Source organism: Bradyrhizobium tropiciagri (assembly GCF_018130545.1).
GTDB classification, from domain to species: Bacteria; Pseudomonadota; Alphaproteobacteria; order Rhizobiales; family Xanthobacteraceae; genus Bradyrhizobium; species Bradyrhizobium tropiciagri_A.
Genome location: NZ_JAFCKF010000010.1, coordinates 113,275 through 170,945, shown reverse-complemented (window position 1 = coordinate 170,945; position 57,671 = coordinate 113,275). Strand labels below are relative to the sequence as shown.

The window sequence follows — 57,671 nt, the reverse complement described above, 5'->3', positions numbered from 1 at the left end:
AGCGGGAGAACCATTGAACCTGGCGATCGCGTAGATGCAACGGCAGGCCGCGCCTCAGGGCCTTGATGTTGCCTTAGCGAGAAAAGTTCGAATTCAAAATGTACGGACCGATGATCCAAGGCAATTGCGGCGGTTTCATTTAAGCTCATTGGTACGCGCCTTGCACGGCGTAATTCCAGTGTGGCTGTTTCCTTGAACGAAGGCGCGTTCGCGGCTCCCGCAGAACAGGTCAAATGTATGGTCCCCGTAAGCATCAATCATCAATGCGCGGTCTATGTATCGCCTTTCGCCGACCAGGCGCAGGGGATGGGCCACATTGCGCTCAGGCAAACCGACGCAATCGGTAGCTGTCGGCTGGACCGACGGTATGCGGGATCGCCCCGGCGACGACCGCAGCTACCTACTCTTTGGTCATTGAGTTCGCTGCTCCGCCCGGACAAAGCCATTCGAATTGGACGACTGAATGAACGTGCAACAATCGCTGACGGCGGCGCAACCCGTCGAGACGCCGCCGATCGTATCCGCCAATAGCGTGGGCGATGCGATGATGCGGTTCGAAACCGTTTCGAGGATCTATCTTGCTGATCGCGACAAGCCGAGCGTGCAGGCACTGCGATGAGAAATTCGTCGAGGAAGGCGCGGGAATGAGCGAAGTTGAGCGACTGAACGCCACGGCGGAATTTCGAAGAGCGCTGATGCAGGCACCCTACCACCAGTGGCTTGGGGTGGAACTTACCGAGCTTAGGGAAGATGGAGTGGCAATCGCGCTGCACTGGCGTGAAGAGTTCGTGTCAAACATCAAGGTGGGAGCGACGCACGGTGGAATTCTTGCCGCGCTAATCGATTTGACTGGCCTCTATGCGATACGGGCTGCAGGGGGTTCTGTAGCTGCGACGGCCGATCTTCGGGTAGACTATCACCGGCCCGCGGTCGGGGGGACGGTATTGGCTATCGGGACCGTGCTCAAAGTGGGCCGTCGGATGAGCACCGCCGACGTTAGGGTCATCGATGGTGAACAGGTCTTGCTCGCGAGTGGTCGCGGTGCGTACCTGGCGCAGTAAATGCGATTGGATCCGGCTAATCCCGGTAGCGGGCCAAGCCGGGTGGAACTCCTCCTTCTGTTTGACCCTTGCCCCGCTTGATCTGCTAAGCCGATTAGGATGGGACGACTTTGAATGATGTCCGCTGCGTCTAAATGAATATAACGCTGACGGTCCGCCCGTGGCGAAGACAAGCGCCAGTAATTTGAACCGAGAAGGCGACACTCCGTTGCACTCACACTAGGCGAGTACGCCTTGTGGTAAAGGCGAGGGAAGACCGACAGCAGGTCGGCTTCGTTTATGTTCGGATCGCACTACCGAGCGCCGTCCAGTTATAGAGGAGGGGACATCGAACTCATGCGCTGAAAACCCGCTGAGCTAAATCGTGTCGCCTGCCGCCACGATCGGGCCTCCAAACGAGGCAAATGCGTCGCGTGCTATCAGGATCAGCCCTTCGAGGGAGCGTTCTCCGGCTTCATCCGCCGACGATCTGCCTGTCTTGGCCGACCGGCATAGGAATGGTTGGGAAGAACAGCGTGCTGACCGCCCGCACGTCGGCGGTTCGACGGGACTAAACACGAGCCGGCCAGAGACCACAATGCCACCTTCCCATCTTGGTTACGCGCGGAGTGGGTTTCCGGCTTGTCCAGATTTGATCTGGCACAAGGCGCCTTCCGGCCGGCGTGCTAACCCTGATCGCCAGAAAGTCGAAATCAGTTTCCGAAAGCGAATTTGCTCCAGGCGAATGAGCAATGAGGACTGTATCCAGAGTAACTACCATGAACTGGTACAACGATGGGACCGGGTAACGGAGAACGATGAGACGCATCAATACGCCCTATCGGATCGACCAAACAGCGCTCAATGTCGGCTCGGAACTAGCTATTTTGAGGACAAGCGAAGCCTTGGAGTGGCCAAACATCAGCGTTAGTTTCGCAAGAGGGCTGCCACACGGTTACGAAATCGCCCATCGGACCACGCCCGATGTCTGGATCGCTATGTCGCACACTGAGGTGGACGTGTCGTTGAATTTAGGCCGGCAGAAGCAGCGCCTTGTCTGTTCGGGCCGACGGATTTTGCTGCTTGCGCCCGAGACCCCCATTGGAGTGAGAAGACAGAATGAGATCTACGGACTTCATGTATTTCTGAAGGCCGCGATCCTCGCCGAAGTTGCGAGTGAAGTGTTCGATCGCGACGCCAAGAGCCTTGAAATCGTCTCGACGTTCGGGTTTGACGATCCTGGCATGCGCTTGCTGCTGGATTCCCTGAACTACGCGCTTTCTGAGCCGGGGCCGCATTCGAACCTGAAAGTAGAGCATCTTTCACGCGCGCTGGCGGTCGATGTGCTTTCTAAGCATGGTGCCGCAAAGCTAACCACCGGCATACAAGCCAGCGAGCGCCTGACGACGAAGCAAGCTCGCTTGGTGACCGAATACATCCACGAACATCTTTCTTCGGAAATATTGCTGAACGACCTTGCGAAGCTGGCCGGACTCAGTCGCACCGTCTTTGTTAGGCGGTTCAAGGCATCATTTCAGCAGACGCCGCATCGATACTTGATGGAAACGCGCATTCGTCGCAGCCAGGAATTATTGGCAACGACAAACGCGCCATTGACGCAAATCGCATTGATCTGCGGCTTCGCCGATCAGTCACATTTTTGCATGGCCTTCAGAAATGCGGTTGGCTTGTCTCCATCGGTATATCGAAAGTGCACCTAGCGCATCATCCGAAAAAATCGGAACACGTGCTGGTCAGTCCGGGCGTTGGTCATGGGACGAAGCTGACCGCGATAAAGGACCGGCGTCCAAGCGCATCGCTGTCGTCGAGATAGGACCTGCGGGCGTTTGCCACGACGACGGTCGCGTCGGCCTGTCCAGCAACGCCGCCGAACGGGCCGTCCGCGCCTAGCGCCGTGGGCCGCAAGTCCCGGCTGTCCTGCGGTCCCGATCGCGGCTGCGACCGTTGACGCGATGACGTATCGCTCGGTCGTTGCGGTCAAAATGAACGACGTGGATCCAAAGCGCGGCTCGCCAGCGTCCCGACCCGCATCGCCGCACATCCATTTCAAAGGCTCGACGAACAGCTTCCGTGGAATTGGCTTGACCGAAACAAGCGAGCTGAAAAGGCCGCGTGAGCGGCGGGCTACGCCGGTCTTGAGACTACGCCACCTTCATAAACTGGCGAAGGCGGTCATCGTTCGTCCGGGTCGTCTTGTATCTCATAGTCATGCGGCAGCTGCCGATGGCTTTACACGCCCGCCGTTCGCCCAACCGGTGGGCATCCATGAGATGGGTGACAGCTTTTCCGTCCAGCCGCCGGCGTCACAACTTCTTCTGCAGCAAGTCCTTCAGCGCGACATTGTCGAGCATGGCATCCGCCAGCAACCGCTTCAGCCGCGTGTTCTCATCCTCCAGCGCCTTCAGTTGCTTGACATCTGACACCTCCATGCCGCCGAACGTCGCCTTCCATTTGTTGATGCTGGCGTCGCTGACGCCATGCTTGCTGCACAGATCGGCGATCGAAACGCCGGCCTCGTGCTCCTTTAAAATCCCGATGATCTGCTCTTCCGAAAAGCGGCTGCGCTTCATGCCTGGTCCTTGTCGTGGGCCAGGAAGAACTTCAAGCAGGATTAAGCCTGTGCGGCAAGGTCAACGCCGTCGACTTGCCGCGTTCCTTGTCGTTGCTTCGAGAGCGTCATTGCTGATCTGCCTCGGCTGCGCTGATCTTCTGGGAGAGCGACCTCTGCTGAACAGTCTGCGCCTGGCCCCCGCAGCAAACGAGTCGCTGTTCGTGGCTGTCACGATCTACGGCAGCCGTCCCGCCGGGCGAAACCTTCACGCGCTTTTCTCGCTTTTCCGCCGGCAGGCCGGCACCTTGCTGCCGGATCCTCACGGCAGACAGAGCGTTCTAGAAAGGCCTGAACCTACATTGCTGGTTGGCGGCCCCGCCCAACGAGTACGGAGGCATCGTGGTTACCTGAGAGGAAGGACCATTGGTCATGGCCGTCACGGTGACGCAACGGCAGGCTGCGTCTAAGGGCGTTGACAGCGCCTGAAGCAAGAAATGTTCGAATTCAAAATATGCGAACCGATGATCCAAGGTTATTGCGGAGAGTTCCTTGATGCTTGTTGGCGCGCGCTTGCACGATATTTGTTCTTGAGCAAGCAGGGACATGCAAGGGGAGGAGATGGCAGCAGCAAAATTCCACAAGCGCGGTTTTGTAGGCGGGATTGTTGAAATTGCTTTCGCTCAAGGTCTGGTCGCCGTGGCAATGTGGCTGTTACCCTGAGCGAGGGTGTGTTTCACGGCTCCCGTAGGAAAGGTCGATCTTCTTATCCCGTTAAGACGGATTATTGGCGCGTGGCCCGCCAAAATCGCGATAAACCCGTGAGATCACTTGAATGTCATCATTTGTTTCCAACAAAATCGCGCTCTTCATCGACGGGGCCAATCTTTTCGCTACGGCGAAGGCGCTCGGCTTTGATATCGATTACAAACGTCTTCTCAAAGAATTCCAAGGCCGCGGCACGCTGCTGCGTGCGTTCTATTACACGGCGGTCATCGAGGATCAGGAGTATTCGTCGATCCGTCCCCTGATCGACTGGCTAGACTACAACGGTTACACGGTTGTTACCAAGGCGACCAAGGAGTTCGTCGACGAAAGTGGCCGCCGCAAGCTGAAAGGCAACATGGACATCGAGCTCGCGGTCGACGCCATGGAGCTCGCCGAGCACATCGATCAGATGATCTTGTTCTCTGGCGACGGCGACTTCCGCTCCCTGGTCGAAGCCGTGCAGAGCCGGGGCGTTCGCGTCACGGTGATCTCTACCATCGCCAGCCAGCCCCCCATGATCGCCGACGAACTGCGCCGCCAGGCGGACGTCTTCACCGACCTGGTTGAGCTGCAATCCAAGCTCGGTCGTGATTCGTCCGAACGTCCAGCTCCGCGCCTTCGCTCTCCGCAATTTCACCAGCGCGCTATCACCACGGTGGCTCTACAGGCGGCCGATAACGATCTCGGCGAGTAGTCACGTCGCTCTATTGCCTGCGCGCAGCGGGTCGCTTTTTGTGCGTGGGGCCCGTGCGTGCGAGCCCGGTGGGTTCGATCGTGGTGGATTCACATGAATTGCCGGATCAGCGGCGGTGGCTGTGCGCAGAAGCCGCGCTCGTGGAAATCCGCACTTCCCTGCAGTCGCTGCTCAGGTCGCACTTAGTTGCGAGTTCTCCGATTGAGTCCATTTTGTCGATGGTCTCCAAGCGGACCTGGAAGCGATACCTCCGCCTGCAGGTGCGACGCTTGGATGAAGTGCCGTTCTACTGACGCCGGCTTCGTTGATCTAAGCGTCCGAGAAAGGCAGGCACGCGGCCGTCGCCAGGGTCGCGCGGTTCGAAATGATGTCCGATTTCAAACAAGGCTGACCAATCTTCAAGGCGATCTGGATGAGGGCGTGGTCCATGTTGCCGATGCAGAACAGAGTCCCAATAGATCGCCGTTTCTCCATCGCACTGTTGCAATTTAGCCCTCGGTCTGTCAGCGCGACCTTGCCTGCTGTGCTGGCCACCATGTTGCTGGCTATAAGCAGTGACGAGTCGTTGGCGCAGTACGAGTGCGGCCATCCGACGTCGAACCCGGCCACGATCACCTGTGGAGGCGCCTCTTATCCTGGTGGCATCTACTACGGCGGTCAGGGTTGGGGATACTGGCCTCTCGCCAATAACCTGACACTCGTCATCGACAACCCCGGGATGGTCGTCGGGCCCTCATCTCAGCCGAATGGCGTGGTCCAGAATGACGGATACGACAATATCGCCGTCGACATCAAAAACGCAGCCACGATTACCAATCCGTACAACAGTGGTGTCATAGCCTTCAACTTCGGCAACGGCAATTCAACGGTGATCCTCGACAACGGGGCGATCGTTGCCGGCAAGCACGGTCTGTGGGCGAGCAATTGGAGGGCTGGGGCAGGAAAGGGGGATACGTCCGTCATCATGACGGGTGGCTCGGTCAGGGCGGGTCAAATAGGTTTGTACGCCTGGCAGACGGGCACTGGTGCCGCCACTGTGACGATGAGCGGCGGGACGGTAACGGCGGGACAAAGAGGGCTTCTTGCCTGGATTACCAATGGTGCGAATGCGCGCGATGCGCGAGTGACGATGACGGGCGGCACTGTCACGGCCGGTGCAGTTGGTCTCTTCGCGCTCAACCAGGGCAGGGGTGCTGCGACCGTTGCCGTGTCGGGCAATAGCCGCGTCACCACGACAGCGGCCGGGTCACATGGTGCGCTTGCCCAAGTCTATAATGCCGCAAGCTCAGCTGATGCGACGATCACCCTGGCAGACCGCGCGACAGTGACAACGGGAGGCACCGACGCCGTCGGCCTTTATGCTTACAATGCCGGCCACGGCAAGGCCATTGTGACGATGACCGGCGGCACGGTGGTCTCGGAGAAGAGCATCGGCATCAGTGCTGTGGCCAGCGGGGGTGAAGCCAACATTGATGCGGCGGGTGACGTCCGCGGCGCCACGGCCATCCGCGGTAAGTCGACAGGCGGCAAGGTGACCCTGGTGGCCAGGGGTAACACCGTCGGTACGGCCAGCGGTCCGCTCGACGGTGGTGTCACGCCGACAGGCAATGCTCTGCAGGTGACCGACGCGCGAGAAGCGACGGTGGACAATTACGGCCGCGCGACCACGCTTGGCACCGGTAGTGCGGTGGTTGATGTCAGTACGACGGAGGCGGCCACGGTCAATAACCATGCTGGTGCGACCATCAGCGGTGCCAGCGACTTGGCCATCCTCAGCCGCTCCGGCACCACCACCATCAACAACGACGGTACGATCATCGGCTACGTCACGCTGCTGGGCAGCAACAACGTGTTCAACAACAACTCGGCAAATTCGTTCGACACGCGCGACTATGTCAACGGCGTGCAGCATGTCGCCGTCTCGCGGATCAACGGCGACTTCAACAACAACGCCAATGGCGTCCTGCGGCTGCTCTATGTCGACCGGCCGCAGGGCGTCGACAATACCGGTGCCTACCAGCCGGCTGGCGCCCTGTTGCCGACGCCCACCAACGGCGTTGCCCAGGGGCAGCTGCTGGGCGTGAGGACATTCGACAATCGCGGGATCATCACGCTCCAGGGGGCCGACACCGGGGCGGGGCGCCCGATCGCCGGCGACGTGCTCGTGATCACCGGCGGCACACATCCCGGTACTGACGGAGGTGGCGTCTTCATCTCCGACGGCGGCGGTCTGAGACTCGACACCGTCCTGAACGCCGGTGGCCCTCAGAGCCTGAGCGACGTGCTCGTCGTGGACTCGGCGCGCCTTGGCTCCGGCGGAGCTACTCGGATCAGCGTCGCCAACGCCGGCGGCGCGGGCGCGCCGACGGCAGGCAATGGCATCATGCTCGTCGACGTCCTGAACAAAACCGCGTCCGCGCCCGATGTCTTTGTGCTCAACGGGCAGTACTCGACCAAGGACGGGCGTCCGGCCGTGGTCGCCGGGGCATATGGCTACACGCTTTTCCACGGTGGCGTCGGCGACAGTGCGGCGGATGGCAACTGGTATCTGCGGTCGCAACTCCGTCCGGTCGACCCAGCCCCGCCTCCCTATCAGCCAACTGTGCCTCCATCGTATCAGCCTCCCTATCAGCCAACTGTGCCTCCGTCGTATCAGCCCCTTTACCAGCCGACAGTGCCGGTGGCTGAGGCTTATCCGCAGGTGCTGCTTGGCCTGATTGGCCTGCCGACGCTACAGCAGCGGGTGGGCAATCGTTATTGGTGCGATGACCGGGAAAGAAGGGAGGCGGCCGACGCCTCTGATCGGACGGCCCGTCCTTTCGGGTGCGAGAAGGATCCCACCATAGAAGGTGGTGGCTTCTGGCTCCGCACGGAGGGGCGCCATGATCATGTCCAGCCGGCCCTCTCGACGGCAAGTGTGAACCGCGACGTGGACCAATGGCAGGTTCAGGCAGGCGTCGATGGGCTTCTTTATGAATCCACCATTGGCGATCGCCTGATCCTTGGCGTGACTGGCCAGTACGGCAATGCCAGCGCCAGGTTGGTCTCGCCGCACGCCAACGGCTCCATCCATGCCGATGCCTATGGCGTCGGTCCTACCCTGACCTGGTATGGCCACCAAGGTTTCTATGTCGATGCCCAGGGACGGGCGACCTGGTTCAACAGCAATCTGTCGTCCGATCAGGCCGGCCTCATCGCCCACGATAACAGCGCCTTCGGTTACGCGTTCTCGCTCGAGCTGGGGCAGGACCTGCACATCGCCAGGAACTGGACGGTCACGCCGCAGGCGCAGCTGATCTATTCCTCGGTGACATTCGACAGCTTTACCGATCGGTTCGGGGCGGCAGTCTCGCCCGACAAGGGTGACAGCCTCCGAGCGCGGTTCGGGATCTCGGCCGGCTGGGAGAAGGCGTGGAATGACGCTCATGGCAACGCCGAACGCCTCAAGCTCTATGGCGTCGCCAATCTCTATGCCGAGTTTCTAGGGGGGACCCGGGTGAGCGTGGCCGAGACGTGGTTTGTCAGCCGCAACGACCCCTCGACCGGAGAGCTCGGGTTGGGCGGAACCTATGATTGGGGTGACAACAAATACTCCCTCTATGGCGAAGTCGCCGCTTCCACGAGCCTCAGCAACTTCGGCAGCAGCTACGGCTATCGCGGCATCGCTGGAGCCACGTACAGATGGTGACGACGCACAGTAACTCCCGTGCGAGTGGGGCCCGTCCGCTCCTTCAGTGCGCGCGTCAACTCCTTCAGTCATGAAGCACTCTGTGGTCCGAACTTCCGTTTTGTTATTGGCAGCTCCGTTCGCCGGGATCCTTTTCATCGGTGCATCGTCTTCAAACCAACCCCTGGCCCAGGAGACGACCAGCCAGCCTACGACGCTCATGGAAACCTATGATGCTTGGGCCGTCCGCTGTGATGCGCTGGGGACGAGCAATGCCGACAGGCAATGCCACATCAGTGCGGAGATCTTCCAAGGCGAAACGAACCAGAAGGTAATGTCGATACTGCTTCGGCCCGCTGCCAAGGCCGGGTCTTTGGCGGCAACGATCACCGCAGCCTTCGGGATCAAGTTGTCGGAGGGTATCACCCTCAAGGCCGGCAACAGAGACTTCAGGAAGATCGAGCTGCTGACCTGCCTGCCGAACGGGTGTTTGGCGCCAACAGAATTCAGCGCCGATGAGGTCAAGGTCCTCAGCAGTCAGCAGAAGGTTGCTGTTCGCATGATTGTTTACGACAGCGGCAATCCGGCGGACTTTGAGCTTTCGATGAAGGGTTTCGGTGCCGCGCTGGCGCGCCTTGCCAAGCTCGCCGCTCGACCAGTGCCCTGAAGTTCACGACCTCACACGGAAGTCCTGGTTCATTCCTGAAGCAGATGGGTCTGCGAGACGCGAACATTTTCTGTCAGCTCGGATCGTTCATCCGGATCCATGCTCCGGTGCGACTTCATGCGGAGTTCCTCGCTCTGATCGGCTTCGATCCAATCCAGGAGGACATCAGGGTGAGAGCGAAACGGGGGGCAAGGGGACAGAGAGCGCTGCTTGATTGAGGCAGATGCGAACCATGATTTTGGCTGCTCGTTCCAACCGCGCCCCGCATTTGGCGACTGGGACGACGGAAGAGTTCCACAATTGGCGCTTCCGCGACTATCTGCCTCAGATGTGTTGCAGCGACGCGATCGCCAAAGAAGTTGCGGCAAATGTTGGCGGCATCTGAATAATCTTCAACGACCCGTCGCCTCACCAGCGAGTTCCGGAGGGGCGCGGTGATGAGCTTGGCGTGGCCTGGATTGCGGGTGCACTTCTCGGGTGACAAAAAAAATCGAATGTGAAAGTGTCGGACCGATGATCAAAGTCGTTGAACGGATCAAGTTCTAACGATCATCGTCGTGCCGGATGTCAATGACTTCCGTTTGCTGCCCGCGGGCGGCCAACTTTTGCCGCGGGGTAGCGCTTGCCAGTTGCAGGCTACAAGCCGGACGTGAAATCCATTGCTGGCTCAGTGCGGCGTTGGCGAACAATACGGATGCATCTCTTCCGGGTCGACGTTGCCTCCGCGACGTCGCTTGCTCCGGCATTGGTCTGCCGTCTCGTAACATTTATTCGCGCGGCGCAAGGTTCAATTGGAGCCGCGCAACGATGCCTGGCCCGGTCGGCGCGGTGGCAAAGGCAAAGATATTTTGTCACCACGACCCGGCGAGGCCTGCGTATTGGGTGTTCCGTTGCAGCGATCGTCTCCTGCTCGCCGAGCGGGTCCGCTCACGCGTTCGACTTCTTCGGCCTGCTCGGTTCTGACGATCCGCCACCGGTCAGCGCCACGACAATGCCTTACCGTCTGGTGATCGAGGCCAGGACGGATGACGGCAAGGAGGATAGTGATGCCGAACAGGCCTTGCGTGACGCCTCCGCTACCTATCGGCTCCGGCAGGAACCGCCACCGGACGGAGACGGTCTCGCGCGTCGCCTTCAGGCCGACATCAACCCGCTGCTGGACACACTCTGGGGGCTTGGCCACTACAACGCCGAAGTTGATGTGACCATCGACGGAGTTCCGGTCTCCTCGCTTGATGAAACCGGCTTCGCGGCTGCCGCGCGCCAAGCTGACGGCTTTCGCAATAAATCCGTTGTTCCGATCAAGGTCGCCGTGCGGCTCGGCCGGCTGTTCAAGTTGCGCACGGTCGACGTCGACTATCCGCGCGACCTGGCGCCGCAGGGATTGCCACGCCGCGCCTTTGGACTGAAACCGGGCGACCCGGCTGTCTCGGCTGACCTGCGCGCCGCGCAGCTGAAGCTCATCGACTGGTTCCGCAGCAACGGACATCCGCTCGCGAAGACCGCCGACGTCAAGGCAACAGTGGATCACACGGCCGCCGCGATGGACCTTCGGCTGCGGGTCGATGCGGGCCCGAAAGCCGGCATAGGCGCCGTCACCATTTCGGGCAGCGGGGCTGTCGATCCGCGGGTGGTGGCGACCCATGTCTATCTGAAGGAGGGCGAGCCTTATTCTCCCGAGCGGCTGGCGCTGACCAAGACCTCGATCGCCAGGATCCCCGCCATCGGCGGCATTCGCATCCGCGAGGCCGACAAGCTCGACGCGAATGGCAATCTGCCGGTCTTCATCGATGTGACGGAACGACCCAGGCACGCCGTGGGCCTTTCGGCGAAATATTCGACGGTCGATGGTCCCGGCGTTTCGGGCTCCTATGAGGATCGGAACATCTTCGGCGGCGGCGAGCGCCTGCGGCTTGAGGCCTCCGTGTCCCTCTTGCAGCGGGTCGATGGAACCTCCTTCGGCGGTTCCAGCAATCTCCACGCATCCGATCTTGGTGCGCGATTCACCGGAACCTTCATCAAGCCGGGCTTGTTCGGCACTCCGAACGACCTGTTGATCGAGGCTACTGCCTTCCGCGAGCGCGTCGGCAACAACGAGCTCGGTGGCTATACCGACGATACGGTGCGCGGCACGATCGGTGTGGTCCATCGCTTTTCGGAGACCGCTTCGCTACAGGGCGGCCTTCAGGTCGAGCAGTCGAGATCGCAGGACGTGCTCGGCCGTGTCGATGCGACGCTCGTCGGTTTCACCGCGACCGGCCGCTACGACACGACAGACAATCCGCTCGATCCCACGCGCGGTGTGCGCCTTGCTGCGACCGTCAATGCCTATTCGAAGCTGATGGGCTCCACGATCGATCTCATCGAGGGCCGCGTCTCGGGCTCGGCCTATTATGCGCTTGATGAGCAGGCCGACTACGTGCTGGCGGGCCGGCTGGCCTTGGGCTCGCTCGGGGGAGCGCCGCTGGCTGACATTCCGGATTCGCACCGCTTCTTCGCGGGCGGCGGCGGATCCGTGCGCGGCTATGGGTTCAACACCATCTCGCCGATGATGTTCGGTCAGATCACCGGTGGCAGCAGCCTGATCGAAGGTTCTGCAGAAGTTCGCGTCAGGATCACGCCCACCATCGGCCTCGTGCCGTTCCTGGACTTCGGCTCGGTGTCCCGTTCGTCGCTGCCGGGCTTCGGCGACTATGTCGGCTACGGGGCGGGGCTCGGCCTGCGTTATCTGACGCCGGTGGGGCCGATCCGGCTCGATGTCGCGACTCCGCTGAATCCGCGGCCTGGCGACAGCCGCTACGCGATCTATGTCAGCATTGGACAGGCCTTCTGATGCGCGCGCGACGGATCGTTGTGATCGGTTTCGTCGTAGCGGCGCTCGGGGCCGTCTGTGTCGCCGTGCTCGGCATCGCTTTCTACGGAATGGCAGGCAGAACCGGCGAGAACCAGCAGGACGTGCTTGCCAGCCTCGTCTCGCGAACGCTGTCGACGCCCGCGACCCAGATTCATATCGGCGCGGTCGACGGTGTCCTGTCGTCGGATGCGACGGTGCGCGATGTCAGCTTCACCGACAAGGACGGAGTGTGGCTGACCCTCGACAAGGCGCGTCTCGTCTGGCGGCGCGCAGCGCTGCTCGCAGGGCGGCTGGAAATCGATCGGCTCGAGATCGGCACGCTTGATATCAAGCGAAAGCCGCTGCCCTCCGACCAGCCAGCCGCGGCATCTGACCAGCCGATCCTGCCCGAACTTCCCGTTAAAGTGCAGGTGAAGGCTTTCGACCTGCAGGCCCTGGTGCTGGGCCAGTCCATCCTCGGCGAAGCCTTGAGCGTCAAGGCGACCGGCAATACTGAGCTCGGCTCGCCCTCGGAGGGCCTCGTTTTCAATCTCGATGCGATCCGCACCGATTTCCCGGGCCGCTTCAAGGCGGCGCTCGCCTTTGTCCCGCATGGAAACGCGTTGACCCTCGATGTCACGCTCGATGAGCCCGCCCACGGCCTCATGTCCAAGATCGCTCATCTGCCGGGTGAGCCGCCCGTCACGTTCGCGCTTGGCGGCAAGGGAACGCTCGACAGCTTCCGTGGCGCCTTGAAGTTTCAGGCCGGTCCCACGATCGATGCGACCGGTGCGATCACGCTCGATCGCAACGCGGCGCGTCGCATCCTTGCAGCCCGCCTCTCAAGCCATCTCGGGCCGCTGCTGCCGTCAGTTGCCGCGCCTGTCTTTGCCGGCGAGACCAATCTCGACAGCACGACGCGTTTCGGCGACGACGGCAGCGTCGCGCTCGACGGGCTGACGCTCACGAGCCGTCTGGCGCGGCTCGACGTGAAGGGCGTGCTCGGCGCCGACAGAGTGATGGATTTTTCGGCCTCGATCCGTGCCTTGCCGAGCAATGGCGATGTCACGCAAACAGATCAGGGTTCGATCCGCAGCCTGGTGTTCGACAGCAGGGTCAACGGACCGATCAAGGCCCCGACGCTCACGGCCAAGCTCGCACTGTCGGGCGCCCGCCTGCCAGATGGAGACCTCGATGCGCTCGATGCCTCCCTCACGGCGGTTCCCCGCGCCGAGGCAACTGACCTCGCAACGCAGATTGTGCTGGACGCGAATTTGCAGGCCACCGGCATCGCGCCGCGCGATCGTGGTCTTGCAGCGGCCATAGGCAACAGCGCGTCGCTTGTGCTCCATGGCAGCACCGATCTGGGCGGCCACGCCACCATCGACCGGCTGGAGATCGGGACGCCCACAGTCCAGGCCACTTATGCTGGTGATGTCAGCCCCGATCGGCTGCGCGGCCGGGCAACCGGAACGATGCCTGATCTCGGCCGCTTCAGCGATCTCGCCGGCTTGAAGCTGATGGGCTCGGTCGCGCTCGGCCTCGATCTCGATGCCGACCGTGAGCACGGCCGCTTCGACACGAAATTGTCCGGCACGGGCCAAGGAATCGCAACGGGGCTCACGGCGCTGGATGGGCTCACTGGACCCCGCATCACGCTCGCGGCAGATGTCGGCGCAGATAGCAGCGGCGACATCTACACTGTGCGTGACGTGTCGCTCGACGGAGCCCATCTCGCCTTACGCGCCAAGGGAACGCTGACCCGAGATACGAGTGACCTGTCGGCGCATGTTGATCTGCCTGATCTTGCCGCGGCCGATGCGCGCCTGACAGGTGCGGGAGCTGTCGATGTCGGCCTGACCGGAGGGCTCGCGCGTCCCGGCGTGTCGTTCTCTGCTTCGGTGGATCGCGCCACGGCGATGCGGCGCTCCATTGCGCATCTGGAACTCGCCGCGACCATCAATGATGTCAAAGGACCTTGTGTGGTCGACGCCAGGCTCGATGGCTCGGTCGACGGCAAGGCCGCGCGCGGCATCGTGCAGATGAGCCGCCAATCGGGCGACGCAGCTCGCTCGTCTTATGCCGGGTGGGATGCCAAGACCGTCGACATCGCGATCGGCTCGGTATCCCTGAAGGGGGCGGGGACGATCGACACGCAAAGCCTCGCGCGCGGAGAGCTCCATTTCGCGGCCGGCTCGCTCGCCGATCTCTCGCCGCTTGCCCTGATGGACCTCGCCGGCTCGGCTTCGCTCGATCTTGCCGCATCCGCCGATGGCGATCAGCAATCTGTCCGTCTTGCTGGCAGGGGATCAGGGATCCGTGCCGCCGGTGCCGCGATCCGCAGTTTCGATCTGCGGGCGGATGCGGCCGATCTCTACCGCCATCCGCTGCTCAACGCGGACGCCAAGGTCACCGGCGCCGAGATCGCCGGCCAGGCCGTCTCGAGCATCGCCCTGACCGCGCGCGGAAACGCCGGCGCGAGCATGATTGGCCTGTCGGCCAAGGCGGCCGGCTTCGACCTCGATGCCGCAGGCGTGCTGACCGCCAACGATCGCACGCGGTTCGATCTCAATCGCTTCACCGCGCGACGCGGCACCAGGGCGATCGCGTTGCAGGGGCCGGCCAGCTTCTCGCTCGACGAGGGGAGTGTGCTGATCGAGCATTTGGCTCTCGGCGTCGGCAACGGTCGCATCGCGGTTGACGGCAGCGTAGGCAAGACGCTCGACGTCAAGGCTATCGCAAACGCAATCCCGCTTCCTGCGGCCGATGTCCTGATGCCGGGCCTGGGCCTTGCCGGGACGCTCGACGCCTCGGCCGCGATCTCAGGCTCGACGAGCGCCGCGACAGGCCAGTACAGGGTGACCGTCAGGCAACTGACCGCACCGCAGGGGCGCAGCGCGGGCCTGCCGCCGATCGACGTCACGGCGGATGGGCGCCTCGAGGGAAGCCGTGCGAGCATCGCCACCACGATCGCAGCTGGAAAAGCCGGCACGATTACCGCCTCGGGCACGGTGCCGCTCGATGCAGCCGGGCCGATCGCGCTGACCGCGAAGGGCCGTCTCGATGCCGCCGTCGCCAACGCCGTCCTGTCAGCGTCCGGCCGCACCGTCTCCGGCACCGTCGTGCTCGATGCCCGTGTGGCCGGCACGCGCGCCAAGCCACAGCTCGGCGGCGCCGCCACCTTGAGCGGAGGCACGTTCCGCGACAGCCTGCTCGGCACACGCCTCGACGACATCGATGCGAAAGTCACTGCCGAAGGAGACCGTATCGTCGTGGAGCGCCTGACCGCGACGACGCCCAACGGCGGCACATTGACTGGCTCCGGCCAGGTGCGCCTGGCTCCGGATGCCGGTTTCCCCGGCACCGTCTCGATTCGCGGACAACAGGCGACGCTGGCGGCCAGTGCGCTCGCGACGGCGCAGGCCAATCTTTCGATCGACGTCACCGGCGCTCTGGCGCGCGATCCCCGGATCAGTGGGCACATCGACCTGACTCACGTCGCCGTCGATATTCCCGATCGCCTGCCGTCGGCGCTCAGACCGATCGATGGCATCACCCATGTGAATGCGTCGGGCCAGGCCGCCGCACGCCTTGCGGCGGCGCGCAAGGCCGAAGCCTTGAGGGGCAGTAAGCGGCGCGCGGCGTTGTTCAATGCTGCGCTTGAGGTCTCAGTGTCGGCGCCGAACCACGTCTTTATTCACGGCCGCGGAGTAACTGCTGAACTCGGCGGTTCCGTGCGTGTGGGCGGTACGACCAACGCTCCGGTACCTAAGGGGGCCTTCTCGCTCTATCAGGGCAAGCTGGCGGTGCTCGGAAAGACGTTGACCTTCACCAGGGGTAACCTCTCCTTCAACGGCGATCTTGCCCCCGAGCTCGACTTCGTGGCGGAGATCTCGGCCTCAGACATCACCGCGCAGGTCGGCATCTCCGGGCCCGCAGCCGCGCCGGTCTTCGCTTTCACGTCGCAGCCCGAATTGCCGCAGGACGAAATTCTGTCGCGCATCCTGTTCCAGAAGGCGTCCGGTGGTCTGTCGACGGCGCAGGCGCTGCAGCTCGCGGAGACGGCAGCGCAGTTCGCAAGCGGCGGTGAAGGGACAATGGATCGCCTGCGCCGCTCGCTCGGCGTCGACAGTCTGGATGTGAGCGCCGGCGCCGGCGGCCCGATGGTCGGCGCGTCGCGCGCGATCGGCGACAGGTTGAGCGTGGGTGTGCGGACAGGCGCCAGCGCCAGCCAGTCGGGCGTGTCGGCCAATGTAGACGTCACACGCCATATCCGGGTCGAGTCGGATGTCGACGCGAAGGGGTCGACATCCGTCGGGGTTGGAGCGCGATACGAATGGTAGCACTGAGCGATTTCTGCAATGTCATTGATGCCCTGTCCGATAAGGCCAACCAGGCGGCCGACAAACCTCTCCGAAAACGCGGCAAAATGCGTGTGACGGCGGATCGGACACGTGTCCATGTCATTTGCCCGCAAAGTCATTCTTGCGTGTTCTGAATTGAAGTCTCGCTCCACCCGAGTGGATGGGACCGCGCCAATAGAAGGTGATGGGCACGGGACGGAGCTGAGCCACGATGGTGGTCGGGGTCTGACAGGTCGAGTTTGTCACTCAGCACAAGGTGCCTAGGACGTGCACTTTCGATATTGCGATGGCGACATGCCAACAGCGCGCCTGAAGGACATGCTCAAATGCGATTGATCAGCGAAACCGCAGATCATTGCGATGTGCGTCAAGGGCAGGGTGGTCGTTGCCAATAACTCCTGGCCCCGACGAATACGCGTTTCCATCAGGTATCGATGCGGCGTCTGACGAAACGATGCCTTGAATCGCTGGATAAACAAGGTGCGGCTAACTCCGGCCAGCTTCGCCAGATCGTTCAGCAGTATTTCCGAAGAAAGATGTTCGTGGATGTATTCAGTCACCAAGCGAGCCTGCTTCGTCGTCAGGCGCTCGGCAGCTTGCGTGCAATTGGCTCGCGTTGAGGCAACATGTTTCGAGAGCACATCGATCGCCAGCACACGTGAAAGATGCTCTACTTTCAGGTTCGAATGCGGCCCCGGCTCAGAGAGCGCGTAGTTCAGGGAATCCAGCAGCAAGCGCATGCCAGGATCGTCAAACCCGAATGTCGAGACGATTTCAAGACTCTTGGCGTCGCGATCGAATACCTCGCTTGCAACCTCGGCAAGGATCTCGGCTTTCAGAAACACGTGAAGCCCGTGAATTTCGCTCCCTCTTCGTACTCCGATGGGCGTCTCCGGCGCGAGCAGCAGGATACGCCGGTCCCGAAAGACAAAGCGCTGCTCCCGCCCGCCCACATTCAGGTGCGCGTCCATCGAACTATACGACATGGCGATCCAAACGTCGGGAGTGGCACGATGGACTATCTCGTAACCGTGCGGGAGTCCTCTCGCAAAGCTGGCGTTGACGTTTGGCCAACCGAGGCTTTCACTCGTCCTCAGGACGGATAGCTCCGAACCAACATTAAGTACCGTTTGGTCAAGTCGATACGGCACTTTCATGGACGTTACCCGCTCCGTTACCAAGAGCCGATTGTAGGGTCTGGTTCTCGGTAGTCACTTTTAGAAATGGGCCGTTTTTTTGAAGAACGGTCTTAAATGGCCGCAGCCATCATCAATGGACTAGCCGCGCCGACGCCGGTGCTTGACCGAGACGGTCTTACACTTGCTACCTGTTGATGCACTGGCACCGCAACGCCCGTTAAGCCTGTCATCTGGCGCCGCTCGAAGACGCAGCGTGATTGTCAATGGGTTCCAGAGCGTGATTTGACGCCGAGCGGCTTGCTCAAAGCGAAAGCGATTTCTTGAGAACAAGGCCCAGGATGATCCACAGGGCAACGCCGAGAGGCAGCGCGAAGCGGAGGCCGCGATAAAGGCGTGCATCCACGCGGGGAGGCAGACAGGCAACGTCCGCTTTTTTCGGTGCATGCCTCCTGCCTGCGAGAGGGGTGTCGGCCGATGGTGGATAAGGCGCCATTTTGTGTCCCTTTCTCGGTAGAGGGCCGGATCCTTGACGCGGGACTCTGCCCGGTGGCGCGGCATGTCGATTGAAGGGGCGTTTCATCGTTTTTGGAATCGGTCGTTTCTTTGGTGTGAAAGGGACCTCGTCGAGGATTGTTCGCAAGTTTGACGGGTTTGGTATGTCGGATGCCCACATGCGATTGATCGCCTTGCCTGAACAGGATGGCTACGGACCCTCAGTCCGAGGAGACGACAAGCGTTGGCATCTGGTTCGGCCCAGGCATCAGCTCCAGAAAGGCCGCCCCGATAGGAGAAGGACCTGGTCACATGGCCGCATTTGCGTTTGCAACAGATCACCCTCACCTGGAGGACAGGCAGAATGCTGGCTCATCCCCGCCATAGCTGCGTTGTCCTCGTCAATGCAGCGCGGGGTGCTGCGGCGAATGCTTCCGAAGCGTTCGCCGGAAGCTTGCCGCTGCTCTCGATCTGCCAGGAATTCTTTGCGATCCCTCAAATCGCCATTGGCGGCTACGAACGAGCTCTGCTTCCGAACCAGGTTGCCGCCTCGATCGAGCACATTGACGTCGATGCGCTGTCGATGTGGCGAGATCCGCAGCTGGCAGAGCGTCTGGCCCGGTCGGATGTCGGCGTGATTTTCCTGGGCGGTGCCTTCCTCGAAGAGGAGGTGCTCATCTCGGCATTGGAAGGGGCAAGACGCGGCTACGACGTCCGCCTGCTCTCGGATTTGTCGATCGCGCGGCACGAATCTGATCGGGCGCTCGTTCTGGCCCGGCTCGCGCATCACGGCATCCTTGCGACCACAATCCGGCAAGCCTTGCTGGAATGGGCGATGTCCCTGGAGGATTTCAATGTGAGCCAAAAGATTCAGGAACTTCTTTCATAAGGCGATCCGCGGAGCGGACCGGACACTCGGCAAGCAGGTCCGTCGTCAATGGTCGGCCTTTCCCGTCCTCTCGCGCAAACGCCGTCCTCAGACAAACGGTTGCTCATCGCTTTCGGCCACACTCGATTGCAGCGGCGAGAGCGACGCCTGGACGATGCTCCACGGGCCAAAGCCTTGGCGGAGCCGGCCGCGAGCGGCCGGCACATTCGGATTGCCCCGGGCTGGCGCGGTGAGCGGCGCTTCCGCGTAGCCCCGAACCGGCAGGCCGCAACCGCGCCCGCACCCAGGCCTGCATGACGATTGCTTGCCTGGCGCGGTCCTCCGCTCGCGCTCCGGCCGTTCCGGTGCGGCCTGCCTCTCCGTTCGGGGCTTTCCGGTCGCTGTTCGCCGCCCACCCCGCCTTTCCGGGGGCAGGACGCGGGAAGGGAAGCGAAGGGAGATCGTCATGTTCAACGGATATGCGCGCAATCATGCGTCCAGCCCGAAAGCTGGTCTCTACGAGGAGATTACGGCCAACATCATTGCCGATCTTGAGGCGGGCATCTTTCCATGGGCGCGGCCATGGGGAACGGGTGGTGGCAATCAGGCATTCGCACTCCCGAGGAACGCCGCCACCGGCAAATCCTACTCCGGCATCAACGTCCTGGTCCTGTGGGGACGCTCGTTCGAAGCCGGCTTCAGCTCGGCGCGTTGGCTCACCTTCCGGCAAGCCTCCGGTCTCGGCGGTGCCGTGCGCAAGGGCGAGCGCGGCGTCACCGTCTGTTACGCCGACCGCTTCGTTCCCAGGCGCGAGCAAACCGAGGCAGGCAACGCCGCTCAAGACGAGCCGGCGATGGAGGAGGCGTCCGTTCCATTCCTGCGCCGATACACCGTCTTCAATGTCGATCAATGCGACGAACTTCCGGAGCAGTGCCGCGCGCCGCAACCGGCCTTGCCGGAGCGTCAGATCGTGCCGCACGCAGAGGCGCTTGTTGCCGCAACGCGCGCCAATGTTCGTTCCGGTGGCGCGCAGGCCTTCTACCGGCCGTCGGACGATACCGTTCACATCCCCCCGCAGCCGGCCTTCTTCGCGCAGATCAACTATTACCGCACGCTGTTTCACGAGCTTGGGCACTGGACGGGCCACCCGCGCCGTCTGAACCGCGACCAGTCCGGCGCGTTCGGCTCGAGACTCTATGCCAATGAAGAACTGGTTGCGGAATTGACCGCGGCCTTTGTCTGCGCGTCGCTCTCGATCAAGCCCACCGTTCGCCATGCCGACTATCTCGGGTCGTGGCTGGAGGTGTTGCGGAACGATAACCGCGCGATCTTCCGCGCCGCCAGCAGGGCCGCCAAGGCCGCCGACTACCTGCTTGCCTTCGCTGGCGAAGGGCTCATCGCTGCCGCCGCTTGTGCTGAAGCCGAGGTCGCGCGCTGACGACGGCACCGCGCGCAAGTCACAGCGCGCGGCCGCGAAGCAATCGAGCCGTGTCCGCGCTGCCGCCGGGTGTCCGGCCCGCGCGGCCCGCCCGAATGCTCTCTTGCCGCGCTACATGGCGCTTCCTGCTGGGCGCTGCCTGCCGGGTGTTTCCGACCGGTCGCTCCAGCTCACCAGATTGCTCGAAATCGCTTCCGCAGGCGAGGGCGATTAATGATTTATTTACCTGAGGTTAGCGCGGCGATTCGGGCGCGGAGGCTGACATCGCGGCTGGATTTTGCGCGTACCGAGTCGCTCCGGAGTCAATCTGACGGACCGCAAATATACTCAGGGCCTTCCGGTCGCGACTCGCCCTATAGGTCGGATCGGGCAGGGACGCGCTTTATGATGGAGCCGACGATGGTGAACCCGTTCGAGGAGTTTCCCGAACCGCAAGCGGTATCGCTCACGCATATCTGTCTTGCCCAGGCGGTCGTCTGCCTTTCGGCGTTGACATCAACGGCTGTGCTGTTGTCGAGGGTTCTGCCGAGCATGATCAGCGGGTTGAACTGAGCCGGTGAGCGGGGGACCCAGTGATGAGCCCACGCAGCAAGGATTGAATGCCGGACCGCATCGCTCGCGCTTGCCTTTGAGTCTCGCTCGCGGCCAATGTTGCTCAGGGGCAAGAGCACGGCCCTTCGAGCAACGCACGTCTGGACCATCTGGCTTCAGACCGCGGCCTTGCCAAATTGGCGATCACGCCAGGCCGCCGTCGCCGCCTGCGGTGGCATCCTGATTGGGCGCATACCGAACGCGCGCGCTGCCGGCAACAGGCTCACATATTCCTTGCCGCTGTTCTCGCCGCAGCGCCGCAGCCTTTGCTCATCCGCTCCTCGAGCACGGTGTTGCAGCATGAGTCCCTGCGTTGTTGTCGCGGTTCGGGACGATGCCGATCTCGACGCCGGTCGGGCGAATATCCCCTGAGCTCGATTTGCGGATCTCCGTCTCATCCCGCTGCGGCCGATCGTGTGGGTCTTGTCCTGCTTCCGCTGTGTGCGGGTCCGATCTCCTGCGCGTGGCGAACAGACCTATGGCAAGCGCTCCGCCTGCCAAACCCTCACCGCCAGCTTTTTTCCCCGCCGGACAAAAAGTCCGGCTCCTCGCGGCAGCTTCGCTCTCAAAAAAGCCGTCGGCTCAGGTGCTCCGCTTGCGCTCCGCCTCGCGGAAAGACGCGGGTTCGAAGGCGTTCCGGTTGCCATGACGGTCTTGCCATCGCGAGGGGATCGGCTCTTCGCGGGCAACAGAGAGGACAAGACCATGACTGCGATCGGATACGTCACCAAGGACGACAACGGCAGCTACAAGGGCCAGCTCAAGACCGTCTCCATCCGTGCCGACATCGATATCGTCCCGAACCGCGACAAGACCACCGCGACCCATCCTGACTTCCGCGTCTTCACCCAAGGCGTCGAGATCGGCGGGGGCTGGATCCGCTGCGGCGAGAACAGCGGCAAGGAATATGTGAGCCTGTCGCTGGCCGCGCCCGAGTTCGGTGCGCGCAAGCTCTACGCCAATCTCGGCCGCGCCGCCGGCCAGGACGAAGGCAGCGTGTTCGCGCTGATCTGGAATCCGGCGGACTGACCCCAAGCGGCCCCCGCGCAGGTTGCTCGCGGGGGCCGTGCTCTTGCCCCAATTGGCCTGAACCATCGGCGAGCCGTCTCGGTTGGGGGCGTCCATTGAATGACTCGATGACTGCGCCGTGCCGCCGCGCTGGCAATCACGGCGCGTTTTGCGACCGCGCCGAGTTTGATGGAGGGGACTGGGCATGGGAGTTCTTGCGGCGTAACAAGGACTACATCGCCGATTGGCGATGCTCGGTTCCGCGCCGTCTGCCATGCATCACCTTGAAGGACGGGACGCGGCTTCTGCGTTTGCCGCGGCGGTTTCCGCGGGCCGAACGATGGGGGCTGCACGCCTTCGCCGACCCCATGCGCTGCGCCCACGAGGCTGCGGTGTTCTGGCATGCAAGGGCCTTGAAGCGCGTGGTTCGCGTCCATGCCAAGAAGCCAAGCCGGGGTGAGGATACGCAAGTGTGCCGGCTCGCCGACTTCAACGCCGACCGGCGTGCGATCATCGGCGTCGACGGAATTCCACAAGTCATCATCAAGGGCAGGGGTCTTCATGTCCCCCTCGAAATCCACGGCCTCACAGTCCTGACCGCGCCCTTTACGCCGGTGTTCGAACTGCACGGCCTTGCCGATCTCACCGCCCAGACCGAGCTGCTCAAGCGCCTCGCGCGCTTCATCGAGCCAGAATCTCGAGTTGCTCCGAGGTCGGCATTTTCCAGCGACGAACGTCTCCATCATGCACTGATCGCGCTCGATGAGAGCCTGGACGGCAAGACCTATCGGCAGATCGCGATCACCATTTTTGGTGAGCAGAAGGTGGCCGAAGACTGGCTCGGGCGGAGCCAGTTCCTGAAGGATCGCGTGCGACGCCTTGTGGCCAAGGGAATAGAATTGATGAACGGCGGCTACCGCGATCTCCTGAGCTAGCGCGCTCGGATCATTTTACCGGCCCGATCCTGAATTGACCGAGCTTGCCGCCCTCGATTGACAAGCTTTCCTTGCGCGGGATGGCGAAACAGCAGCCGTCATCTTCGCCACTCCTCAAACCGCGTGCGATCTGACGACGCTTCTTCTTGCACCTCCTGGTTGTGCGAGGTGCAGGAAGGAACGTTGGATCATGTCAAAGAGTGACGACAAGGAACCGGAAAAGCCATTCCTCAACACGGTGGAAGCGGCCGCCTGGCTCAGGCTCACCAAGAACACGCTTGAAAAAATGCGGGTCCAGGGCCGAGGACCTGCCTATCGCAAGCATGGACGCTACGTCCGTTACCATATCGAGGACCTCGTCGAATGGTCGCAGGCAAGCAAGCGGAAGTCGACCTCCGATGCCGATTGATCGCAGCAAGACGTGGCGCCGGACCACGATCCTCGCGGCCATGTGGTTCGGCATCATTACACTTCTGATGTCGCCGGCGCCCGCAGTCCCGCTGCTGATCTACAATGCCTCGGGCAGCGCGCCGCTTGGCCTCTACTACCTGGAGCAGCGCTTGCCGGCGCGCGGCGAGCTCGCGGTCTTCAAGCCGTCAGCTCCGATTGAGCTCCTCATCGCGGCGTACGAGATCCTTCCGGATCCGGTGCCGCTTCTGAAGCGGGTCGAGGCCAGCGGCGGTGACGAAGTCTGCCGCGCAAGAGAGCCGATCGGCACCATCTCCGTCAACGGCAAGGTCATTGCCGAGGTGCTCGAGCGGGATGGAGAAGGGCGACCGCTGCCGTCCTGGGAGGGGTGCATGAGATTGGTGGAGGGAGAGTATTTCCTGCTGCAGCCCCATCCTCGTTCCTTCGACTCGCGGTACTTCGGACCGGTCTTGCGCTGCGATATTCTGGGTGTCGCACGGCCGCTCTGGACGTGGAATCCGGACAATTGAGACGGCCCATGGCGACGATCGTGCGTGCGCCCGAAGGGCGCACATCGCGCTCCACGCACGCGCCTTGCTGGCCAACCTGCCAGAGAGCACTCAGGCAGCAAGACAAGCTCGTCCATCGAGATCAACGGTCGACGGCAGAGCAGCACCACCTGCAAGATTAAAGCACTGGCGCTCGGTGAGGCCTAAGTCGTTGTCTGCACATCCAGGATTGTGGCGCTATCGCGATCTCCGCCGTCGCCATGTTCGAACCAACGCAATGGTGGTCTTGTGCAATTGCGTCTGCGTCTTGGCGAACGCTTGCACGCCCCACATATCGGCCATTTCTCCAAAGGGCGGATGCAGGCGATGCGAGAGATCGATGATGAATTCGACGTCAAGCTCGGGCGGATTCGCAATCGCAAGGCCAGGCGGACAGCCAGCTATCTTCGCCGCGTCCGTCAGGAAGTGACCAAAGCGGGTGTCAAGGCGGGTGTCAGTGCACGAGCGGCTTCCTCATTTACGGGCGCTCGCATCGGCCGCGGTCGCGCGCAAGGTGCGGTGCTCGCGGCGCGTGGACGCAGTCCGGGCCAGCGCCGTGTCGTGATCAAGGCGCGGATCGTACGGATCAAGGCCGGTGACACCGGTGCCGTGCGGGCTCACCTGCGCTATGTCCAGCGCGACGGTGTTACGCGCGAGGGCGAACCAGGTGAGCTCTACGACGCCGGCAATGACCGCGCCGACGGCAAGACGTTCACCGAGCGTAGCAACGGCGATCGCCACCAGTTTCGCTTCATCGTGGCGCCAGAGGACAGCGCCGAGCTGTCGGACCTGAAATCGTTCGTGCGCGACCTCATGCGGCAGATGGAGCAGGACCTCGGCACCCGGCTCGACTGGGTCGCCGCCGATCACTTCAACACCGGCCATCCGCATGCCCACATCGTCGTGCGCGGCAGTGATGACCAGGGCGGCGATCTCGTCATCGCGCGCGACTACATCACTCACGGCTTCCGGTCGCGGGCTGCCGAGCTCATCACGCGGGAGCTCGGCCCTGAAACGGAGATCGAGGCCGCGCGCAAGCTCCAGCAGGAGATCGGAGCCGAGCGGCTCACGCGGCTCGACCGGGCGGTCATTCGTGATGCTCCGGACGGGGTTCTTGAGCTGGGTCCGCTGTCCGGACAGGAACCCGCCTGGCAGACGGCGCGCATGGGACGGCTGCGAACGTTGGAGCGGATGGGGTTGGCGGAAGAGAGCGAACCGGGCCGCTGGCGCATCGATGCCGAGCTTGAACAGAGGCTCAGACGAATGGGGAAGCGCGGCGACATCATCAAGACCATGCATCGCGAGCTGGCGGCGGCAGGAGTCTCAAAGGCTGCCGGTGACTACGCGATCTTCGATCCGGAACAGGGCGGCCGGCGCCTGGTCGGGCGGATCGTCGGCGAAGGGTTTGCGGATGAGCTGACCGAGCGCCGGTACGTTGTGATCGATGGGGTCGACGGGCGGACCTACTATGCCGAACTCGGTGCGCTCGGCGGCAATCAGGAAGCGCCGGTTCGAAACACCATCGTCGAGCTCAGGGCGCGTTCCGCCGAGCCCCGCGAAATCGATCGGACGATCGTCGAAATCGCCGCTGCGCATGGCGGCAGCTACAGCGACCGCCTGCATCGGCAGTTCGATCCGCAGGCATCGGGCGAGTTTGTTGGGGCTCATGTGCGGCGTCTCGAAGCCATGCGGCGCGAGCGAGTGGTCAGCCGTCGTGCCGACGGCAGCTGGAGCGTGGGCCAGGACTATCTCGAGGGGGCGCTCAAGTACGAGAAAGGCCAGCGCTCGCGCAATCCGGTGCAGATCTCGGTGCTCTCATGGCAGAGGCTTGAGGACCTGCCGCAGGCACTGGGGGCGACCTGGCTCGATCGTACGCTGGTTGCGAAGGAGCCCGATGGGGTCGCATCGGCCGGCTTTGGCGCAGATGTCGAAACCGCCCTGCGCGCCAGGCGGCAATGGCTGGTCGACCAGGGGCTGGCGCGAGAGCAGGAGGGGCAGGTGCGCTATGCACGGAACATGCTTGGGACGCTCGAGGCGCGCGAGCTGGCGCGGACCGCCGCGGAGATATCCGCGCGCACCGGACTTGAGCATGTTGGTGTGAAACCCGGCGACAAGGTCAGCGGGGTCTGCCGGCGCATGCTGACGCTGAACAGCGGACGCTTCGCCGTGATCGAGCGATCCCATGAGTTTGCACTGGTACCTTGGCGGCCGGTGCTGGAGCGGGCACGCGGACAGCTGGTCAGCGGCAGTGTCGGCGGGGAGGGCATATCCTGGTCGATCGGCATCAAGCGCGGGCTTGGGCGATGACGACGGACTTACTTCCGCCTGGGCGCTCGTCGAGCCGGAAAACTCCCGACGTCGGAGGTCTTGACCAGAACGGCGCCGGGCTCATCGACCGGGGAGGAGATGTACTTGGCGCGAGCGATCTGTTCGATCCTCGACCTGTTCTTGAGGAACGCATCAATGCGACCCTCTTGCCCACGACCATCGGCACCGAAATGGTCGTCCAGCGCCTCGCGGCTGACTGCGCAGCTGACCGCGCCGCCGGGCTCCTTTCCCTGGAACGTCACGACGTCGCGGCTGAGGTCATAGCGAACTTGGGGATTGTCGAAGGAAAGATCGATGCCGGTAATGATCGAACGAGGCGCCTCAATGGTCTTGAGCACCGCGTCGCGAACGGGGGCCCCAAGCAAGGCAAGCCCTTCGAGCATCAATTGACGCCATTTGGGACCTCGGCCGTGCGCTTCCTCCCATGCCGATTTCAGCTCATGCGGACGTTTTTCGGCCAGCGCTGCAAGCAGGGCCTCGGACTGCTGCAGGTCCTTGTCGCGCTTTGCAAACCCCTCCGGGCGTCGGCGGGAGATGATCAGCTTGTGGACGGCATAGCGCGCCGGAGCCGGCACGTGCACGTAGATGCCGGTGCCATGCAGGATCACCGCGGGTTCGGGATCGCGGATCAGGAAGTCCAGGAAGCGCAGCGGCTGGGCGTCGGTGTTCAGGGCGGGCAGCTTTTGGGGGCGGGCGGTCTCCTTGCCCTGATGGGGCGTGAGAAAGTCGACGCGCAAGCCGCCCTTGGCCGCATAGCTGGTGACGCGCCTGCCGTCAGATACGTGAGGAACGGCACGAAAGGATTTGTCGACTTCCTTCAGCACCTCGAGAACGGGCGGCGTGGAGTCCTCAACCGCCACCGAGACATTCTTGAACTGGGCGATGTCGACGTCGCCGGTCTGCAGCGAGCCGGCGGAGAGACGAACGCCGAGCATGGCCGCATAGGTTTGGTAGGCGATCGTTCCAACGAGCACGCCGCGAAGGCGGAACACGCCGGACCGGGCAAGTGCAGCGACGATGTCCCCGATCTCGGGAATGGGGCGAGGGAAACTGAACGATCGGACAAGGGCGGACACCAGCGCGCGGCGCTCGCGCTCGTCCTCGCGAACCTCCTGGTGGTGGGCGATGCGCTCCAGCAGCTCCGGCGTCTCCGGCCCGACATAGCGCTGCGACCGTTCCGCGCCGGTGCCGGTCTGGAAGTACCAATACTTGCGGCCACCGATGTTCTTGGCCGTGAACGAGCCGTTGTCCGCAAAGGCGTCCTGGAAGGCGGCGATCGCGGTGCGCTCCAGGAGCTCGGCATAGGTCGTCTGGCTAACCAGGGAGGGGGCCGGCATGGTCGTTTCCAAGGTCTAATGGTCGTTTCCAAGGTTTATACTCAGTCTGCGGATTGAGTATAAGAGGGGTGGAACCCGGCGTCCAGCCTGTTTATACTCAGTCCGCAGGCTGAGTATAATTGCGGTTAGCCCAGGTTTCACGGCGAATCGGCCCATCAATCGGGATGTTTGCCCGGTTCCGCCCCCTTTGTCCCATGCCCGCCTCGGGCACGTGCTCGTGCGCATCAAGCTTCGTCCAGTTTGAGCCAACAGCTCACCTTTTGTTGAGGTGATGGATCATCCTTGCCGAAACTGGACGAAGGTCCTTCTCGTCTTCGTGTGCCCGATCGATGTTGCTCTCGCTTCCCGGACACGATTTTTATTTCGATTGAACGCGAAGCGCATTGGCCCCTTTCATCGCGCCGCTCACGTTGCGTGAGGGGATGGGGCGAGCGGAATGTTTCCGGCAAAAATCTACGTCGGCCAGATCACGATCGTGTTCGGCATCATCGCTGCGTCGACATGGGGCGCGACGCAATGGACCGCCGCGGCGCTCGGCTTTCAGCAGCGGCTCGGCGAACCCTGGTTCCTGGTCGTCGGCTATCCCGTCTATCTGCCGTGGCGGTTGTTCGAATGGTGGTTCGCCTACGAGGCCTACGCACCTGAAATCTTTGAAGAGGGCGGTGCCATTGCCGCGACCGGCGGCGTTGCCGGTGCGCTGTTTGCGATCGTCAACTCGGTGTGGCGGGCGCGGCAAAGCCAGTTGGTGACGACTTACGGCTCGGCGCGCTGGGCCAATTCCAGAGAGATCAAGGAAGCTGGCCTGTTTGCGCCCAGAGGCGTGTTTCTCGGGCGCGTCGAGAACAATTATCTCCGGCACGACGGACCGGAACACGTCATGTGCTTTGCGCCGACGCGGTCGGGCAAGGGCGTTGGTCTCGTGCTGCCGACGCTGTTGTCCTGGACGTCGTCTGCGGTCGTGCACGACATCAAGGGCGAAAACTGGCAATTGACGTCCGGCTGGCGATCGACCTTCTCGCATTGCCTGCTGTTCAATCCGACGGATTCAAAAAGCGCGCGTTACAATCCGCTGCTTGAAGTGCGCAAGGGTCCGGCCGAAGTCCGCGACGTCCAGAACATCGCCGACATTCTGGTCGATCCCGAAGGTGCGCTCGAGCGCCGTACCCATTGGGAGAAGACCAGCCATTCGCTGCTGGTCGGCGTCATCCTTCACGTCCTCTATGCCGAAGAGAACAAGACGCTCACTCGAGTTACCGAAATCCTGGCCGATCCCGCGCAGTCCTTTGAGAAGACGCTCAGGATCATGCTCGCGACCAACCATCTTGGCACCAAGACTGAGCCGAAGGTGCATCCAGTCGTCGCCGCGACGGCGCGCGAGCTTCTGAACAAGTCCGAAAACGAACGCTCGGGCGTCCTGTCGACCGCCGTGAGCTTTCTCGGCCTCTATCGCGATCCCGTCGTCAGCCGAAACACCGAAAGTTGCGACTGGCGCATCGCCGATCTCGTGAGCGCCGAAAAGCCTGTCACGCTCTATCTCGTCGTTCCGCCGTCGGACATCAGCCGCACCAAGCCGCTGATCAGGCTGATCCTCAATCAGATCGGCCGCCGGCTGACCGAAACCTTGAACGTCGATGCGGCCGGCCGAAGGCACCGCCAGCTCCTGATGATGCTCGATGAGTTTCCTGCGCTCGGCCGGCTCGATTTCTTCGAAAGCGCGCTCGCATTCATGGCCGGATACGGGATCCGCGCCTACCTGATCGCGCAGTCGCTCAACCAGATCGTCAAAGCATACGGCGACAACAATTCGATCCTCGACAATTGCCACGTTCGCATTGCCTTCGCCGCGAATGACGAGCGCACTGCCAGGCGGATCTCGGACGCTCTGGGCACCGCAACCGAACTACGCGCGCAGCGCAACTATGCGGGTCATCGGCTGGCCCCCTGGCTCGGTCATGTCATGGTCAGCCGTCAGGAGACCGCGCGTCCCTTATTGACGCCGGGCGAAGTCATGCAGCTGCCGCCGGACCAGGCCATCGTTCTGGTCTCGGGCCTTGCCCCCGTCAGGGCGCTCAAGGTGCGGCACTATGAGGACACAAACTTCGTCGGCCGGCTGCGCAAGCCGCCAACCCTGACGGGTGACGAATATCCCGATCGGCCTCCGGTGCGTCCGGACAATTGGGGCGGCGAGGTCCGGCCCGTCGACCTTCGCCTTGCGACCCTGCCGTACCGCGAGCTTCTGCAGGCGGGCGACGAGGAGGGCGGTCTCAAGCAGCAATTGCCGTTGTTTGATGAGGCGGCGCCGCCCGCGGGCGATGTTCGCGCCATCGAGGAGCTCCTGCTCGAAGATGAGTCCGATGTCGCTGCCGACCGCAGCCAGATGCAGCAGGCCGCGGGTCCTTCCAGCACCATTCGCCGCGCCCACGCCGTCACCCGCGACGATGACGATCTTCTTCCCTCGTTCTGAAGAGCACCCCGATGAAACCGAAACTGTCGGCCTATGTCTCCGAAAGCGTGGCGCAGCGCCTTGAGCTCGCGGCCAAGCGCCCGGGGACCAATAAATCGGCCATCGTCGATGCTGCGCTGGATCGCTTTCTCAACCCCGAACGGGACACCAGCGGCGATGCGGCGCTGATCCGGCGGCTGGACCGGATGAGCCGGCAATTGGAACGGGCGGACCGTGACCTTGGTGTTCTGGCGGAAACCATCGCGCTCTTCATCCGCTACTACCTGACCATCACGCCACCGCTGCCCTCGCAGGATCAGGACGCGGCGCGTGCGCTCGGACGCGAGCGGTTCGAGATGTTCGTTGCTCAGGTCGGCAAACGCGTCGCTTCCGGCGGCCGGCTCGTTGCCGACGTGATGGATCGCGTCAGCGCCGCCAAGCCCGATCTGTTCATGCGGAACCTCGAGGAGGGCGCGCCGCTGGGCGCCGCCCAACCCGGTGATACGGGATCCCGCTCGCATAGCGCGACGGGTGAGCCGCCGGAGCATTCTCCGGCAGGGCGAGAGGAGATCGGCAATGTCTGATCTTCTCTCGCCAGAAACTCGCGAACGGCGCCGCGGCATGCTGCGGACCGCAATGGGACCGGCAATCGCGCTCGCCCTGGAAGAGCCCGATGTTGTCGAAGTCATGGTCAATCCCGACGGCAAACTTTGGCTCGACCGGCACGGGAAAGGCCGCGCTGACACCGGCGTCGCCCTGACCCCACAGGAATCGGAGCGGATCATTCGGCTGGTTGCCAGCCACGTGCGCGCCGAGGCGAGTGGCTCGTGTCCGATCGTCTCGGCCGAACTGCCCGAGACCGGCGAGCGCTTTGAGGGCATCTTGCCGCCGGTCTCGGTCGCGCCATGTTTTGCGATCCGCAAGCCGGCGACGACCACGTTCCGCCTGTCTGACTACGTCAAGGCCCAGATCGCTTCACCGGCGATGGCCAAGGTCCTGACGACCGCGGTCATCGAAGCGCGGAGCATCCTGATTGCCGGCGGCACCGGCTCGGGCAAGACGACGCTCGCCAATGCGCTTCTGGCCGAGATCGCGGGCCTCGATGAGAGGGTGGTCCTCATCGAGGACACCCGCGAGCTGCGCTGCGATGCCAGGGATGCCGTGGCGCTCCGGACCAGGCCGGGCGTGGCAAGCCTCGCCGATCTCGTGCGCTCCACACTCCGCCTGCGCCCCGACCGCATCATCGTCGGCGAGGTCAGAGGCGCCGAAGCTCTCGACATGCTGAAGGCCTGGAATACCGGCCACCCCGGCGGAATTGCCACGGTCCACGCCAACTCGGCACGAGCCGCGCTCTATCGCATCGAGCAACTCATTCAGGAGGCGGTCGCAACCGTGCCGCGTCGGCTCATCGCCGAGGCTATCGACCTGATCGTGTTCATCAAGGGGCGGGGGCCGGCGCGGCGGATCGAGACCGTCGCCGAGCTCAAAGGCATCGATCCGTCAGGCGACTACCTGCTTGAGACCCCGCCCGGACTTCCAAACACCTCTCATCGCCCCTGAGCCCCAAGGAGACTGCAATATGTTCATTCGACTACGTCTATGCGTGCGTTCGCGCCTTCGCGGCTTCCGCTCGATCGGCGGATTGCGCTTGGTCGAGTTCGGCGTGGCGTCGGCTTGCGTCCTGTTCAGCGTCACGGCAGCGCACGCCGCCGGTTCGGGCATGCCATGGGAAGCGCCGCTCGAACGCGTCCTGGAATCGGTCCAGGGGCCGGTCGCCAAGATCGTCGCCGTCATCATCATCACGGTGACCGGCATATCGCTCGCGTTCGGCGATACCTCCGGTGGCTTCCGCCGGATGGTCCAGGTCGTCTTCGGCCTCTCGATCGCCTTCGCCGCCAGCTCGTTCTTCCTGTCGTTCTTCTCGTTCGGCGGCGGAGCGCTGATCTGATGCGCCCGGAAGGCTTCGAACTCATCCTCCACCGTTCATTGACCGAGCCAATCCTGATCGGCGGCGCGCCGCGCGCAGCCGCCATTCTGATCGGAACGCTCTCGGCCGTGCTGGCACTCGGCTTGCGGCTTTGGCTGGCGGGCCTCGTGCTCTGGATCGTGCTCCACAGCGCCGCGGTCTGGTTTGCAAAAAGAGATCCCGCATTCGTCGAGGTCGCCATCCGTCACACCAAGCACAAGGGCTCCCTCGCATGCTGAACCTCAGGGAATTCCGAAGCAGTGCGCACCGGCTGGCCGATTGGCTGCCATGGGCGTGCCTGGTCGCTCCGGGCGTGGTCCTGAACAAGGACGGCAGCTTCCAGCGGACGATACGCTATCGCGGGCCGGACCTCGACAGCGCGACCGAGGCCGAGCTGATGAGCGTGGCCTCGCGCGTCAACAACGTCCTGAAGCGCTTCGGCTCGGGCTGGGCGTTGTTCTTTGATGCGACGCGCATTCCGGCCTCCGAATATCCACGCTCGGAGTTCCCCGATCCGGTGTCATGGCTGGTCGACGAGGAACGGCGCGCCGCCTTTGCGGGCGTCGTGGGTGTCGCGTGGGAGGACCCCTCGCGCCCTCATGGCCTACACTTCGAGAGCGTGCTGCATCTGACCTTGATGTATCTGCCGCCGGCCGAGCGCGTCTCGCGGTTGGAAGGCCTGTTCCTCGAGAGCCCGCGAGGGAGCAACGCCAAGGCGGGTGACCGCAGACGCATTCGGGAAGATCGGTCTGATGCTGACGCGGACCACGACGATGCAGCAACCAGCGGCGGCGGGGATGCCGGCGCTGAGACAGAACACGCGTCATCAAAACGTCCGCAAGGCGCTCGCGATCACCTCGAGCGGTTCATCCAGGAAACGGATCGTGCCGTCGACCTGCTCGCATCGGTTCTTCCGGAGATCTGGCCCCTCGGCGATGCGGAGACGCTGACCTATCTTCATGGCTGCGTTTCGACCAAACGCCATCCGGTCGGCGTTCCCAGGATTCCGGCCTATCTCGACTGCTTCCTCAGCGATGAACCGCTGACTGGCGGACTGTACCCGGCAATCGGCCGCAGCCATCTCCGCGTGCTCACGGTGCTCGGCTTTCCGCATGTCACGTTTCCCGGGCTGCTCGACGCACTGAACCGGCTTGGCGTCGCCTACCGCTGGGCAACCCGATTCATTCCGCTCGATCGGACGCAGGCCAACGCAACGCTGACGCGCTATCGCCGGCAATGGTTTGCCAAGCGGAAGTCGCTCTCGTCTATCCTCAAGGAGGTCATGTTCAACGAGCAGGCGGCGCTGCTCGACACCGACGCCAGCAACAAGGCGGTCGATGCCGATACGGCTCTCACTGAGCTCGGCGACGACCTGGTTGCCTTCGGCTACATCACAACGACCGTCACCGTCACCGATGAGGATTCACACCAAGCGGACGAGAATATCCGCGCGGTCGAGCGGGTGATCAACAGTCGCGGGTTCACTGTCATCCGCGAAACGGTCAACTCGGTGGAGGCCTGGCTCGGGGGGCTGCCGGGGCAGGCCTATGCCAATATCCGCCAGCCGATCGTCCATACGTTGAACCTCGCCCACATGTGCCCGTTGTCGGCCGTGTGGGCGGGACCCGAGCGGTGCGAACATCTCGACGGCCCTCCGCTCCTGATCGCCAAGACCAAGGGCGCGACACCATTCCGCTTGTCGCTTCACGCCGGCGACGTCGGACACACGATCGTTGTCGGTCCAACCGGAGCGGGCAAATCGGTTCTGCTCTCGATGCTTGCGCTGCAGTTCCGGCGCTATCCCAATTCCCAGCTGATCACGTTCGACAAGGGCCGTTCCGCACGCGCGACCACGCTCGCCTTGTCGGGCGCCTGGTACGAACTGGGTGCCAAGGGCGGCATCGCGTTTCAGCCGCTGAAAAATGTTGCGGAAGAGGGGGCGAGGCTCTGGGCGCTGGATTGGCTGTGCGGCGTCCTCGCCCATGAGCGGGTGACGGTGACGCCCGACGTCAAGGAGGCGCTGTGGTCGGCATTGCGGAGCCTCGGTTCCGCGCCTGTCGGGCAGCGGACGATGACCGGCCTCGTGGCATTGCTGACCCGCGATGCGTTGCGCCAGGCGCTCCAGCCTTACACGCTCGAAGGACCTTACGGCCGCTTCCTAGATGCGGACGCCGATCGTCTTTCCGGTGCGGACGTGCTGACCTTCGAGATGGAGGAGCTGATGGCGCTGCCGGGTCTGGTGGCGCCGGTTCTGACCTATCTCTTTCATACCCTCGAGGATCGCTTTGACGGCCGGCCGACGCTCCTCGTGCTCGATGAAGCCTGGGTATTTCTGGACGATCCGCTGTTTGCAAGCCGGATCCGCGAATGGCTGAAGACGCTGCGCAAGAAGAATGTGGCCGTGATCTTCGCGACCCAATCGCTGGCCGATATCGCGGACAGCCAGATTGCGCCCGCGATCATCGAATCCTGTCCCAGCCGGATATTTTTGCCGAACCCGCGCGCGCTGGAGCCGACCCAGACCGAGACCTATCGGCGGTTCGGGTTAAACGACACCCAGATCCACCTGATCGCGGAGGCCTTTCCGAAGCGCGACTACTACCTGCAGTCGCGGGCCGGCAACCGCCTCTTCGAGCTCGGTCTCGGACCGGTCGCGCTTGCGCTCGCCGCGGCATCCTCACCCGAAGATCAGCGGGTCATCGACACCGTCCTGTCGCGCACCGGTCCGCACCATTTCGCGGAGCGCTATCTCGCAGAGCGGGGACTGACCTGGGCCGCGAACCTGATCAACACCTTCGAGCAGGCGCGCAAGGCCTGACGATCGAAACTTCAAACCCCCGTGGAGCCACCAATGCCGGACGTTACCCTCAGCGCATCCTTCTTCCGCCGGATGCTCAAGCCGACTGCAATTCTCGTGCTGTCCTGCGTCATCGCCGTCAACGGATCGCGGCGGCTCGGCGCATTCGAGATCGTGTTCGATCCATCGAATTATAGCCAGAACCTGCTGACCGCGGCGCGCGCACTCGCGCAGATCAACAATCAGGTCACAAGTCTGCAGAACCAGGCACAATCGCTGCTCAATCAAGCGAAACATCTCACAAGCCTCCCCACGACCGTGGCGGGTCAGCTCACCTCGACAATCAACCAGATGAATAGCCTGATTGGCCAGGCCAAGAACATCTCATTCGATGTTCAGAAGACGCAGCAGGATTTCCAGCGGCTTTACCCTCGCCAGTATGCGGCAGCGGTCTCGTCCGACAGGATGGTGCAGGACGCCACCAGCCGTTGGGATAACAGCTACGACGGGCTGAGGCAGTCGCTCACGTTGCAATCGGCCATCATCGGTACGCTCGACGAGGACAGCGGGACCCTTCGAACGCTGATGACCAGGTCGTCGGCCGCGGTTGGCTCGTTGCAGGCCCAGCAGTCGGCCAACGAGCTGCTCGCCCTACAGATCAAGCAATCGCTGCAGGCCCAGGCGCTGATGGCGACCCAGGCGCGCGCGGACACGTTGCGGGCGGCCGAGGAGCAGGCGTCGGCCGCCGCGGCGAAGGAGCGATTCAATCGCTTCATCGGAGACGGTCACGCCTATGCCGGCGGCAAGTAGGCGAGGGCGTCATGGCTGATCTCTCTGTTATTGACCGCTTTACCGAGACCTTCTCGCGCTACATCGATTCCGGCTTCGGTCTTCTGTCAGGCGATGTCTCTTTCCTGAGCTCGACCTTGATTGGCATCGACTTGACGTTGGCGGGGCTCGCCTGGAGCGCCCGCGGCGACGACCATGTCCTGGTCACGCTGGCCAAGAAGGTCCTCTATGTCGGTGCCTTTGCGTTTATCATCGGCAACTTCAAGGGGCTCGCCGAGATCGTCCTGGCGTCGTTCTCCAGCATCGGTCTGAAGGCGTCGGGCGGCGGATTGAGCTCGGCCGACCTGGCGCGGCCGGGCTTCGTTGCATCGGCGGGGTTTACGGCCGCTCATCCCCTGCTGGAGGAGACCGGCCAGTTCTCGGGCTTTGACGTCCTGACCAACCTGCCGACGATCCTGATCTTGCTGTTCTGCTGGGTCATGATCGTGCTCGCCTTCTTCGTCCTCTCGGTACAGCTCTTCGTCACGCTGATCGAGTTCAAGCTGACGACGCTTGCGAGCTTCATTCTCGTGCCGTTCGCCTTGTGGGGGAAGACGGCATTCCTGGCGGAAAAGACGCTCGGCAATGTGGTCGCCTCTGGAGTCAAGGTGATGGTTCTTGCGATCATCATCGGCATTGGCTCGACCATCTTTAGCCAGCTCGCAGGCACGCTGACACATCCGGTCGACATCGTGTCGGCCATGAGCCTGCTGCTTGCGGCGCTTTCGCTGTTCGGCCTTGGCATTTTCGGTCCGGGGATCGCCGCGGGACTGGTGTCGGGTGCGCCTCAACTTGGCGCCGGCGCCGCCGCGGGAACGGTGGCGGGAGCCGCGGCAGTCGCGATTGGCGGCGGCGCGGCGGCCATGGGCGGTCTGCGCCTTGCTGCGGGCGGTTCAATGACGGCCGTCCGCTCGGCGGCATCGCTCACGGGCGCATCATCCGCTGCGGGCGGTTCGGCCCAGGGCTTGGCGGCGAGCCAGCTCTCGGGCGCGAACGCGGGCTCGGGCAGCACAGCAGGCGCTGCAACTTCCGCCGGCGCGGGACGCGCAACTCCTTCGGCGGGACGGGGACACATGAGGGAAGCGGCCCAGGTGGCCGCGCACACCGTGAAAGACGGCGACAAGGGCGGGCACTCGTCAGGTCCGAAGCTGGAAGGGGAATAGACCATGGCAGATCATCCCTTCCAGCGCGTGTCGGTTCGTTACGGCGAAACACCGGAGCCGGTCACACCCTATCAGAAGGCGGCCCAGGTCTGGGACGAGCGGCTGGGCTCCGCGCGTGTTCAGGCAAGCAACTGGCGCTTGGCAGCGCTCGCGGCCATCGGACTGTCCGGCGCGCTTGGACTGACGATCTTCACCCAGATCGCGCGCTCCGGTGTCGTTCCCTACGTGGTCGAGGTCGATCGGCTCGGTGAGGTCCGTGCGGCCGGGCCGGCGCTCGAAGCCTACCAGCCATCGGATGCACAGATCGCGCACTTTCTCGCGCGATTCATCGAGAACGTCCGTTCGCTGTCGATTGATCCGGTCATTGTCCGGGCGAACTGGCTCCATGCCTATGACTTCGTTACGGATCGCGGCGCGCAGGCTTTGAACGATTATGCGCGCGAGGCCGATCCATTCACGAAGATCGGTTCAAGGACGGTGACGGCCGAGGTCACGTCCGTGGTGCGTGCGTCGAGCGACAGCTTCGAAATCCGCTGGAAGGAGAATGCCTACGAGAACGGCGCGATCGCGAAGACCGAGCGCTTCACCGGTCTTGTCACGACGGTCCTCAAGCCGCCGGCCGACGCCGAAACGCTTCGGAAGAATCCTCTCGGCCTCTACGTCCATTCCCTCAACTGGTCGCGCGACCTCATTGGAGACGCCAAATGACTTCCAAAACCCTGACCCAGCTCGCGTCGGCCAGCGTCCTTGTCCTGTCGCTTGCGCTCTGCGGGTGTGCGACCAAGCTCAATCTCGAGGCACCCTATGATGAGATGACCTTTGAGAAGGCGCTGCCGGAGGCCGACCCGCCGGCGCCGGTCCAAGTCGTCGAAACCCCCAAAGTTCTGCCCTTGCCAGGCCAGTTGAAGCCCATTCCGGCAAAGGGCGCGAAGGAGGAGAAGCTGCCGCCGGAGCAGGCGATCGCCAAGGCCAACAAGGCCGCAAGGATGGAGCCGACACGCGCGGGATATATCAATGCCATTCAGGTCTATCCCTGGACTGAGGGCGCGCTCTACCGGCTCTATGCCAGCCCGGAGAAGGTCTCGACCATCGCGCTTCAGCCGGGCGAGGAGCTGATCGACGTCTCCACCGGCGATACGGTGCGCTGGGTCGTCGGCGATACCTCGAGCGGGCAGGGCAACTCCCGGCGGGTCCACATCCTGGTCAAACCGACCCTCCCGGAGATTCAGACCAACCTGGTGGTCCTCACCGATCGGCGCGCCTATCACCTCGAGCTCGTCTCGACCAAGCAGACCTACATGGCGTCCATCTCCTGGACGTATCCGACTGACACGCTCGTTGCCCTCCACAAGCAGAACGCCGTCGCGCAGCAGAACGAGGAGCGGATCGCCGATCGCGGCGTGCGGCTCGACAGCCTGAACTTCCGCTATCGGATCGAAGGTGATGATCCACCGTGGCGGCCGGTGCGCGCCTTCGACGACGGTCGCAAGGTCTATATCCAGATGCCGTCCGGTCTGTCGCAAGGAGAAGCGCCGCCACTGTTCGTTGCCGGAGCGGATGGCCGGCCGAACCTCGTCAACTACCGCGTCCGCGGCACCTACTACATCGTCGACCGGATGTTCGGTGCCGCCGAGCTTCGTCTCGGCGAAGACCCCCAGCGCATTGTCCGGATCATCCGTATCGACGCCAGGCCGGTGTCGCAGGCCTTCAGCACCGGGAGTGCCTCATGACGGAGTTGGGGCAGGATCCGGAGCCGCTGGAAATGCGGGCACGGCCGCGGCCGGTCCGGCGGCTGAACCGGCGTGCGCTGATGGCTGGCTGCGCAGTCGCGGCGTTGTTCGTCGCCGGCGCGGTCCTCGTGGCGCTCCGGCCGCACGCGTTCAAGCAGGCGGAGCGCTCCGAGCTCTACAACACCGACCGCAAGCAGACAGCCGAGGGCTTGAGCAAGCTGCCGAAGTCTTATGAGGACCTGCCGCCGTCGACGCCGCGGCTTGGGCCCCCGTCACCGGGGGATATCGGCCGGGCTTTCGCCGAGAGCGAGAAGAAGGCTGGCGCAAGGCTGGACACGGGATTCCAGGCCAATCCGGAGGAGGACGTCGAGCGCGCTGAACGTATCAGGCAGACGCGGATGGCCCAGCAGGCAAAGGAGTCGGGATTGTTCATCCGTCTGTCGGAGAAGCAGGAGAAGCAGAGACAGGCGAGCACGGCCGAGGTGCCGCCTGTTGCTCCGACGGCGTTTCGGCCGGCAACGACCGACACAGGACCGTCTGCCGCGGAATTGGCGAAGACGGCTCAGGCGATGGTCGATCGATCCAGCGAGATCGTTCCATCGTCGCAGGCACGAAAGCTGGCCTTCGCGGGAGCCAAGGCCGATACAGAGACCACCAATCCCCATGCACTCAAGCCGGCGCCTTCGACCTATGCGGTCATGGCCGGATCGATCATTCCGGCAAGTCTCGTCACAGGGCTGAACTCGGACTTGCCGGGGGCTACCATTGGCCAGGTGACCGAGAACATTTTTGATACCGTCACTGGCGAACACCTTCTTGTGCCGCAAGGGACGCGGCTCGTGGGCAAATACGATAGCGTCGTGGCGTTCGGCCAGAAGCGCGCGTTGGTCGTCTGGACGCGGCTGATCCTGCCGAACGGCAACTCGATCGTGATCGAGAATCTTCCGGCGGCCGACGTCGCTGGCTATGCCGGCCTCGAGGACGAGGTGGACTTCCATACGTGGCAGTTGCTCAAGGGCGTGGCCTTGGCGACCTTGATTGGGGTGGGGACCCAGCTATCGATCGGCAACGATGAGAGCGATCTCGTTAAAGCGCTGCGGGAGAGCACGCAGCAAACGACCAATCGGGCGGGGCAGCGGCTAGTGGAGCGGGAGCTTGACGTGCAGCCGACGATCACGGTGCGACCGGGATGGCCGCTGCGGGTGATTGTTTCGAAGGATCTGGTGTTGAAGCCATATCAGGACGTTGAGACAGTGGCGAAGGGCAGGTGAGGGATGAAGCTTGCGAAGTTGCCTGACCGCAGTCCCGTGAAGATCACCATTGTGTTTACTCCGGTACTTGCGCAGCGGCTACGAGAATACGCTGATTTCTATGCCGAGACTTATGGCAGTCGGGAGGAGGTATCCGAGCTGATACCATTTATGCTTGAGGCGCTTCTCGCGAGCGATTCGGAATTCAAGAGAGGAAAGAAAAAATCAGGATCGCTGTAATACGAGTAGCAGGTCTTCACGGTTGATTCTGAGAATTGGGCTCGGTACTCGCTTGGGCGAGCGCAGTCTTCACATACTCTGTCGTAAGCCAGACGGTAAGCAATCTCGAAACAAGTGCTCTGGGTAATGGCAGCAGCGGCGCGCAAGGAAAAGGGATGTGCGCCTTTCTACAACGCGCCAACCTCGCCCCGCGAGCGGGGCGAGGTACTCAAGCTCAGGTGCCTTCGAACTTGAACGACACGCTGAGCTTGGCGCGATAGGCCTCTACTTTTCCCTTATCGTCCAGTTGCATGTCGAGTTTGACGACCTCTGCAACACGAAGGTCTCGGAGAGATTTTGCAGCTTGCTCGACCGCATTGGCAGCGGCTTTCTCCCAGGTGTCTTTGCTAGTACCGACCAGTTCAATGACCTTGTAAACGCTTTCAGCCATCTCGTTCTCCTGTTCAGTATGAAGCAGGCAGCAGGTGCTCCCTGCCGTTGATGAATCTAGCATCAAGACGTCGGCGCTGATACATGCGTGGGCGAGCTCGAGCGGCCGGCCGTGTTGGGGCCGCGGATACCCATGCGGTACCATGGCCTTGATGGGGGTGACTGCCAACGATGCGAATGCAGTCGATCGTCGCCAAGCGAATTGGACAGGACACCGATACGCGCGCGCTCCCACGACCTGCCGGAGATATCACCTATGAGTCAGACAGCGATAAAGGGGGGCAGGACAAGGGAGCGGGTGGGAGCGGGCATCCCCGCGCCGGACAAGCCTGGGGCATTGAGTGTTGAGATTGCTCCAGCTAGAGGAGCTACTGATGGGTCGGAGATCCGTACGCGAAAGGAGCAGCCGCCGGGTCAGTGCTCAATTTCGGCGTCCAGCTCGGCGAACCGCTTGTATATCCACGACCGCCCGTCGAACCGTCGCCAGACGCGTCCCCAGGCCAACTCGCTACTGATTGTTCTCCGCGGGATGATTACGCTCCATACGTGCCAAAGCGACATCCAGTCCGGCTTCGTCATTCGGCTTCTTCAGTCATTTCGATCGGTCCGTATGCACGAAGCCGACACGCCGAATATCCCGACGTGACGGCTTCGCCATGGTGGATCCGGATGGAAGGCAAAATCCGGTGCTCCAATCTCGGATCGTTTCTTGATCGAAGCAATCGAACTCGCCGGTTAAGCTTGATGTCGGGCGGCAAGGTTAAATCTGGAACCTCACTGCTCGAATTAGTCATTCTAGTTTAGGCTAATCTCGCGCTGTCATTGCACGTTCGGGTAGTGCTCGACCCATTGCGCCCATTAGGCATTCGGCAATTGCAATCTTTGATCGGCGGTTAACCGGTTTCGCCGAGACTTTGCATCCAGCCTCACCGGAGACGTGGAAGTTGTCCTTCCAGCTGACCGTCTTGAAAGTGCTGGCCGGCCAGCCCGCCGGGCGAGCCTCCGTTGCCGAAATCCGGCAGGCGGTCGAAATACTGATGAGCAGCGGCAAGGACTGGACCGATCGCATGAAGCGATTGGCCGAACATGCGCCTGATCTGAACATTTTCTCGGCCAAGTTTGTGCTTCGCGATGCGGCGGGCTGGGAGATCACAGAAGAGGGGCGGCAATTCCTCGCCGCACTTCAGACAGCAGTCGCTGTTCGACGGTCGCCGCTTCGCTCAGTCGACGATCCGCCAACGAGCGAGTCCGCTTCAGTGAATGCGACGAAACTGTCTGATCCTCCTCGCAGGCATCGTCGCAGTGGTTCGCGGCGCCGCCGCGGGAAAAGTCGGTCGAATCGGCGTACAGCGTGACGCGCTTCGGCTGACTTCGTCGTTAGGAGAAACACAACATTTCTCACGCAGCATCAGTCTTATTTGCATTAGTTATTGATGGACGCGGACATGATTGCTCTTCCGGACAGGCGAAAGTCTGTGCGCAATCCATCGCTGGACAATGCGTTGATCAGATTTGGTGAGCTTTCATTGTGCTGTGTCGTGCGCGATATCACGGAGCGTGGTGCAGCGCTCAACGCAGACGATCCGCCATCCCCCGTTCCCGATCAATTCACGCTTATCGTTCCGCCCAATAAAACTTACTCATGCAACGTCGTTTGGCGTGAAGGCGACTGGGTTGGTGTCGCGTTCGTTGTGTGACGAACTCATCCTCCCGGATGCGCACGAATTGCGTGAAAAGCCTGCGCTATGTAATCTGCGTCACACACGGCCCTGCCTGACTGGCGCTATCCTGCTGTAATTTCAGCGGGACACCATGGACGACGAGTTTTGCAAAGAGAGGGCGCGGACTGTGCGGGCGCTTGCCGAGCAAGCTGATCCCTTCATCAAGAAGCGTTTGTTGCAGCTGGCCGATCACTATGAGCGGCGTGTCGTCATTCAGCCGGACGATGCCGATTGGGATCGGGCAGATTTGCCGGCACTGGGCTTGCCCGTCCGGTCATAGTGACCTGCTCGTCAATCAATTGCCGACACCAGCGCGACGCCATTTTCAAGCGCGCGCTGAAACAAAGGCTTCAGGCGTTGATCGGCCAATATGGCTTCGCCGGGTCTGAAGTCCTTCGCCACGCGCCATTCGAAGCCTGCGTTTGGTAGGGGTAGCTTCGCAGGATCCAGGGCGTAGGCCGTCCGGCCGGGACCTTCAGCTCCTTGCTCAACGAATTTCTGAAGCCGGTTCATGTGTCCCCCTGATCACCAATTACGGCAGCCTGCCATGCCTGGAGGAGGGCAGCAACGGAGGACGTCATTGGTGGGGAAGCTGGAGGGTTCTTCCCTTTCGGTTCGACGACGGCCGCCTCCCTATCCGCTCCGGTCACGTTTCCAACGGCTCGGAATGCATTGCGGCTCCGAGGACACGGCTTACACTTGGCTTGCTCCGATGCACGGAGCGGTAAGGTAAGGGTGTCTATGTCCGGATTGATCCTGCACCACTACGACTTCTCGAACTATTCGGAAAAGGTTCGCGTTGCTCTGGGCTACAAATCCCTGGAATGGTCGAGCGTAATCGTTCCGCCCGTGGCACCGAAGCCGGATCTGACGGCTCTGACTGGCGGTTATCGCCGGGCGCCCGTCCTGCAGATTGGTGCGGACCTTTACTGCGACACCCGGTTGATTCTTCGGGAGCTTGAAAGGCGGTACCCGCAACCGAGCCTGTTCCCTTCCGGGCAAACCGGTATTGCCAATGCCGTCGCGGCGTGGGCCGAGGGACCGCTCTTTCGTTCAGTTATGCTGTATGCGTGGGGTACCAACCACGACTTGATGCCGCAGGAACTGTTCGAAGATCGCGCCCGGATGAGGGGCTTACCCGTACCGAGCGTGAAGTCGGTTGAGCGTGCCGCTGCACGCTCCGCTCCGCTCGTCCGAACGCAGATGCCTTTCATCGAGGATATGCTCGCTGACGGACGCCGATGGATTTGCGGAACGAACGTGACTGTAGCCGACCTCGCAGTCTTCCATGCGATGTGGTTCTTGACGGATCGAAGTCCGCGCCTGTCTCACGAATTCGATCGCTTCGAACGACTGCGGGAATGGATGTTGCGAATGAAAGGGTTTGGCCACGGGCGGTCGCAAACCATGACCGCGGGCGCGGCAATCGAGATAGCGCGGGCCTCTTCGCCTTCTGCGCCGCGGGCCTCCGTGCTGCAGCCAGAAGATCCGGAGCTCGGAAGCCTTGTCGAAGTCCGGGCCGCCGACTACGCACGGGATGCTATCGCCGGAACGCTTGTGCTCGTTGACGACGACGAACTTGCAGTTTCACTCCGCGGCGGCCGGGCAGGGGATATCGTCGCCCACTTTCCCCGCATTGGCTTTGAACTGAGAGAGTCTCCCTAGGCGGGGATCTGTCTGGTGCTGTCCCCGTGAGGCCCGGCGGCGAGCGGCTCGCCATCGCCGGCCGAATATGCTCGTCAAGATCCGTTACAAGCTGCCGCGATCCGATCGAAGCGCGCTGATCAGCACTCCCGTCGATCGCGGATCCGAATACGCTCGCTTCGAGAACGCGCCACTAGATACCCGCTTTGCAACCAGTGTGGCGGCGTTCGGCGAGATTCTACGTGGCGGAAAGCACACCGGCCAGTTCGGGTATGATGACGTGCTGCGTATCGCCTCGGGAGCACGCGGCGATGATCCTTACGGCTATCGCGCCGAGTTCCTTCAGTTGGTGCGCGCGACCAAAACTGCGAGCGCAATGCAGCCGCAGCACCGGTGATCGATTTTCGATCCCCATTCCGACCAAGGGAAATTCTGCAGTGATCTCAAAAGGCCAAAAACACCGAAAATCTTTGTTGCAGAAAAACTCTCACGGAGGTTCGCCAGCGTCTTCTGCATCGCTTCGAGATTGGGGTTGGTCGGCCAGAGCCGGTGACTTTGGGCTAGTTTGCGAACCCGTCACCAGCCTTGCTGGTCGACGTTCAGTCGGCTTGCTGAGAATTTTTTGGTGTCGCCAACTCGCTTACAAGTGTTGGCATTTTTGTTGGTATTGATCGACCGACCGAAAATAAATTCAGCAATCTCAAAGCACTAGGTACCAATTTCCATTACCTCACGCGTAATAACCCCTCGGAGGTACATTTGGGACGCCGATCACGGCCAATGTAGTCGCAGGCCGAACGACAATTCTGGTCTACGCCTGTGCGGTAGCTAACATCCGGAGGTATTCCTCCAGAGTTGGCTGTGGCTCGGTCTGTAGCTTGTGAAGCTCTTCCGGCTTTAGTTTCGTGTAACGTCGCAGCGTACGCCAGTCCTTATGGCCGGTGACCAAAGCGACTTTTTCAATCGGGAGTCCTGCTTCGAAGAGACGGCTGGTGCCTTCGTGCCTCAGGTCGTGAAAATGCAGATCCTCGATCTTCAACTCGTTGCATGCCCGCGTGAACGCCACACTCACTGAGCGATGGTTATACGGGAATACGCGTCCTTGGCCTCGGGTAATGATGCGCTGCTGGAGCATGATCTCCCAAGCATCGTAACCGGTCAGATTGAGGAGCGGGACCTTCTGATCGTTGCCATCTTTCTTTCTCGGATCCTTGCGGTCAATGATCGTGAGAATCCGCGTTCGCATGTCAACGTGCGGCCAGTCAGGCCGGCAAATTTCTTCTTGCCTCATCGTTGTCGCAACAGCGTAGCGAACAATGCGCCCCATCGGGATGACCTGTCGAGGATTAGTCTCGAAGTATTGAATGAGCTCGTCGAGCTCATCTTGAGTTGGGCGCCGGTCTCGCTCATCTGACGTTCCGACCAGACCCAGATGCTTCAGCGCGAAGCGGGCGAGGCGAACTTCTTCGGCGGATACTTCGATGCCATGAACGGCTGCTGCGTGCGTTGCGACGGTCCGGATAAAAGACAAATCGATTGCGAGGGTGGCTGGGCCAGCACCTTCCTTCGCTCGCTTCCTGCCGTATTCGATGAGCCGTGCACGATCGAGCCGGGGAAGCTTCGTCGATCCGAGATCCTCCTTAAGCGCCTCCAGGACAGCCGCCTTGGATCGGCGGGGAGGGCGGCCGACATCGTGCATATCTTCCACATGCAGATCGATGATGTCTCCGAAGGTTTTAGCTTTGACGGCAGCGCGCGGCTTTGGCGATCCGCTGCGATCAATATTGCGCTCCATATCGAGCGCCCAATCCTCGCCGTCCTTGCGACGACGAAAGGTCTCCGCCACGTAGCGGTTCTTGCGGCGGACCTGGACGCGCCAGTTCCCGGACGGCAGCTGAATGAAGCTGGCCATGGCCGTGTGCACTCCCTATTTCGTGTGCGCTACGTGTGCACTGACAGGTCAAAACGGGTACAAACGTGTGCAATTTCGGCTAGTTTGGAGTGCACACGTTCATGGTTCATCCTGTTGAAGCGTAAGGTAAATAATTGAAATCGCAAGACTATCGCTTTTCTGTGGCCCCGATGATGGATTGGACAGACCGGCATTGCCGCGTCTTCCATCGCCTGATGTCGCGCCGGGCGTGGCTTTATACCGAGATGCTGACGACTGGCGCCATCATTCATGGCGATCGGGCGCGGCTGCTTGGCTTCGATGCCAGCGAGCATCCGGTGGCGTTGCAGCTCGGTGGTTCCGATCCGGGCGATCTCGCAACCGCAGCCCGGATCGGCGAGGATTTCGGCTACGACGAGATCAACCTCAATGTCGGTTGTCCGTCCGATCGCGTGAAGGATGGCCGTTTCGGCGCCTGCCTGATGGCGGAGCCGGCGCTGGTCGCCGAAGGCGTTGCGGCGATGAAGCGCGCGGTGAAAATCCCGGTCACGGTGAAATGCCGGATCGGCATCGACGACCAGGATCCGGAAGTCGCGCTCGATACGCTGGCACGGGGCGTGATTGCGGCCGGCGCCGATGCGCTGGTCGTGCATGCGCGCAAGGCTTGGCTGAACGGTTTGTCGCCGAAGGAGAACCGCGACATCCCGCCGCTCGACTATGATCGGGTCTATCGCCTCAAGGCGGTGTTGCCGGATGTGCCCATCATCATCAATGGCGGCATCACGAGCCTCGCCGAAGCCAGCCAGCATCTCGCGCATGTCGATGGCGTGATGCTGGGACGGGCAGCTTATCAGGAGCCGTGGCGGCTGCTGACCGTCGATTCCGAGCTGTTCGGTGAGACGCCGCCGCACGCGACGATGAAGGACGTATTTGAAGCGATGCTGCCCTATATCGAGCGGCAACTGGCCGAAGGCACGCGGCTGCATTCGATCACGCGCCATTTCGTCGGCGCCTTCCATGGCGTGCCCGGCGCGCGTGCATTCCGCAGGCACCTCGCGGAGAACGGCGTTCGGCCCGGCGCCGGTGTCAACGTGCTGCGCGATGCGATCGCGCTGGTTGACGATCGCGCACGCACGGCGGTGGCGGCCTGACGGGACGGATTACGGCTTGCGCTGACGCCGCACGACGTCCTGCGCGACCTTCAGGAAATTGAAGAGGTGCGGCATCCGGTTGTCGCGCCGGTAGTTCAGCGACAGCGCGGTGCCCGGATTGTGCCCTTCATAGGCGCGGTAGGCGACGCCGGGACGCTCCGCCTGCGAGACTGATTTCGGCACCAGCGCGATGCCGACGCCAACCGATACCAGGCTGATCGCGGTCTGATAGTCCTGGGCCAGCACCTGCGATTTCGGAATGAAACCTTCCTCGAGGCAGATGTTGAGGATGTGGTCGGCAAAGCTCGGCCGCGGTTTGCGCGGGTAGAGCACGAACGTCTCGGACTTGAGCGCCGATAGCCGCGTGACCTGTCGTTCCAGCAGCGGCGAGGTGTCCGACAGCGCGAGGATCAAGGGCTCCTGCAGCAGCGGCTCCGACTTCAATTCCTCGTCGTCGAGCGAGGGCCGCGCGACGGCGATATCGATCTCGCGCTGGATCACCGCGCGCTTCTGCTCGGCATTGTTCATCGCCGACAGCGCGAGCTCGACGTCGGGATAGGCCGAGCGAAACGCCTTGATCACGTTGGGCAGAACGCCATAGGTCGCCGATCCGACGAAGGCGACGCGCAGGTGACCTGAAAAGCCTTCGCCGATCCGCTTGATCTCGCGATGTGTCCGGTCGAGGCGCTCCAGCACATCGCGTGCCCGCTCCAATAGAACGTTGCCGGCCTGCGTCAAACGGATTTGGCTGCGGCTGCGGTCGATCAGCATGACGCCGAGATCGCTCTCGAGCTGGGCGATCTGCCGGCTCAGCGGCGGCTGGGCGATCGCAAGCCGCGAGGCGGCGCGGCCGAAATGCAACTCCTCGGCGACGGCGACGAAATAGACCAGCCGCCTGAGGTCCATGACATCGTCGCGCTCAGTCACGGTCAGCCGGACATCTGTTCGCAGACTTCCGGAGAAGCTGCGGTCAAGGCCTGTCGGGTTCGATACCGATTGGTCATCAGCGCACGATTGAGTTGGTTCCAGCGCGAAGACTGGGCATGGGTCCCGGGATTGTCAATTGTCTGAGGGAACGATGTCATCCGGCTAGTCCTTGCGAGCGAAGGCGCGGATCTTGTCCTCGTCGACCTCTACGCCGAGGCCGGGGCCGTCGGGCACGCAGATCTCGAACTCATCGAACCTGATCGGGTTGACGACCAGATCCTCCACGAGAATTCGCGGACCGAAATGCTCGGTGCCCCATTCGAGCCTGGGCAGGGTGGCGAATGCGGCAAGATGTGCCGCCGCGCCGATGCTGCTCTCCAGCAGACAACCGCCATAGAGTTCGAGGCCATGCGCGCCGGCGACTGCGGCGGCGCGCTTGATCTCGAACAGGCCGCCGCTCTTCACGAGCTTCAGCGAGTAGACGCTGCCGCACCCCATCGTCGCGACGCGGGCGATCTCCTCCTTGGTGAACGCCGCTTCGTCGACCAGCAGCGGGATGGATGTGCGCGCCGCCACGCGTGCCATGGTGTCCAGCTGCAGTGCCGACACCGGCTGTTCGACGAGCGCGACATCCAGTTCTTCCAGCGCCGGCATGAAGCGGATGCATTCGGCTTCGGTCCAGCCCTGGTTGACGTCGACGATCAGGCGCACCTCGTCGCCGAGCCCGGCGCGCAGCGTCTGCAACCGCTTGAGGTCGGCCTGCGGCCGGTTGAAGCCGAACTTGATCTTGAACTGGCGGTGCTCGCGGCGCCGCAGCTTCTCTTTCGCTTCCTCCAGCTCCTGGCCGCTGTCGCCCGAGGCCAGCGCCCAGATCACTTCCATGCGTTGGCGCACCGCGCCGCCGAGCAGGGCACTGGCGGGCAGGCCGAGCGTCTTGCCGGCGGCGTCGAGCAAAGCGGATTCGATGGCGCCCTTGGCCGCGAAATTACGGGTGGCGGCCTTGCTCATGCGCAAGCTATTGGCTTCAAAGGCGAGGGCAGGCTGCCCGAGCAGCGCCGGCGCCAGGTAATTCGTGACCGCGGCCTTGATCGATTCCACGCTTTCCTCGGCCCAGCGCGGCCCGCCGAGCGTCGAGGCCTCGCCGATGCCCGTCACGCCATTGTCGAGCTGAACGCGCACCAGCACGTAGCCCTGATGCGTGACTTCCGTGTTCGACAGCTTGTGCCGGCGGCGGGTCGGCGCCTCCACGATCGTGGCGCGGATACTGCGGATCGCAGTGTCCTTTGCGAGACCGCGCACTTGTTCTACGGGCTCGGCGATTTCGATCACGGCACGACTCATTTGTCCTCGCAGGTCAGTTCAAGTGGAGCCCGCCGGGCCTTCGAGGTCCGGCGGGGGGCTTGTTACGTGTTACTCGGCCGCGACGAGCCGCTCGACTGCCGCCTTCTTCAGCTTGAAGTCGAAGTTGAGCACCAGATCGGTGTCGGCGCCGGCCGGGGCCTTGTTGAATTTGCCGATCAGGCTCTGCTTCACGGCGAACACCGAGTCGTTGTCGAGATACTTGGTCTCGGAATCGTAGATCTGCGAGATCAGCGACTGATAGCCGTCCTTGGAGAGCATGAAGTGGATGTGACCGGGGCGCCAGGGATGGTGGCCCATGTACTTCAGGAGCTCGCCGCCGGCGCCGTCATAGGGGATCGGGTAGGGCTCGGGGCGCAGCGCCACGAAGGCGTATTCGCCATTGGCATCGGTCGTGAAGCGGCCGCGCAGATTGTAGGCGGGCTGTTCGGGGTCTTGCAGATCATAAAGTCCGTTCGGCGCGTCTTCCCAGACGTCGATGGTGACGCCCTCGATCGGCCGCCCGGCGGTGTCGACGATGCGTCCCGAGACCTTGACGGTCTGTGCATTGTCGAACGTCTTCTTGATGATCGAGGCGCCCTTGGCGAGCACCGGCGGGTTCTCGCGGTAGAACGGCCCGAGCACGGTGGACTCGCTCTCTCCGTCGGTGACGCGGTGGTCGAGCATGTCGACCAGCACCTCGACGCCGAGGATATCCGCGATCAGGATAAACTCGTTGCGCTTCTCGTCCGAGATGTCGCCGGCTCGGCGCAGGAATTCGCAGGCCGCGAACCATTCGGCGAAGGTCAGGTCGACCTCCTTGCAGAAGTCGTGCATGTGGCGGATCAGGCTCGTCATGATCTGGCGATTGCGATCCGGAATATCAGTCGCGAGCGCGGCGATCACGTGGTCGGTGATGGTATCCTTGTTGACGTTCAGCATGGTCGTTTCCTCCTTTTCTTGCAGTTTCCTCAAACGTGCATTCCCCGTTCTCGGGAATATCGGGCTGGCGGTCTCACCAGACGAATTCGTAAGCGGCATTCTCCAGCATCGCGGGCGCCGGGTGCGGATCGGCGAAGCCGCCGAAGCGGCCGCGGAAGAACAGCAGCGGCTTCCTGTTCTGCTCGAGCGCCATCTCGCGGACATGACCGATGAAAATGGTGTGGTCGCCGGCGACGATCTCGTCGGCGAGATCGGTCACGAAATATGCCACCGCATTGGCGATGACAGGCAGCTCGCCGCGCCGTTCGAACACGTCGCGGAGATCGAGCCTGGGCTTGCCGGCGAAATGCCAGGCGAGATCCTCCATGCCTTCGGCGAGAACGCTGACTGCAAAACGGCCGGTGTCCTGGATGTTGCAAAGCATCTTCGCGCTCTTCGCGATCGAGATCGCGACCAACGGTGGATCGAGCGAGACCGACATGAAGGCATTGGCAGTCATGCCGTGATCGCGTCCCTCGCAATGCGTCGTGATAATGGTGACGCCGGTGCCGAATTGCCCGCAGGCATTGCGCAGCTCGCGCGGATCGATGGTGGTCATTGGCTGATGACCTCGAATTGGGCCAGGCCGGCTCGGCTGGCTGGTGACGCGGTCACGATATCCCGCCAATTTTCCAGCGCTGCAGCGGCGGCTGCAAGGCCGGATCGCCGAAGTGCGCGGATCCGGCTGCTGGAGACAATCTCGCCATTGCCGCAGCGCACTGGCGGCAGGACGCGGGTGTTGAAATGCTGCCGCAGCAGCTGCGCGGTGCCGCCCTTGCAGGACCCGAAACGGAAGTCCTCGCCGACGATCACCTCGCGCGGGCGCAGCCGCTGCAATTCGGCGAGGAAATCGGCCGCGCTGCGCCGGACATAGATCTGGTTGAAGTCGGCCACAACGACATGGTCAGGCGCGAATGTTGCGATGCGCGCTAGCTTTTCGCGCAGCGATATCAGCGGCTCGGCGTGGCCGAAATACACCTTTGGCGGCGGATCGAATGTGTAGACCACGGCAGGAACGCCGTGGCGCTGCGCTGCCGCAACCGTCTGCCGCAGCAGTTCCTGGTGGCCGCGATGAACGCCGTCAAACGCGCCGATCGTCACGACGCAGGTGTCGAGCGCCAATTCCCCATCGCGATGGAAAGCGACAGTGGTGCTGTCAAAACCCTTGGCCCAACCTTTGCCCATGGTCCGCTCCCTTTGCCGTGCTGCGCATTGCTGCATCAGCTGCGACGTTGCGTCGGTGGGACGATCATCGCCGTCCGGTCCGTGCCATCGTGTCATAGCCCGAGCCCGGTCAATCCGCGCGGTATGGTGTGATACCTTTCGCCCGCTCGTCCTGAGCGCGTAGCTTTTCCTCCGATGTCACGCCGACCAAGAGCGTGACGGGATGGTCCGGGCCGGTATGGCAAACGCCCGCCGGTCCAACGACACAAGCGGAGGAGAACCCATGACGACAGCAGCTGCCTTGCGGGCCGACGCGCCCCAGCCAACCACCAGCGTCTATACCGGCGCGGAATTCCTGGACAGCATCCAGGACGGCCGCGAAATCTACATCTATGGCGAGCGCGTCAAGAACGTCACCCAGCATCCCGCCTTTCGCAATTCGGCGCGGATGGTGGCGCGCTGGTACGATCGCTTCCACGAGAAGAAGGATCAGATCGGCGTCCTGACCGATACCGGCTCCGGGCAGTTGACCCATCCGTTCTTCCTCGGCTCGAAAACGGCCGATGACCTCGTCAAGGGCCGCGACGCGATCGCCGAACTGCAGAAGGTCGCGTATGGCTGGATGGGCCGCTCGCCGGACTACAAGGCGGCATTCCTCGGCACGCTCGGTGCGAACTCGGGCTTCTATGGCGAATATGCCGGCAACGCAAAGAAGTGGTATTCCCGGACCCAGGAGCGGATCGACTTCTGGAATCACGCCATCGTCAATCCACCGATCGATCGCGACCGCGCCATCGAGGAGGTGCGTGACGTCTTCATGCATGTCGAGAAGGAGACCGACGCCGGCCTGATCGTCTCGGGCGCGAAGGTGGTCGCGACCGGCTCGGCGCTGACGCACTACAATTTCATCGCGCACTACGGCATCCCGATCAAGGACAAGTCATTCGCGCTGATCTTCACGGCGCCGATGGACGCCAAGGGCATCAAGCTGATCGCCCGCTCGTCCTACGAATTCACCGCGGCCGCGACCGGCTCGCCGTTCGACTATCCGCTCTCGAGCCGCTTCGATGAGAACGACTCCATTCTGGTCTTCGATAAGGTGCTGGTGCCCTGGGAGAACGTCTTCATCTATGGCGACGTCGACAAGATCAACCAGTTCTTCCCGGCGTCCGGCTTCATCCCGCGCTTCACGCTGCACGGCGTGACGCGACTTGCCGTCAAGCTCGACTTCATCGCCGGCCTGTTCTCGATGGCGGTCGAGGCCACCGGATCCAAGGACTTCCGCGGCGTGCAGACCGCGGTGGGCGAGGTGATCGCCTGGCGCAATCTGTTCCACGGCATTGCGGATGCGATGGTGAAGTCGCCGATCGCCTGGCAGGGCACCGACGGCTACAATCTGCCTAACCTGAACTACGGGCTGGCCTACCGCGTGTTCGCGCCGATGGCCTATCCGCGGATCAAGGAATTGATCGAGCGTCACGTCGCGAGCGGCCTGATCTATCTGCCGTCGAGCTCGGCGGATCTCGAGAGCGAGGCCATCCGGCCCTATCTCGACCGTTTCGTGCGCGGCTCCAACGGCTATGCGGCGATCGACCGGATCAAGCTGCTCAAGCTGCTGTGGGACGCGGTCGGCTCCGAGTTCGGCGGCCGGCATGAGCTCTACGAGCGCAACTATGCGGGCAACTACGAGAACCTGCGGGTCGAGACCCTGATGGCCGCGAGCGCCACCGGCGATCTCGGCGCGATGCAGGATTTCGTGCGCAACTGCATGAGCGATTACGACGTCTCGGGCTGGACCGCGAAGGACCTCGTCAATCCGGACGACATCAACCTCGTCAGCCGCGGTCTGGTGCAAGGCTGACAATCTGTTAGACAAATCGATGAAGCCGCCGCGATCACGCGGCGGCTTCGCCTTTGTAAGGGGAGACCATCGCCATGCTATTCCACGTTGAAATGGATGTGCGGATTCCGCACGACATCCCGGCGGAAAAAGTCGATGCGCTGAAACAAGCCGAGCGCACCCGCGCCATGGAGCTGCAGCGGACGGGCGCCTGGCGCCATCTGTGGCGGGTGGCCGGGCGCTACGCCAATGTCAGCATCTTCGATGTATCCGGCGCGCAGGAATTGCACGACATCCTGTCGAGCCTGCCGCTGTTTCCGTTCATGGAGATCAGCGTAACACCGCTGTGCCGGCATCCGTCGTCGATCCACGACGACGACCGCTAGCGCTAGTCGACAACCGTGCGCGGGCGACGATGGCGGCTTGAGGTGCTGATGCTGCCGGTGACGTCGGGGTATCCGGTCAGGCTCAGCGTGTCGGAGCGGACACCCCAGCTTTCGAGTCGGTCGAGGAAGCTCATGCCGAGCAGATTGGTCTTCATCTGCCCGCGCTGCACCACCAGCGCCGGGACCGATTTCTCGACCAGCTTGCCGACCGCGAGACGATCGAGCGTCAGCCGCGCCGCCTTGGTGTGACCGCCGGCGGTCTCGAGGTCGACATTGTAGTCGAGCATGTCGGTCGGCAACCCGATCGCCTTGGCGGTTTCCCAGGTCAGCACCACCGAGGTCGCGCCGGTGTCGATCACCATCGGCGCGCTGACGCCGTTGATCTTGGCGCGGAAGGCGAACTCGCCGCCCTGGCTGCGCGCGATCTGCACCGCAGGGGCGGAGGTGGAAGTGGACGCCGAGGCGGTGGTGCTGCGGCCGAAGATCTGGGTCAGGTTCTCCCTGGCGCGCGCGATCTGGTCGGGATCGCCATAGGCGACGACGGCGCCGGCGGTTGCCATCAAGAGCAGCATGACGAGGAGGATGCGGGTCACCATGCACCTCCGGCCGCGGCGGTGCTCAGGCGCGCTTCGGACGCGGCTCCATGCGCTGGAGCCCGGCCTCGGCCATGCGTGCCGGCAGCGCCGCCATCACCGACCGCCGCTCCGCGCTGTCCATCTTGTGCCAGCGCGCGATCTCCGGAAGCGTGCGGCCGCAGCCGAAGCAGAGCTTCGTCCTGGGGTCCATCATGCAGACTGCGATACACGGTGTCTCTGAGCTCATTCTTCAACTGTTGAACCGTTTCGGCCGCCAGTGCAAGCCGGTCGAATCGGGATGCTGCATCACGCCCCGGCTTTTTGTCGCGAGCATGGTCGTCGCGCGAACGCCTTGCATTTATTGGCAGCGAAGACCGCGTCACGTTTTTTCGCGACATGTTCTACAATCCGGTGCCGGCACTCATGATCGACTTGCGGCGCACGCTCTTCCGGTCGGCCGCCATCGTGGGCTCGGCGGGCTCCGGCTGCATCGGTGGCGCTTCCTCCGTCATCGGCGCCAGCGCGCTCATCACCCGCTCCGGCGGCAAGGTCACGATCACCTCGGTGCCGATGCGCAGCTTCGATTTCAGCGTGAAGGTGCCGCCATGCATGTCGATCAGGCTCTTCGCGATCGGCAGGCCGAGGCCCGCACCCTGTTCCGCCGACTTGATCGAGTTGGAGCCCTGGCCGAACGAGGCCAGCACGACCGGGATCTCGTCCTCGGCGATGCCGCTGCCGGTGTCCTTGACGCTCAGATACTGCCCGCCCGACGCGGTCCAGCCGACCTTGAGCCAGATCTCGCCGCCCTGCGGGGTGAACTTGATCGAGTTGGAGAGCAGATTGAGCACGACCTGGCGGATGGCGCGCTCGTCGCCCCAGATCCGGGGCATGCCGTGCTCGAACACTTCGTGGATGGTGATGCCACGACTGGAGGCGCGCAGCTTCAGCAAATGATGGCAGTCGGCGACGACATGGACCAGCGCCACGGCCTCTTCGTTGAGCTCGTAGCGGCCGGCCTCGATCCGCGACAGATCGAGGATCTCGTTGATGAGATTGAGCAGGTGCACGCCGGAATTATGGATGTCGGCGGAATATTCCTTGTAGACCGGCACGGCGTGTGCGCCGAAGATCTCGCTCTTCATCACCTCGGAGAAGCCGAGGATGGCGTTGAGCGGTGTGCGCAGTTCGTGGCTCATCTGGGCCAGGAAGCGCGACTTGGCGACGTTGGCGGATTCGGCGCGGTGCCGCGCCTCGTCGGAGATCGCCTTGGCCTGTTCCAGTTCGCCGATCAGCGCGTCCTTTTCGGCACGGGCCTCCAGCGTTGCCAGCGTGGTCGAATGCAGGCGGTGCGCCAGCAGCGCGAAATAACCCTCGGCGGCAAGCGCCAGTAGCGCCAGCACGTAATTGTCGAACGCGCCGTTGAGCACGAGGTCGAGCGCGATCCCGACCGTCACCGGCACGGTTGCCGCGAGCGCTGCGATCGGCAGGCTCGCCGCCAGCATGCTGGAGACCGCGATCACCAGCAGCATCAGGAACATCATCAGCGTGTTGGAGGCGAGATCGCGCCCGGCGGGGTGGATCAGGATCGCGGTCCAGCACAGGCCGTAGAGCAGGTCGAGCAGCACGAACCGCGTCCGCCATTTGCGGGTCACAGCGACCGAGCTGGGCTCGGCGAGGAAGCGGACGCAGCTGCGGATGATTGCGACATGGACGCAGAGGATGCCGACCGTCCAGGCGCCGGCAACGATCGGCTTCATCCAGAGGCCGAACAGCACGCCGGTTGCCACCACCAGCAGCATCACGACGTAGGAGGCCGAGATCCGGGTCTGGGCGTATTGGCGGAGCAGTTCGGCGTCGAACGCCGGGCGGGTTCCACTGGTTGACGTTAACCGATCCCGCGCCTCGCGTACCCGCTGCGCAGCAACGCGCCGGCTGTTCACCGGCGCCGCCACCTGAGGTCCTGCCGGAAGCGCTACAACTTCAGGCTTTTCTGCGGGATTACTCATAAACAACACAAATCCTGCCAGCGAACCGCGCGGGCCTTTTGCATTGTCTATCTGTAACGCTAAATCATTAAGCGATGACTTAAAGAGCTAAAGAAACTCGTTAACCGGAGGTTAAATTAACTTTTGCGGCGGGCGGTGCGCTGCTGCGCAAATGGTGCGCAATCGTAGTGCTGCGGAGCTTGCAAACATCGGGAGACGCCGCAGCAGGGCAGGTGACCCGCCGGCGCGGGTCACCATGGCCGGATGCGAGGCGTTAACGCTGCAGGCGGGCGAGCAGGCTCGACGTATCCCAGCGCTTGCCGCCCATCTTCTCGACCTCGGCATAGAACTGGTCGACCAGCGCGGTCGCGGGCAGGGTGGCGCCGTTGCGGCGGGCTTCCGCCAGCGCGATCGAAAGGTCCTTGCGCATCCACTCGACCGCGAAGCCGAAATCGTACTTGCCCTCGTTCATGGTCTTGTAGCGGTTCTCCATCTGCCAGGACTGCGCGGCGCCCTTGGAGATGGTCTCGATCACGGCCGCGACGTCGAGGCCGCTCTTCTTGGCGAAGTGGATGCCCTCGGAGAGGCCCTGCACCAGGCCTGCGATGCAGATCTGGTTGACCATCTTGGTCAGCTGGCCGGCGCCTGCCGGTCCGAGCAGCTTGCACATCCGCGCATAGGCGCCGGTGATGATCGGCTCCGCGCCCGCATAGGCGTCTTCGGCGCCGCCGCACATCACCGTCAACACGCCGTTCTCGGCGCCGGCCTGGCCGCCGGACACCGGAGCGTCGACGAATTTGAAGCCGGCCTTGGTGGCGGCGGCATCGAGCTCGCGGGCGACCTCGGCGGAGGCGGTGGTGTGATCGACGAAGGTCGCGCCCTTCTTCATCCCGGTAAAGGCGCCATCGGGACCGATCGTGACCGCGCGCAGGTCGTTGTCATTGCCGACGCAGCACATCACGAAGTCCTGACCTTCGGCGGCAGCTTTCGGGGTGGCTGCGGTCTTGCCGCCGAACTTGTCGGCCCATTCCTTCGCCTTCGCCGCGGTTCGGTTGTACACGGTGACCTCATGGCCGCCCTTTTTCACGAGGTGCCCCGCCATCGGGAAGCCCATTACGCCGAGACCGAGAAAAGCGACTTTAGCCATGTCTGATACCTTGTGATTTGCCGTGGTGATCGCCCAAGACCCGTCGGAAATGTCGCAGCGGGCAGGGCATTCCGTCCATGGAAGGAGCCGCACCATACCCCCTGCGCAGCGGAGGGCAACGGCTTCGTTGGATGGCAGACCCCGGTTTTGTGCTAGGATCGGCCTACCAAAGAACCTCACAAAAAAGGGAGTGTCTCGCATGGGCATGAGCGTCGGTGTGCTCGATCATTTCAATATCCGGACCCGGAATCTCACCGCCACGGTGCGGTTCTATGAGGACATTCTGGGCCTGGAAAAGGGTGCGCGGCCGAACTTCGCGTTCCCCGGAGCGTGGATGTACAGCGAGGGCAAGGCGGTCGTGCATCTGGTCGATATTTCCGC

At 62.8% G+C, this 57,671-nt stretch carries 52 protein-coding genes and 2 pseudogenes (1 of these 54 running past the window's edge); 39 read left to right on the top strand and 15 right to left on the bottom strand.

Annotation, left to right across the window (positions count from 1 at the left end; genetic code table 11):
• Positions 1–469: 469 nt before the first annotated feature.
• The 4 genes and pseudogenes from JQ616_RS34605 to JQ616_RS39530 form a co-directional block, all read left to right on the top strand.
• Positions 470–619, top strand: coding sequence for a hypothetical protein (locus JQ616_RS34605; RefSeq protein WP_212022641.1), 150 nt, complete (start codon positions 470–472; stop codon positions 617–619).
• A gap of 25 nt (positions 620–644) precedes the next feature.
• Positions 645–1,061, top strand: coding sequence for a PaaI family thioesterase (locus JQ616_RS34600; RefSeq protein ID WP_212022640.1), 417 nt, complete (start codon positions 645–647; stop codon positions 1,059–1,061).
• A 797-nt stretch (positions 1,062–1,858) separates the two neighbouring features.
• Positions 1,859–2,761 carry a helix-turn-helix domain-containing protein gene (locus JQ616_RS34595; RefSeq protein ID WP_212022639.1) on the top strand — a complete coding sequence of 301 codons (903 nt, stop codon included), beginning with the start codon at positions 1,859–1,861 and terminating at the stop codon, positions 2,759–2,761.
• Positions 2,762–2,894: 133 nt separating this feature from the next.
• Positions 2,895–3,177: pseudogene (locus JQ616_RS39530) on the top strand (IS66 family transposase); the annotation flags it as partial.
• Positions 3,178–3,211: 34 nt separating this feature from the next.
• Here JQ616_RS39530 and JQ616_RS34590 read toward each other — a convergent pair.
• Positions 3,212–3,631, bottom strand: a pseudogene (locus JQ616_RS34590) (transposase); the annotation flags it as partial.
• Between the two features lie 813 nt (positions 3,632–4,444).
• Here JQ616_RS34590 and JQ616_RS34585 point away from each other — a divergent pair.
• The 6 genes from JQ616_RS34585 to JQ616_RS34560 all read left to right on the top strand — a co-directional run bounded on the left by JQ616_RS34585 (position 4,445) and on the right by JQ616_RS34560 (position 16,581).
• The gene (locus tag JQ616_RS34585; RefSeq protein ID WP_212022638.1) at positions 4,445–5,071 is read left to right on the top strand and encodes an NYN domain-containing protein; all 627 of its coding nucleotides are present in this window, start codon (positions 4,445–4,447) and stop codon (positions 5,069–5,071) included.
• 427 nt (positions 5,072–5,498) lie between these two features.
• Positions 5,499–8,759, top strand: coding sequence for an autotransporter outer membrane beta-barrel domain-containing protein (locus tag JQ616_RS34580; RefSeq protein WP_212022637.1), 3,261 nt, complete (start codon positions 5,499–5,501; stop codon positions 8,757–8,759).
• Positions 8,760–8,841: 82 nt separating this feature from the next.
• Positions 8,842–9,405, top strand: coding sequence for an invasion associated locus B family protein (locus JQ616_RS34575; RefSeq protein ID WP_212022636.1), 564 nt, complete (start codon positions 8,842–8,844; stop codon positions 9,403–9,405).
• A 232-nt stretch (positions 9,406–9,637) separates the two neighbouring features.
• Positions 9,638–9,790, top strand: a complete 153-nt coding sequence (locus tag JQ616_RS34570) for a hypothetical protein (RefSeq protein WP_212022635.1) — start codon at positions 9,638–9,640, stop codon at positions 9,788–9,790.
• Between the two features lie 237 nt (positions 9,791–10,027).
• Positions 10,028–12,238 carry an autotransporter assembly complex protein TamA gene (locus JQ616_RS34565; RefSeq protein WP_249137648.1) on the top strand — a complete coding sequence of 737 codons (2,211 nt, stop codon included), beginning with the start codon at positions 10,028–10,030 and terminating at the stop codon, positions 12,236–12,238.
• Complete coding sequence (locus JQ616_RS34560; protein WP_212022634.1) at positions 12,238–16,581, top strand: translocation/assembly module TamB domain-containing protein; 4,344 nt, start codon at positions 12,238–12,240, stop codon at positions 16,579–16,581. The genes JQ616_RS34565 and JQ616_RS34560 overlap by 1 nt, the downstream gene beginning before the upstream one ends.
• Positions 16,582–16,862: 281 nt before the next feature.
• On the opposite strand, the gene JQ616_RS34555 is transcribed toward JQ616_RS34560, so the two are convergent.
• Positions 16,863–17,573: a helix-turn-helix transcriptional regulator gene (locus tag JQ616_RS34555; protein WP_212022633.1), complete on the bottom strand. Its 711-nt coding sequence runs from the start codon at positions 17,571–17,573 to the stop codon at positions 16,863–16,865.
• A gap of 1,024 nt (positions 17,574–18,597) precedes the next feature.
• On the opposite strand from JQ616_RS34555, the gene JQ616_RS34550 reads away from it, so the two are divergent.
• From JQ616_RS34550 to rlxS, 8 genes are all read left to right on the top strand, one after another.
• The gene (locus JQ616_RS34550; protein ID WP_212022632.1) at positions 18,598–19,122 is read left to right on the top strand and encodes an isochorismatase family protein; all 525 of its coding nucleotides are present in this window, start codon (positions 18,598–18,600) and stop codon (positions 19,120–19,122) included.
• A 445-nt stretch (positions 19,123–19,567) separates the two neighbouring features.
• On the top strand, positions 19,568–20,539 hold the full coding sequence (locus tag JQ616_RS34545) for an ArdC family protein (RefSeq protein ID WP_212022759.1): 972 nt from the start codon (positions 19,568–19,570) through the stop codon (positions 20,537–20,539).
• Between the two features lie 384 nt (positions 20,540–20,923).
• Complete coding sequence (locus JQ616_RS34540; protein WP_212022631.1) at positions 20,924–21,091, top strand: hypothetical protein; 168 nt, start codon at positions 20,924–20,926, stop codon at positions 21,089–21,091.
• A gap of 744 nt (positions 21,092–21,835) precedes the next feature.
• The gene (locus tag JQ616_RS34535) at positions 21,836–22,159 is read left to right on the top strand and encodes a DUF736 domain-containing protein (RefSeq protein ID WP_212022630.1); all 324 of its coding nucleotides are present in this window, start codon (positions 21,836–21,838) and stop codon (positions 22,157–22,159) included.
• A gap of 95 nt (positions 22,160–22,254) precedes the next feature.
• Positions 22,255–23,073 carry a DUF2285 domain-containing protein gene (locus JQ616_RS34530; RefSeq protein WP_212022629.1) on the top strand — a complete coding sequence of 273 codons (819 nt, stop codon included), beginning with the start codon at positions 22,255–22,257 and terminating at the stop codon, positions 23,071–23,073.
• 190 nt (positions 23,074–23,263) lie between these two features.
• A complete protein-coding gene (locus JQ616_RS34525) occupies positions 23,264–23,482 on the top strand; it encodes a helix-turn-helix domain-containing protein (RefSeq protein ID WP_212022628.1) in 219 nt (72 codons plus the stop codon).
• Complete coding sequence (locus JQ616_RS34520; RefSeq protein WP_212022627.1) at positions 23,472–24,011, top strand: S26 family signal peptidase; 540 nt, start codon at positions 23,472–23,474, stop codon at positions 24,009–24,011. Before JQ616_RS34525 ends, JQ616_RS34520 begins: the two co-directional genes overlap by 11 nt.
• Positions 24,012–24,278: 267 nt before the next feature.
• Complete coding sequence (gene rlxS, locus JQ616_RS34515; RefSeq protein WP_349630083.1) at positions 24,279–26,336, top strand: relaxase/mobilization nuclease RlxS; 2,058 nt, start codon at positions 24,279–24,281, stop codon at positions 26,334–26,336.
• An 8-nt stretch (positions 26,337–26,344) separates the two neighbouring features.
• Here the strand turns inward: rlxS and JQ616_RS34510 are convergent, their stop codons facing one another.
• Entirely contained in the window at positions 26,345–27,694 is a 1,350-nt protein-coding gene (locus JQ616_RS34510; protein WP_212022626.1) for a GSU2403 family nucleotidyltransferase fold protein, read from the bottom strand.
• A gap of 436 nt (positions 27,695–28,130) precedes the next feature.
• On the opposite strand from JQ616_RS34510, the gene JQ616_RS34505 reads away from it, so the two are divergent.
• From JQ616_RS34505 to JQ616_RS34450, 12 genes are all read left to right on the top strand, one after another.
• Positions 28,131–30,158, top strand: coding sequence for a conjugal transfer protein TraG (locus JQ616_RS34505; RefSeq protein WP_212022625.1), 2,028 nt, complete (start codon positions 28,131–28,133; stop codon positions 30,156–30,158).
• Between the two features lie 11 nt (positions 30,159–30,169).
• Positions 30,170–30,721, top strand: coding sequence for a CopG family transcriptional regulator (locus JQ616_RS34500; RefSeq protein ID WP_212022624.1), 552 nt, complete (start codon positions 30,170–30,172; stop codon positions 30,719–30,721).
• Entirely contained in the window at positions 30,714–31,697 is a 984-nt protein-coding gene (trbB, locus tag JQ616_RS34495; protein WP_212022623.1) for a P-type conjugative transfer ATPase TrbB, read from the top strand. The genes JQ616_RS34500 and trbB overlap by 8 nt, the downstream gene beginning before the upstream one ends.
• 88 nt (positions 31,698–31,785) lie before the next feature.
• Positions 31,786–32,085, top strand: coding sequence for a TrbC/VirB2 family protein (locus tag JQ616_RS34490; RefSeq protein ID WP_212022757.1), 300 nt, complete (start codon positions 31,786–31,788; stop codon positions 32,083–32,085).
• Entirely contained in the window at positions 32,085–32,342 is a 258-nt protein-coding gene (locus tag JQ616_RS34485; protein WP_212022622.1) for a VirB3 family type IV secretion system protein, read from the top strand. Before JQ616_RS34490 ends, JQ616_RS34485 begins: the two co-directional genes overlap by 1 nt.
• Complete coding sequence (gene trbE, locus JQ616_RS34480) at positions 32,336–34,921, top strand: conjugal transfer protein TrbE (protein ID WP_212022621.1); 2,586 nt, start codon at positions 32,336–32,338, stop codon at positions 34,919–34,921. Before JQ616_RS34485 ends, trbE begins: the two co-directional genes overlap by 7 nt.
• 33 nt (positions 34,922–34,954) lie before the next feature.
• Positions 34,955–35,710, top strand: coding sequence for a P-type conjugative transfer protein TrbJ (gene trbJ, locus JQ616_RS34475; RefSeq protein WP_212022620.1), 756 nt, complete (start codon positions 34,955–34,957; stop codon positions 35,708–35,710).
• Between the two features lie 11 nt (positions 35,711–35,721).
• Complete coding sequence (gene trbL / locus JQ616_RS34470; protein ID WP_212022619.1) at positions 35,722–36,891, top strand: P-type conjugative transfer protein TrbL; 1,170 nt, start codon at positions 35,722–35,724, stop codon at positions 36,889–36,891.
• Between the two features lie 3 nt (positions 36,892–36,894).
• The gene (trbF, locus tag JQ616_RS34465) at positions 36,895–37,599 is read left to right on the top strand and encodes a conjugal transfer protein TrbF (RefSeq protein ID WP_212022618.1); all 705 of its coding nucleotides are present in this window, start codon (positions 36,895–36,897) and stop codon (positions 37,597–37,599) included.
• Entirely contained in the window at positions 37,596–38,621 is a 1,026-nt protein-coding gene (gene trbG, locus JQ616_RS34460; RefSeq protein ID WP_212022617.1) for a P-type conjugative transfer protein TrbG, read from the top strand. Before trbF ends, trbG begins: the two co-directional genes overlap by 4 nt.
• Positions 38,618–39,892 carry a TrbI/VirB10 family protein gene (locus JQ616_RS39525; RefSeq protein ID WP_249137646.1) on the top strand — a complete coding sequence of 425 codons (1,275 nt, stop codon included), beginning with the start codon at positions 38,618–38,620 and terminating at the stop codon, positions 39,890–39,892. Before trbG ends, JQ616_RS39525 begins: the two co-directional genes overlap by 4 nt.
• Positions 39,893–39,895: 3 nt before the next feature.
• A complete protein-coding gene (locus JQ616_RS34450; protein ID WP_212022616.1) occupies positions 39,896–40,111 on the top strand; it encodes a DUF2274 domain-containing protein in 216 nt (71 codons plus the stop codon).
• A gap of 214 nt (positions 40,112–40,325) precedes the next feature.
• Here JQ616_RS34450 and JQ616_RS34445 read toward each other — a convergent pair whose 3' ends face one another.
• On the bottom strand, positions 40,326–40,541 hold the full coding sequence (locus JQ616_RS34445; RefSeq protein WP_212022615.1) for a dodecin family protein: 216 nt from the start codon (positions 40,539–40,541) through the stop codon (positions 40,326–40,328).
• Between the two features lie 943 nt (positions 40,542–41,484).
• On the opposite strand from JQ616_RS34445, the gene JQ616_RS34440 reads away from it, so the two are divergent.
• The 3 genes from JQ616_RS34440 to JQ616_RS34430 all read left to right on the top strand — a co-directional run bounded on the left by JQ616_RS34440 (position 41,485) and on the right by JQ616_RS34430 (position 42,541).
• Entirely contained in the window at positions 41,485–41,895 is a 411-nt protein-coding gene (locus JQ616_RS34440; RefSeq protein WP_212022614.1) for a hypothetical protein, read from the top strand.
• Positions 41,896–41,985: 90 nt separating this feature from the next.
• The gene (locus JQ616_RS34435; protein ID WP_212022613.1) at positions 41,986–42,237 is read left to right on the top strand and encodes a PilZ domain-containing protein; all 252 of its coding nucleotides are present in this window, start codon (positions 41,986–41,988) and stop codon (positions 42,235–42,237) included.
• Between the two features lie 115 nt (positions 42,238–42,352).
• Positions 42,353–42,541, top strand: a complete 189-nt coding sequence (locus tag JQ616_RS34430) for a hypothetical protein (RefSeq protein ID WP_212022612.1) — start codon at positions 42,353–42,355, stop codon at positions 42,539–42,541.
• 11 nt (positions 42,542–42,552) lie between these two features.
• On the opposite strand, the gene JQ616_RS34425 is transcribed toward JQ616_RS34430, so the two are convergent.
• Positions 42,553–42,774 (bottom strand): hypothetical protein, encoded by a 222-nt coding sequence (locus tag JQ616_RS34425; protein ID WP_212022611.1) that lies wholly within the window; start codon positions 42,772–42,774, stop codon positions 42,553–42,555.
• A 228-nt stretch (positions 42,775–43,002) separates the two neighbouring features.
• Here JQ616_RS34425 and JQ616_RS34420 point away from each other — a divergent pair, with 228 nt between their 5' ends.
• Complete coding sequence (locus JQ616_RS34420; protein WP_212022610.1) at positions 43,003–43,926, top strand: glutathione S-transferase family protein; 924 nt, start codon at positions 43,003–43,005, stop codon at positions 43,924–43,926.
• A gap of 67 nt (positions 43,927–43,993) precedes the next feature.
• A complete protein-coding gene (locus JQ616_RS34415; protein WP_249137645.1) occupies positions 43,994–44,302 on the top strand; it encodes a YfbK domain-containing protein in 309 nt (102 codons plus the stop codon).
• A 414-nt stretch (positions 44,303–44,716) separates the two neighbouring features.
• Here JQ616_RS34415 and JQ616_RS34410 read toward each other — a convergent pair whose 3' ends face one another.
• Positions 44,717–45,817 (bottom strand): site-specific integrase, encoded by a 1,101-nt coding sequence (locus JQ616_RS34410; protein WP_212022609.1) that lies wholly within the window; start codon positions 45,815–45,817, stop codon positions 44,717–44,719.
• Between the two features lie 134 nt (positions 45,818–45,951).
• Between JQ616_RS34410 and dusA the strand changes: the two genes are divergently transcribed.
• Positions 45,952–46,947, top strand: coding sequence for a tRNA dihydrouridine(20/20a) synthase DusA (gene dusA, locus JQ616_RS34405; RefSeq protein ID WP_212022608.1), 996 nt, complete (start codon positions 45,952–45,954; stop codon positions 46,945–46,947).
• A 9-nt stretch (positions 46,948–46,956) separates the two neighbouring features.
• On the opposite strand, the gene JQ616_RS34400 is transcribed toward dusA, so the two are convergent.
• The 5 genes from JQ616_RS34400 to JQ616_RS34380 all read right to left on the bottom strand — a co-directional run bounded on the left by JQ616_RS34400 (position 46,957) and on the right by JQ616_RS34380 (position 51,378).
• Complete coding sequence (locus tag JQ616_RS34400) at positions 46,957–47,874, bottom strand: LysR family transcriptional regulator (RefSeq protein ID WP_349630082.1); 918 nt, start codon at positions 47,872–47,874, stop codon at positions 46,957–46,959.
• A gap of 162 nt (positions 47,875–48,036) precedes the next feature.
• Complete coding sequence (locus JQ616_RS34395; RefSeq protein ID WP_212022607.1) at positions 48,037–49,215, bottom strand: muconate/chloromuconate family cycloisomerase; 1,179 nt, start codon at positions 49,213–49,215, stop codon at positions 48,037–48,039.
• Positions 49,216–49,284: 69 nt separating this feature from the next.
• Positions 49,285–50,154, bottom strand: a complete 870-nt coding sequence (locus JQ616_RS34390; RefSeq protein WP_212022606.1) for an intradiol ring-cleavage dioxygenase — start codon at positions 50,152–50,154, stop codon at positions 49,285–49,287.
• 73 nt (positions 50,155–50,227) lie between these two features.
• Positions 50,228–50,752, bottom strand: a complete 525-nt coding sequence (locus tag JQ616_RS34385; protein ID WP_212022605.1) for a flavin reductase family protein — start codon at positions 50,750–50,752, stop codon at positions 50,228–50,230.
• On the bottom strand, positions 50,749–51,378 hold the full coding sequence (locus tag JQ616_RS34380; RefSeq protein WP_249137642.1) for an FAD synthetase: 630 nt from the start codon (positions 51,376–51,378) through the stop codon (positions 50,749–50,751). Before JQ616_RS34380 ends, JQ616_RS34385 begins: the two co-directional genes overlap by 4 nt.
• 262 nt (positions 51,379–51,640) lie before the next feature.
• Between JQ616_RS34380 and JQ616_RS34375 the strand changes: the two genes are divergently transcribed.
• Positions 51,641–53,218: a 4-hydroxyphenylacetate 3-hydroxylase N-terminal domain-containing protein gene (locus tag JQ616_RS34375; RefSeq protein WP_212022604.1), complete on the top strand. Its 1,578-nt coding sequence runs from the start codon at positions 51,641–51,643 to the stop codon at positions 53,216–53,218.
• 74 nt (positions 53,219–53,292) lie between these two features.
• Complete coding sequence (gene catC / locus JQ616_RS34370) at positions 53,293–53,583, top strand: muconolactone Delta-isomerase (protein WP_212022603.1); 291 nt, start codon at positions 53,293–53,295, stop codon at positions 53,581–53,583.
• Positions 53,584–53,585: 2 nt separating this feature from the next.
• Here catC and JQ616_RS34365 read toward each other — a convergent pair whose 3' ends face one another.
• From JQ616_RS34365 to JQ616_RS34350, 4 genes are all read right to left on the bottom strand, one after another.
• The gene (locus tag JQ616_RS34365; RefSeq protein ID WP_212022602.1) at positions 53,586–54,176 is read right to left on the bottom strand and encodes a TIGR02281 family clan AA aspartic protease; all 591 of its coding nucleotides are present in this window, start codon (positions 54,174–54,176) and stop codon (positions 53,586–53,588) included.
• Between the two features lie 25 nt (positions 54,177–54,201).
• Positions 54,202–54,405, bottom strand: coding sequence for a DUF1289 domain-containing protein (locus JQ616_RS34360; RefSeq protein ID WP_212022601.1), 204 nt, complete (start codon positions 54,403–54,405; stop codon positions 54,202–54,204).
• A gap of 154 nt (positions 54,406–54,559) precedes the next feature.
• A complete protein-coding gene (locus JQ616_RS34355; protein WP_212022600.1) occupies positions 54,560–56,164 on the bottom strand; it encodes a sensor histidine kinase in 1,605 nt (534 codons plus the stop codon).
• 253 nt (positions 56,165–56,417) lie between these two features.
• A complete protein-coding gene (locus tag JQ616_RS34350) occupies positions 56,418–57,386 on the bottom strand; it encodes an NAD(P)-dependent oxidoreductase (protein WP_433996030.1) in 969 nt (322 codons plus the stop codon).
• Positions 57,387–57,489: 103 nt separating this feature from the next.
• Between JQ616_RS34350 and JQ616_RS34345 the strand changes: the two genes are divergently transcribed.
• Positions 57,490–57,671, top strand: partial view of a VOC family protein gene (locus tag JQ616_RS34345; protein WP_212022598.1) — the beginning only. 256 nt of this gene lie beyond the right edge of the window; the window shows 182 of its 438 coding nt (coding positions 1–182); it begins with the start codon at positions 57,490–57,492; the stop codon falls past the right edge of the window.

Bases quoted from the DNA above. Each gene is read 5' to 3' on its own strand.
- JQ616_RS34600 (WP_212022640.1), top strand. From the start codon at position 645: ATGAGCGAAGTTGAGCGACTGAACGCCACGGCGGAATTTCGAAGAGCG.
- JQ616_RS34595 (WP_212022639.1), top strand. From the start codon at position 1,859: ATGAGACGCATCAATACGCCCTATCGGATCGACCAAACAGCGCTCAAT.
- JQ616_RS34585 (WP_212022638.1), top strand. From the start codon at position 4,445: ATGTCATCATTTGTTTCCAACAAAATCGCGCTCTTCATCGACGGGGCC.
- JQ616_RS34580 (WP_212022637.1), top strand. From the start codon at position 5,499: ATGTTGCCGATGCAGAACAGAGTCCCAATAGATCGCCGTTTCTCCATC.
- JQ616_RS34570 (WP_212022635.1), top strand. From the start codon at position 9,638: ATGATTTTGGCTGCTCGTTCCAACCGCGCCCCGCATTTGGCGACTGGG.
- JQ616_RS34560 (WP_212022634.1), top strand. From the start codon at position 12,238: ATGCGCGCGCGACGGATCGTTGTGATCGGTTTCGTCGTAGCGGCGCTC.
- JQ616_RS34555 (WP_212022633.1), bottom strand. From the start codon at position 17,573: ATGGACGCGCACCTGAATGTGGGCGGGCGGGAGCAGCGCTTTGTCTTT.
- JQ616_RS34550 (WP_212022632.1), top strand. From the start codon at position 18,598: ATGCTGGCTCATCCCCGCCATAGCTGCGTTGTCCTCGTCAATGCAGCG.
- JQ616_RS34545 (WP_212022759.1), top strand. From the start codon at position 19,568: ATGTTCAACGGATATGCGCGCAATCATGCGTCCAGCCCGAAAGCTGGT.
- JQ616_RS34540 (WP_212022631.1), top strand. From the start codon at position 20,924: ATGATGGAGCCGACGATGGTGAACCCGTTCGAGGAGTTTCCCGAACCG.
- JQ616_RS34535 (WP_212022630.1), top strand. From the start codon at position 21,836: ATGACTGCGATCGGATACGTCACCAAGGACGACAACGGCAGCTACAAG.
- JQ616_RS34525 (WP_212022628.1), top strand. From the start codon at position 23,264: ATGTCAAAGAGTGACGACAAGGAACCGGAAAAGCCATTCCTCAACACG.
- JQ616_RS34520 (WP_212022627.1), top strand. From the start codon at position 23,472: ATGCCGATTGATCGCAGCAAGACGTGGCGCCGGACCACGATCCTCGCG.
- JQ616_RS34510 (WP_212022626.1), bottom strand. From the start codon at position 27,694: ATGCCGGCCCCCTCCCTGGTTAGCCAGACGACCTATGCCGAGCTCCTG.
- JQ616_RS34505 (WP_212022625.1), top strand. From the start codon at position 28,131: ATGTTTCCGGCAAAAATCTACGTCGGCCAGATCACGATCGTGTTCGGC.
- JQ616_RS34500 (WP_212022624.1), top strand. From the start codon at position 30,170: ATGAAACCGAAACTGTCGGCCTATGTCTCCGAAAGCGTGGCGCAGCGC.
- trbB (WP_212022623.1), top strand. From the start codon at position 30,714: ATGTCTGATCTTCTCTCGCCAGAAACTCGCGAACGGCGCCGCGGCATG.
- JQ616_RS34485 (WP_212022622.1), top strand. From the start codon at position 32,085: ATGCGCCCGGAAGGCTTCGAACTCATCCTCCACCGTTCATTGACCGAG.
- trbE (WP_212022621.1), top strand. From the start codon at position 32,336: ATGCTGAACCTCAGGGAATTCCGAAGCAGTGCGCACCGGCTGGCCGAT.
- trbJ (WP_212022620.1), top strand. From the start codon at position 34,955: ATGCCGGACGTTACCCTCAGCGCATCCTTCTTCCGCCGGATGCTCAAG.
- trbL (WP_212022619.1), top strand. From the start codon at position 35,722: ATGGCTGATCTCTCTGTTATTGACCGCTTTACCGAGACCTTCTCGCGC.
- trbF (WP_212022618.1), top strand. From the start codon at position 36,895: ATGGCAGATCATCCCTTCCAGCGCGTGTCGGTTCGTTACGGCGAAACA.
- trbG (WP_212022617.1), top strand. From the start codon at position 37,596: ATGACTTCCAAAACCCTGACCCAGCTCGCGTCGGCCAGCGTCCTTGTC.
- JQ616_RS39525 (WP_249137646.1), top strand. From the start codon at position 38,618: ATGACGGAGTTGGGGCAGGATCCGGAGCCGCTGGAAATGCGGGCACGG.
- JQ616_RS34450 (WP_212022616.1), top strand. From the start codon at position 39,896: ATGAAGCTTGCGAAGTTGCCTGACCGCAGTCCCGTGAAGATCACCATT.
- JQ616_RS34445 (WP_212022615.1), bottom strand. From the start codon at position 40,541: ATGGCTGAAAGCGTTTACAAGGTCATTGAACTGGTCGGTACTAGCAAA.
- JQ616_RS34435 (WP_212022613.1), top strand. From the start codon at position 41,986: ATGATTGCTCTTCCGGACAGGCGAAAGTCTGTGCGCAATCCATCGCTG.
- JQ616_RS34430 (WP_212022612.1), top strand. From the start codon at position 42,353: ATGGACGACGAGTTTTGCAAAGAGAGGGCGCGGACTGTGCGGGCGCTT.
- JQ616_RS34425 (WP_212022611.1), bottom strand. From the start codon at position 42,774: ATGAACCGGCTTCAGAAATTCGTTGAGCAAGGAGCTGAAGGTCCCGGC.
- JQ616_RS34420 (WP_212022610.1), top strand. From the start codon at position 43,003: ATGTCCGGATTGATCCTGCACCACTACGACTTCTCGAACTATTCGGAA.
- JQ616_RS34415 (WP_249137645.1), top strand. From the start codon at position 43,994: ATGCTCGTCAAGATCCGTTACAAGCTGCCGCGATCCGATCGAAGCGCG.
- JQ616_RS34410 (WP_212022609.1), bottom strand. From the start codon at position 45,817: ATGGCCAGCTTCATTCAGCTGCCGTCCGGGAACTGGCGCGTCCAGGTC.
- JQ616_RS34395 (WP_212022607.1), bottom strand. From the start codon at position 49,215: ATGAGTCGTGCCGTGATCGAAATCGCCGAGCCCGTAGAACAAGTGCGC.
- JQ616_RS34390 (WP_212022606.1), bottom strand. From the start codon at position 50,154: ATGCTGAACGTCAACAAGGATACCATCACCGACCACGTGATCGCCGCG.
- JQ616_RS34385 (WP_212022605.1), bottom strand. From the start codon at position 50,752: ATGACCACCATCGATCCGCGCGAGCTGCGCAATGCCTGCGGGCAATTC.
- JQ616_RS34380 (WP_249137642.1), bottom strand. From the start codon at position 51,378: ATGGGCAAAGGTTGGGCCAAGGGTTTTGACAGCACCACTGTCGCTTTC.
- JQ616_RS34375 (WP_212022604.1), top strand. From the start codon at position 51,641: ATGACGACAGCAGCTGCCTTGCGGGCCGACGCGCCCCAGCCAACCACC.
- catC (WP_212022603.1), top strand. From the start codon at position 53,293: ATGCTATTCCACGTTGAAATGGATGTGCGGATTCCGCACGACATCCCG.
- JQ616_RS34360 (WP_212022601.1), bottom strand. From the start codon at position 54,405: ATGAGCTCAGAGACACCGTGTATCGCAGTCTGCATGATGGACCCCAGG.
- JQ616_RS34355 (WP_212022600.1), bottom strand. From the start codon at position 56,164: ATGAGTAATCCCGCAGAAAAGCCTGAAGTTGTAGCGCTTCCGGCAGGA.
- JQ616_RS34350 (WP_433996030.1), bottom strand. From the start codon at position 57,386: ATGGTGCGGCTCCTTCCATGGACGGAATGCCCTGCCCGCTGCGACATT.